The sequence below is a fragment of the Nocardioides hungaricus genome (genome assembly GCF_054782915.1).
This window is the reverse complement of record NZ_BAAGRO010000059.1, coordinates 1-51,962: the sequence shown is the minus strand read 5'-3', so window position 1 is coordinate 51,962 and position 51,962 is coordinate 1. Positions and strand designations below refer to the sequence as shown.

The 51,962-nt window shown below is 72.1% G+C and carries 47 protein-coding genes, 1 pseudogene and 1 CRISPR repeat array; of the genes and pseudogenes, 22 read left to right on the top strand and 26 right to left on the bottom strand.

Going from position 1 to position 51,962, the window contains the following annotated elements; all coding sequences use genetic code 11:
* On the bottom strand, positions 1-473 hold a 473-nt coding region (locus ACYVKX_RS21020; RefSeq protein WP_460835642.1), incomplete at its 3' end, for a VOC family protein.
* A 187-nt stretch (positions 474-660) separates the two neighbouring features.
* Between ACYVKX_RS21020 and ACYVKX_RS21015 the strand changes: the two genes are divergently transcribed.
* Positions 661-1,587, top strand: coding sequence for an alpha/beta hydrolase (locus tag ACYVKX_RS21015; protein ID WP_460835641.1), 927 nt, complete (start codon positions 661-663; stop codon positions 1,585-1,587).
* Positions 1,588-1,620: 33 nt separating this feature from the next.
* Positions 1,621-1,746 carry a GNAT family N-acetyltransferase gene (locus ACYVKX_RS21010; RefSeq protein WP_460835640.1) on the top strand — a complete coding sequence of 42 codons (126 nt, stop codon included), beginning with the start codon at positions 1,621-1,623 and terminating at the stop codon, positions 1,744-1,746.
* Here the strand turns inward: ACYVKX_RS21010 and ACYVKX_RS21005 are convergent.
* From ACYVKX_RS21005 to ACYVKX_RS20975, 7 genes are read right to left on the bottom strand one after another with little or no spacing between them, the layout of a single operon-like run.
* On the bottom strand, positions 1,727-2,788 hold the full coding sequence (locus ACYVKX_RS21005) for an MBL fold metallo-hydrolase (RefSeq protein WP_460835639.1): 1,062 nt from the start codon (positions 2,786-2,788) through the stop codon (positions 1,727-1,729). The two genes, ACYVKX_RS21010 and ACYVKX_RS21005, sit on opposite strands and share 20 nt — an antisense overlap.
* Before the next feature lie 9 nt (positions 2,789-2,797).
* Positions 2,798-3,619 carry an SDR family oxidoreductase gene (locus ACYVKX_RS21000; RefSeq protein ID WP_460835638.1) on the bottom strand — a complete coding sequence of 274 codons (822 nt, stop codon included), beginning with the start codon at positions 3,617-3,619 and terminating at the stop codon, positions 2,798-2,800.
* Entirely contained in the window at positions 3,616-3,810 is a 195-nt protein-coding gene (locus tag ACYVKX_RS20995; RefSeq protein ID WP_460835637.1) for a hypothetical protein, read from the bottom strand. The genes ACYVKX_RS21000 and ACYVKX_RS20995 overlap by 4 nt, the downstream gene beginning before the upstream one ends.
* Complete coding sequence (locus ACYVKX_RS20990) at positions 3,807-4,661, bottom strand: NAD(P)H-dependent amine dehydrogenase family protein (RefSeq protein WP_460835636.1); 855 nt, start codon at positions 4,659-4,661, stop codon at positions 3,807-3,809. Before ACYVKX_RS20990 ends, ACYVKX_RS20995 begins: the two co-directional genes overlap by 4 nt.
* A gap of 21 nt (positions 4,662-4,682) precedes the next feature.
* Complete coding sequence (locus tag ACYVKX_RS20985; RefSeq protein ID WP_460835635.1) at positions 4,683-5,873, bottom strand: oxidoreductase; 1,191 nt, start codon at positions 5,871-5,873, stop codon at positions 4,683-4,685.
* Between the two features lie 7 nt (positions 5,874-5,880).
* A complete protein-coding gene (locus ACYVKX_RS20980) occupies positions 5,881-6,267 on the bottom strand; it encodes a hypothetical protein (RefSeq protein WP_460835634.1) in 387 nt (128 codons plus the stop codon).
* Complete coding sequence (locus ACYVKX_RS20975; RefSeq protein ID WP_460835633.1) at positions 6,264-6,620, bottom strand: hypothetical protein; 357 nt, start codon at positions 6,618-6,620, stop codon at positions 6,264-6,266. The genes ACYVKX_RS20980 and ACYVKX_RS20975 overlap by 4 nt, the downstream gene beginning before the upstream one ends.
* Positions 6,621-6,636: 16 nt before the next feature.
* On the opposite strand from ACYVKX_RS20975, the gene ACYVKX_RS20970 reads away from it, so the two are divergent.
* On the top strand, positions 6,637-7,398 hold the full coding sequence (locus tag ACYVKX_RS20970; RefSeq protein ID WP_460835632.1) for a putative protein N(5)-glutamine methyltransferase: 762 nt from the start codon (positions 6,637-6,639) through the stop codon (positions 7,396-7,398).
* 79 nt (positions 7,399-7,477) lie between these two features.
* Here the strand turns inward: ACYVKX_RS20970 and ACYVKX_RS20965 are convergent, their stop codons facing one another.
* A complete protein-coding gene (locus tag ACYVKX_RS20965) occupies positions 7,478-8,473 on the bottom strand; it encodes a stage II sporulation protein M (RefSeq protein WP_460835631.1) in 996 nt (331 codons plus the stop codon).
* Between the two features lie 25 nt (positions 8,474-8,498).
* Between ACYVKX_RS20965 and ACYVKX_RS20960 the strand changes: the two genes are divergently transcribed.
* The 4 genes from ACYVKX_RS20960 to ACYVKX_RS20945 all read left to right on the top strand — a co-directional run bounded on the left by ACYVKX_RS20960 (position 8,499) and on the right by ACYVKX_RS20945 (position 12,983).
* Positions 8,499-9,308, top strand: coding sequence for an RDD family protein (locus ACYVKX_RS20960; protein ID WP_460835630.1), 810 nt, complete (start codon positions 8,499-8,501; stop codon positions 9,306-9,308).
* A 305-nt stretch (positions 9,309-9,613) separates the two neighbouring features.
* Positions 9,614-10,957: an ABC transporter substrate-binding protein gene (locus ACYVKX_RS20955; RefSeq protein WP_460835629.1), complete on the top strand. Its 1,344-nt coding sequence runs from the start codon at positions 9,614-9,616 to the stop codon at positions 10,955-10,957.
* Positions 10,958-11,067: 110 nt separating this feature from the next.
* Positions 11,068-12,036 (top strand): carbohydrate ABC transporter permease, encoded by a 969-nt coding sequence (locus ACYVKX_RS20950; RefSeq protein WP_460835628.1) that lies wholly within the window; start codon positions 11,068-11,070, stop codon positions 12,034-12,036.
* The gene (locus ACYVKX_RS20945) at positions 12,033-12,983 is read left to right on the top strand and encodes a carbohydrate ABC transporter permease (protein ID WP_460835627.1); all 951 of its coding nucleotides are present in this window, start codon (positions 12,033-12,035) and stop codon (positions 12,981-12,983) included. The genes ACYVKX_RS20950 and ACYVKX_RS20945 overlap by 4 nt, the downstream gene beginning before the upstream one ends.
* On the opposite strand, the gene ACYVKX_RS20940 is transcribed toward ACYVKX_RS20945, so the two are convergent.
* From ACYVKX_RS20940 to ACYVKX_RS20900, 9 genes are all read right to left on the bottom strand, one after another.
* Positions 12,941-14,344: a GH1 family beta-glucosidase gene (locus ACYVKX_RS20940; RefSeq protein ID WP_460835626.1), complete on the bottom strand. Its 1,404-nt coding sequence runs from the start codon at positions 14,342-14,344 to the stop codon at positions 12,941-12,943. The genes ACYVKX_RS20945 and ACYVKX_RS20940 overlap by 43 nt on opposite strands.
* Positions 14,345-14,428: 84 nt before the next feature.
* The gene (gene trmB / locus ACYVKX_RS20935; RefSeq protein ID WP_460835625.1) at positions 14,429-15,154 is read right to left on the bottom strand and encodes a tRNA (guanosine(46)-N7)-methyltransferase TrmB; all 726 of its coding nucleotides are present in this window, start codon (positions 15,152-15,154) and stop codon (positions 14,429-14,431) included.
* 294 nt (positions 15,155-15,448) lie between these two features.
* Positions 15,449-16,642 (bottom strand): elongation factor Tu, encoded by a 1,194-nt coding sequence (tuf, locus tag ACYVKX_RS20930; protein WP_460835624.1) that lies wholly within the window; start codon positions 16,640-16,642, stop codon positions 15,449-15,451.
* A 71-nt stretch (positions 16,643-16,713) separates the two neighbouring features.
* Positions 16,714-18,774 (bottom strand): elongation factor G, encoded by a 2,061-nt coding sequence (fusA, locus tag ACYVKX_RS20925; RefSeq protein ID WP_460835644.1) that lies wholly within the window; start codon positions 18,772-18,774, stop codon positions 16,714-16,716.
* 122 nt (positions 18,775-18,896) lie between these two features.
* The gene (rpsG, locus tag ACYVKX_RS20920; RefSeq protein ID WP_028636427.1) at positions 18,897-19,367 is read right to left on the bottom strand and encodes a 30S ribosomal protein S7; all 471 of its coding nucleotides are present in this window, start codon (positions 19,365-19,367) and stop codon (positions 18,897-18,899) included.
* Between the two features lies 1 nt (position 19,368).
* Positions 19,369-19,743 (bottom strand): 30S ribosomal protein S12, encoded by a 375-nt coding sequence (gene rpsL, locus ACYVKX_RS20915; protein ID WP_028636428.1) that lies wholly within the window; start codon positions 19,741-19,743, stop codon positions 19,369-19,371.
* 135 nt (positions 19,744-19,878) lie between these two features.
* On the bottom strand, positions 19,879-21,255 hold the full coding sequence (locus ACYVKX_RS20910; protein ID WP_460835643.1) for an MFS transporter: 1,377 nt from the start codon (positions 21,253-21,255) through the stop codon (positions 19,879-19,881).
* Between the two features lie 41 nt (positions 21,256-21,296).
* Positions 21,297-21,749, bottom strand: coding sequence for a MarR family transcriptional regulator (locus tag ACYVKX_RS20905; RefSeq protein WP_460835623.1), 453 nt, complete (start codon positions 21,747-21,749; stop codon positions 21,297-21,299).
* A 104-nt stretch (positions 21,750-21,853) separates the two neighbouring features.
* A complete protein-coding gene (locus ACYVKX_RS20900) occupies positions 21,854-23,305 on the bottom strand; it encodes an NCS2 family permease (RefSeq protein WP_460835622.1) in 1,452 nt (483 codons plus the stop codon).
* Positions 23,306-23,340: 35 nt separating this feature from the next.
* Between ACYVKX_RS20900 and ACYVKX_RS20895 the strand changes: the two genes are divergently transcribed.
* On the top strand, positions 23,341-23,634 hold the full coding sequence (locus ACYVKX_RS20895; RefSeq protein WP_460835621.1) for a DUF2530 domain-containing protein: 294 nt from the start codon (positions 23,341-23,343) through the stop codon (positions 23,632-23,634).
* Here the strand turns inward: ACYVKX_RS20895 and ACYVKX_RS20890 are convergent.
* The gene (locus tag ACYVKX_RS20890; protein WP_460835620.1) at positions 23,631-24,407 is read right to left on the bottom strand and encodes a DUF3027 domain-containing protein; all 777 of its coding nucleotides are present in this window, start codon (positions 24,405-24,407) and stop codon (positions 23,631-23,633) included. The two genes, ACYVKX_RS20895 and ACYVKX_RS20890, sit on opposite strands and share 4 nt — an antisense overlap.
* Positions 24,408-24,476: 69 nt before the next feature.
* On the opposite strand from ACYVKX_RS20890, the gene ACYVKX_RS20885 reads away from it, so the two are divergent.
* Positions 24,477-25,832, top strand: coding sequence for an MFS transporter (locus ACYVKX_RS20885; RefSeq protein ID WP_460835619.1), 1,356 nt, complete (start codon positions 24,477-24,479; stop codon positions 25,830-25,832).
* 1 nt (position 25,833) lies between these two features.
* Here the strand turns inward: ACYVKX_RS20885 and ACYVKX_RS20880 are convergent, their stop codons facing one another.
* Positions 25,834-26,229 (bottom strand): cold-shock protein, encoded by a 396-nt coding sequence (locus tag ACYVKX_RS20880; protein ID WP_460835618.1) that lies wholly within the window; start codon positions 26,227-26,229, stop codon positions 25,834-25,836.
* A gap of 58 nt (positions 26,230-26,287) precedes the next feature.
* On the bottom strand, positions 26,288-27,706 hold the full coding sequence (gene larE, locus ACYVKX_RS20875; RefSeq protein ID WP_460835617.1) for an ATP-dependent sacrificial sulfur transferase LarE: 1,419 nt from the start codon (positions 27,704-27,706) through the stop codon (positions 26,288-26,290).
* Positions 27,707-27,794: 88 nt separating this feature from the next.
* Between larE and ACYVKX_RS20870 the strand changes: the two genes are divergently transcribed.
* Positions 27,795-29,870: a S8 family serine peptidase gene (locus ACYVKX_RS20870; protein WP_460835616.1), complete on the top strand. Its 2,076-nt coding sequence runs from the start codon at positions 27,795-27,797 to the stop codon at positions 29,868-29,870.
* Positions 29,871-29,894: 24 nt separating this feature from the next.
* Here the strand turns inward: ACYVKX_RS20870 and ACYVKX_RS20865 are convergent, their stop codons facing one another.
* The 5 genes from ACYVKX_RS20865 to ACYVKX_RS20845 form a co-directional block, all read right to left on the bottom strand.
* Positions 29,895-30,308 (bottom strand): SRPBCC family protein, encoded by a 414-nt coding sequence (locus ACYVKX_RS20865; RefSeq protein ID WP_460835615.1) that lies wholly within the window; start codon positions 30,306-30,308, stop codon positions 29,895-29,897.
* 85 nt (positions 30,309-30,393) lie between these two features.
* Positions 30,394-32,796: an immune inhibitor A domain-containing protein gene (locus tag ACYVKX_RS20860; protein ID WP_460835614.1), complete on the bottom strand. Its 2,403-nt coding sequence runs from the start codon at positions 32,794-32,796 to the stop codon at positions 30,394-30,396.
* A gap of 150 nt (positions 32,797-32,946) precedes the next feature.
* A complete protein-coding gene (locus ACYVKX_RS20855) occupies positions 32,947-34,014 on the bottom strand; it encodes an RDD family protein (RefSeq protein WP_460835613.1) in 1,068 nt (355 codons plus the stop codon).
* Entirely contained in the window at positions 34,011-34,928 is a 918-nt protein-coding gene (locus ACYVKX_RS20850) for an FHA domain-containing protein (RefSeq protein ID WP_460835612.1), read from the bottom strand. Before ACYVKX_RS20850 ends, ACYVKX_RS20855 begins: the two co-directional genes overlap by 4 nt.
* A complete protein-coding gene (locus tag ACYVKX_RS20845; protein WP_460835611.1) occupies positions 34,925-35,749 on the bottom strand; it encodes a PP2C family protein-serine/threonine phosphatase in 825 nt (274 codons plus the stop codon). The genes ACYVKX_RS20850 and ACYVKX_RS20845 overlap by 4 nt, the downstream gene beginning before the upstream one ends.
* A 30-nt stretch (positions 35,750-35,779) precedes the next feature.
* Here ACYVKX_RS20845 and ACYVKX_RS20840 point away from each other — a divergent pair, with 30 nt between their 5' ends.
* The 12 genes and pseudogenes from ACYVKX_RS20840 to cas2e all read left to right on the top strand — a co-directional run bounded on the left by ACYVKX_RS20840 (position 35,780) and on the right by cas2e (position 49,987).
* Positions 35,780-38,026 (top strand): helicase-associated domain-containing protein, encoded by a 2,247-nt coding sequence (locus ACYVKX_RS20840; RefSeq protein WP_460835610.1) that lies wholly within the window; start codon positions 35,780-35,782, stop codon positions 38,024-38,026.
* A 16-nt stretch (positions 38,027-38,042) separates the two neighbouring features.
* A complete protein-coding gene (locus ACYVKX_RS20835; RefSeq protein ID WP_460835609.1) occupies positions 38,043-38,570 on the top strand; it encodes a CGNR zinc finger domain-containing protein in 528 nt (175 codons plus the stop codon).
* Between the two features lie 85 nt (positions 38,571-38,655).
* Positions 38,656-40,296 carry a DNA repair helicase XPB gene (locus tag ACYVKX_RS20830; RefSeq protein WP_460835608.1) on the top strand — a complete coding sequence of 547 codons (1,641 nt, stop codon included), beginning with the start codon at positions 38,656-38,658 and terminating at the stop codon, positions 40,294-40,296.
* 124 nt (positions 40,297-40,420) lie between these two features.
* Positions 40,421-40,960, top strand: a complete 540-nt coding sequence (locus ACYVKX_RS20825) for a hypothetical protein (RefSeq protein WP_460835607.1) — start codon at positions 40,421-40,423, stop codon at positions 40,958-40,960.
* 167 nt (positions 40,961-41,127) lie between these two features.
* Complete coding sequence (gene cas3 / locus ACYVKX_RS20820; RefSeq protein WP_460835606.1) at positions 41,128-43,926, top strand: CRISPR-associated helicase Cas3'; 2,799 nt, start codon at positions 41,128-41,130, stop codon at positions 43,924-43,926.
* Positions 43,927-43,960: 34 nt separating this feature from the next.
* Positions 43,961-45,577 carry a type I-E CRISPR-associated protein Cse1/CasA gene (gene casA / locus ACYVKX_RS20815; RefSeq protein ID WP_460835605.1) on the top strand — a complete coding sequence of 539 codons (1,617 nt, stop codon included), beginning with the start codon at positions 43,961-43,963 and terminating at the stop codon, positions 45,575-45,577.
* Positions 45,574-46,212, top strand: coding sequence for a type I-E CRISPR-associated protein Cse2/CasB (gene casB, locus ACYVKX_RS20810; RefSeq protein WP_460835604.1), 639 nt, complete (start codon positions 45,574-45,576; stop codon positions 46,210-46,212). Before casA ends, casB begins: the two co-directional genes overlap by 4 nt.
* Positions 46,209-47,225: pseudogene (cas7e, locus tag ACYVKX_RS20805) on the top strand (type I-E CRISPR-associated protein Cas7/Cse4/CasC); the annotation flags it as partial. The gene casB and the pseudogene cas7e, both read left to right, overlap by 4 nt.
* A 104-nt stretch (positions 47,226-47,329) precedes the next feature.
* A complete protein-coding gene (gene cas5e, locus ACYVKX_RS20800; protein ID WP_460835603.1) occupies positions 47,330-48,034 on the top strand; it encodes a type I-E CRISPR-associated protein Cas5/CasD in 705 nt (234 codons plus the stop codon).
* On the top strand, positions 48,034-48,705 hold the full coding sequence (cas6e, locus tag ACYVKX_RS20795) for a type I-E CRISPR-associated protein Cas6/Cse3/CasE (protein WP_460835602.1): 672 nt from the start codon (positions 48,034-48,036) through the stop codon (positions 48,703-48,705). Before cas5e ends, cas6e begins: the two co-directional genes overlap by 1 nt.
* Positions 48,702-49,646 (top strand): type I-E CRISPR-associated endonuclease Cas1e, encoded by a 945-nt coding sequence (gene cas1e / locus ACYVKX_RS20790; RefSeq protein ID WP_460835601.1) that lies wholly within the window; start codon positions 48,702-48,704, stop codon positions 49,644-49,646. The genes cas6e and cas1e overlap by 4 nt, the downstream gene beginning before the upstream one ends.
* On the top strand, positions 49,640-49,987 hold the full coding sequence (gene cas2e, locus ACYVKX_RS20785) for a type I-E CRISPR-associated endoribonuclease Cas2e (protein WP_460835600.1): 348 nt from the start codon (positions 49,640-49,642) through the stop codon (positions 49,985-49,987). Before cas1e ends, cas2e begins: the two co-directional genes overlap by 7 nt.
* Before the next feature lie 44 nt (positions 49,988-50,031).
* Positions 50,032-51,890: a CRISPR direct-repeat array (repeat unit 29 nt; unit sequence GTGCTCCCCGCGTAGGCGGGGATGAGCCC).
* Positions 51,891-51,962: the final 72 nt, after the last annotated feature.

Below are 51,962 nucleotides of genomic sequence, written 5' to 3'. Positions count from 1 at the left end.
TCGGGCGACTGGATGGCGGTCTCCTCGCCCTCGTCCCACACCAGCGGCCAGTCCAGCGCCCGGCTCCAGAAGACCCCCAGGGCGTGGGTTCCGTCGCAGTTGACCGCCCCGATGCGGCCGGTGTCGGCGAGGAACCGACTTCCGGCCGGGATCACGCACAGTTCGTTGCCCTCCGGATCTGCGAGCACGACGTGGCCGTCGGAGGGATCCTGGCCGATGTCGACGTGCCGGCCACCGAGCCGAAGGACGGTCGCGACGTGGGCACGCTGATCGTCCGGCGAGCTGCTGGTGAGGTCGAGATGGATCCGCGCCTGCACCGTCTTGGGCCGGTCGGTGGCCACGAACCGAAGGGAGAATCCGGGTACGACGACCGTCTCTCCCTCTGCCGGAACGTCGAGCAACCCCGCCCAGAACCGAGCTTGCGCTCTGGGATCGAGGGCGAGGCAGCGGAGCGCGATGAGAGTGATCGCCATCCGGTCAGCCAACGTCATCGCCGGGGCCGAAGCAACCGAGCCGTCACGCGCCGAGTTCGCCGCACGGATCCGACGCGATCCGTGCGGCCGAGATTGACCACCCTGCCGACCCCGGCCACTGCGGGCGCCGCTGACGACGTTCACGTCGGCGCCCGTACCGGTTCTGTGACATGACTACCGTGTCCACATGCCCCACGGAGGACCGAGTCGCCGCCATCAGCTCCTCGCGTGGGCCGTCCCCCGCCTGCGGAGGAGCCGCGAGCTCGACAGCGTCGAGGCCGAGCGCGAGCGGATCGTCCGGTGGCACGCGCGGCTCGAGCCCGGCCTGCCGACCCGGCTGGTGCCGCGGTTCGACCGGCGCCTCTCGGTCGTCACCGAGGTCGTGACCGGGCCGGCCGGGGAGTTCCCGTCGTACGTCCTCACCCCGCGCCACACCGAGCCGCACCGTACGCTCCTCTACCTCCACGGCGGCGGGTACGTCGCCGGGATCGACCCGTTCCACGTCCGGTTCCTCGCGTGGCTGGCGTCGGCGCTCGGCGTCCGGGTGGTGCTGCCCGACTACCCGCTCGCGCCCGAGCACACCTGGCGCGACTCGCACGAGGCGCTGGCCGGCCTCGCGGCGCGCTGGGCCGAGGACTCCGGGGAACTGCTGCTCGCCGGCGACTCCGCGGGCGGCGGCTACGCGCTCGCACTGACGCTGACCCTGCGCGACCGCGGGGGCCCGCGGCCCGGCCGGATGGCGCTGCTCTCCCCCTGGGTCGACCTGACCGCGAGCGCGCCCGAGACCGAGGAGTTCTCCGCGCGCGACCCGTGGCTGCACCTCGGCAAGCTGCGGGCGTACGCCGAGTGGTGGGCCGGCACTCCCGGCGACCTCGGCCGCCCCGAGGTCTCGCCCGCGCTCGCCGACCTGGCCGGGCTGCCCCCGGCGCTGATGCTCTGCGGCACCCGCGACACCCTCGCCCCCGGCTGCCGCCTGCTCGCCCGCCGCGCGGGCGAGGCGCGCTGGGACCTCCGCTACGTCGAGGCGCCCGGCCTGATCCACGTCTACCCGCTGCTGCCGCTCGTCCCCGAGGCACACGAGGCGCGCGCCGCGATCAAGGAGTTCCTCCGGTGATCACGGTCGCCGCCGTGCCGTTGACGCGACGTGGTGCTGGAGGCTCGGTCCCCGCTGGCGTCCTGGTACGCGACGTTCGGATTCGAGGTCGCCGGCGCGGAGTTCCTCGAGGACGGGATCGCGCACCTGCCGATGCGGCTCAGCCGGCCGCGTAGCTGACGCCGTCCGCGCTGTCGGTCGCGGTCGCCCGGCCCTGCGCGACCAGCAGGTCGAGGTGCGCCTTGGTCTCCATCGACGCCATGCCCTGCGCGAACTCGTCGAGGTCCCCGTAGGCGTGGTCGTGGCGGGTCCAGGGCAGCTCGTGGGCGACCTGGTGGGCGGTGCGCGGGCCGCTCGTCAGCGCGGCCAGGCTGAGGTCGAGCCGATGCTCGTGGTGGACGAGCAGCTCGTCGACACGGGCGTGCGAGGACGGCGCGACCGGGCCGTGCGCGGGCAGGACGGTCAGGTCCGGGAGCGAGCGGACCTTGGTCAGGGAGGCCATGAAGTCGCCGAGCGGGTCGGCCACCGACGGCACGGTAAAGCCGATCGACGGGGTGATCGTCGGCAGCACGTGGTCGCCGGCGAACAGCAGTCCGGCGTCTCGCTCGGCGAAGACGAAGTGGCCCGGCGTGTGGCCCGGGGTGTGCACCGCGTCGAGGGTCCGCGCGCCGACGGCGACCTGCTGGTCGCCGGACAGCCAGGTGTCGGGGTACTGCCACCACGTCGGGTCCGGCAGCTCGCGGTCGTCGCCCACGGCCCAGATGTCGGCGATCTCGTGCGCCCCGGCGGTGCGCAGGACGTCGAGGAACGGGTTGCCGTCCAGGTCGAACCTGCCGTTGAGCAGGTCGAGGCCGGGCTTCTCGCCGAGGCCGAGCGACACGTCCGCGCCGTGCTCGTGCCCGAGGACGGTCGCGAGCGTGTAGTGGTCGCGGTGGATGTGCGTGACGAGGAACCGCCGGATGTCGCCGAAGCCGTAGCCGACCTCGCGCAGGCAGCGCTCCAGCAGGTCGCGGGCGACCTGGATCGACCAGCCGCCGTCGATCAGTACGAGGCCGTCGCCGGCCTCGATCGCGTAGACGTTGACGGCCTTGAGGCCGTCCATCGGCAGCGGCAGCGGGATCCGGTGGATCCCCTCGGCCACCCGCCAGGCGCCCTCCTTGCTCCAGTGCTCTCCGGAGTCGGGCGAGACGGCGTACGCCGTGGGGGTGGTTGACGAGGTCACCTAGTCAGCCTAGATGGCCACGTCGGGGAACCCGAGGTCGAGGGTGGGCTGCTGGATGCCGCCGTCGATCTCGAGCAGCTTGCCGGTGACGTACTGACCGGCCCGCGAGGACAGGTAGACGACCCCGGCCGCGATGTCCTCGGGCTCGCCGACCCGCCGCAGCGGGGTCTTCGACTCGAGCTGGCCCATCAGCTCGGGCTGCCCGGCGACGTACTCCAGCGCGCTGGTCATGATCGAGCCGACGTAGATGCCGTTGACTCGGATCCGCGGCGCGAGGTCCTGCGCGGCCATCCTCGTCCAGTGCGCGAGCGCGGCCTTGGCGGTGCCGTAGGCGATGAAGCCGCGGTCCGCCGTACGCCCCATCATCGAGCTGATCGTGACGACGCTCTTCTGCGGCCGGTCCCGGTGGTCGAGCTCGTCGAGACCCGCCAGCAGCAGCGGCACGGCCGCGCGGGTGAGCGCGTGGGCGGTGGTCACGTTGAAGCTGAACGCCTCGTTGAGGAACTCGTTGCTGGTGTCGAGGAAGGCGTTGGGGAACGTGCCGCCGACGTTGTTCACGACCGTGTCGAGGCGGCCGAACTCGTCGTACGCCGCCTGCGCGAGCCCGGCGACCGCGTCGAGGTCGCTGAGGTCAGCCGGTACGACGACGCAGCGGCGCCCCGTCGCGCGGACCTGCTCGGCGACCCGGTCGAGCTGCCGCTCGGTGCGCGCCGAGATCAGCACGTCGGCGCCGGCCTCGGCCAGCGCGACGGCGGTGGCGGCACCGAGACCGCGGCCGGCGCCGGTGACGATCGCGACCTGGCCGGCGACGGAGAACCGCTCGAGGATCATGCGGACACCAGGCCCCTGCCGGTGACCAGCGGCAGGTCGAGCGCGGTGACCAGCCCGCCCTCCGCGTCGACGACCGCCGGGACGGCGTTCACGAGGCGCTGGGCGGTGACGATCATCCCGGAGACGTTGTGGTCGCCGTGCTCGCCGTGGTGCACGAGGTCGCACTGCAGGCTCGGCTCGCCCGTGATCACGACGCGGTAGCAGCCGTCGCCCTCGTGCGGGTGACGTGCTCCAGCACCACGCGGGGTACGCCGCCGACCTTGCCGATCAGCTGGAACCGCACCGCGCCCATGGTCCCGGCCTTGACGTCGCCGGACACGCTCGCGGTGTCGCGCTCGGCCGGCCGCCGGTCGACCTCCTCGGTGAGCGGCTCGTCGAGGACGACGCCGAGCCCGGCCGCGATCTGCCGGACCACGCTGCCCCACGCCATGCTCAAGATGCCGGGCGCGAACAGGAAGCCCGGCTCGTCCATCGGCCTGCCGAAGCCGAACAGGTCGTTCATCACGACCGGCTGGTAGTAGGTGGAGTAGTCGCAGATCTCCATCACCCGCACCTCGTCGATGCGCTGGGAGAGGCTGGTCAGCACCAGCGGCAGGACGTCGTTCGCGAAGCCCGGGTCGATGCCGTTGACGTGCAGGCTCGCGCCCGTCCGCTCGCCGGCCCTCGCGATCCGCTCCATCAGCTCCGGCGGCAGGACCCGCTCCGGCCACTGCAGCAGCACCGGCCCGCTGGAGACGACGTTCACGCCGGCCTCGAGGAACTCGATCAGGTCCTGGACCGACTCGAACACCCGGTCGTCGGTCATCGCGGCGTGCACGATGCAGTCCGGCTGCAGGTCCAGCAGCGCCTGCCTGTCCGTGGTCGCGAGGACCCCGAGCTCGCGACCCAGCCCGGCCAGCTCGCCGGCATCCCTGCCGTCCTTCGCGGGGTTGGACACCCACACCCCGACCAGCTCCAGCGCGGGGTGGGCGTCGATGCCCTTGATCGCGTGCCGGCCGACCGTCCCGGTCGACCACACGACGACCCGCAGTGACTCGCTCATGTCGGCAATCTAGAACATGTTCTAGCGAAGTGGGAAGTGCGGGGACCCCGGCGCGATGACCGGGCACCGCGTGCCGGAGTAGATGGTCGGCATGCAGCGGTTGCAGTGGATGCAGACGCCAGAGTCGGCCGCGCCGGACGACAGCCGAGCAACCAGGTCGGGCTCGCGCAGCAGCGCCCGGCCCATCGCGACGAAGTCGAACCCGTCGGCCATCGCCTGCTCCATGGTCGCGCGGGTGTTGATGCCGCCCAGCAGCATCAGCGTCATCGACACCGCCGACCGGAAGCGCAGGGCCTTCGCGCGGAAGTACGCCTCCTCGAACGGGTAGGACTTGAGGAAGCGGCGGCCCATCGGCGTCCTCATGCCCAGGCGGACGGCGAGCGGCATGGTCGCCGCGAACTCCGCGACCGGCGCCTCGCCCCGGAAGAGGTACATCGGGTTCATCAGCGACGAGCCGCCGCTGAGCTGCAGCGCGTCCAGGCACCCGTCGGCATCGAGCAGGGCGGCGTACTCCACGCCCTCGTCGGTCCTCACGCCGCCCTTGAAGCCGTCGGAGACCGAGATCTTCGCGGTGACCGCGACCTCGGAGCCGACCTCGTCGCGTACGGCGCGCGCCACCTGCCGTCCGAGACGGGCCCGGCGCTCCAGCGAGCCGCCCCAGCCGTCGCGCCGGCGGTTCAGCCCGGGCGCCAGGAAGGAGGAGATCAGGTAGCTGTGCGCCATGTGCAGCTCGAGGACGTCGAAGCCGGCCCGCACCAGCAGCCGCGCGGCCGACACGTAGGCGCGCGTGACCCGGGTCAGGTCCGCCTCGGACGCCGACCGGACCATCTGCATCGACAGCGGCGACGGCATCCGCGAGGCGCTGATCGCCCTGACCCCGTTGGAGCGGCCGTTCGCGACCGGGCCGGCGTGCCCGACCTGGCCGGCGATTGCGGCGCCGGTCTCGTGGATCGCGTCGGTGAGCCGCCGCAGCCCCGCCAGCGAGTGCTCCCCGACCACGATCTGCTCGCGGTGGGTGCGACCCTCCGGGGCGATCGAGAGGTAGGCGACCGTGGTCAGCCCGACGCCGCCGCGGCCGACCACCGCGTGGTACTCGATCAGCTCGTCGGTGACCTGCCCGTCGGGCGTCCGGCCCTCGAAGGTGGCGGCCTTGACGGTGCGGTTGCGCAGCCGGACCGGGCCGAGCTGAGCCGGGGCGAAGACGTCGGGCACGCCGAAATTAGAACACGTTCTTCTGGCGCCGCAGCCACAGCAGCCCGGCGACCGGCAGCGCCAGCGGCACGAATCCGTAGCCGATGCCGTAGCGCGACCACACCGACGCGTCCGGGAACCAGCCCGCCTCCACCAGCGAGAGCGTCCCGACGGTCAGCACGCCGGCGAGCTCGACCCACAGCAGCACGCCCGCGAGCCCGGTGCGCCCGGCCGACGCCTGCCGGATCGCCCACCACCCGAGCGCGTACGTGAGCGCGGCCCCGAACGAGAGCCAGTAGGCCAGCGGCGCCTCGTCGTACCGCGTGATCAGCTGCACCAGCGAGCGCGCGCCCGCCGCGAGCGCGAAGAGCGCGTAGACCGCGAGCAGCACCTGGTGCGGTCCGGAGCGGCTCACCCCGTCATCTCCAGGCGGACGACGATGACGCCGACCGCGACGGCGGCGACCGCCACGACGCCCGACGACCAGGCCGCGCGGTCGTCCGCGACCGACCTCATCGCGATCGGCAGCACGCACACCGAGGCGATCAGGTAGCCGACGTAGGTCGACGTCGAGTCCGGCCCGTCGCCGGAGAACGCCGACAGCCCGGCAAGCGCGCGGACGACGAGCAGCACCTCGAGCATCCATGCCATCTGGTCGAGCCAGCCCGCCCGCTCGCGCCCGCGGAGCGCGGTCATGAGCGCGAGGACGACGACGAGGACGGCGTACCCGACCACGATCCAGGTGATCTGGGTGGCGACGCTCGGCATGGGAGCATCATCGGCCATGGACGCACCGCCCTCGGCAGCAGCCCTCGCGGCCACCCTCCGCGCGGCGGGGTGCGTGTTCGCCGAGGAGGAGGCCGCGCTGCTGCTCGCCGAGGCGCCGGACGGGCCCGCGCTCGCCGCGATGGTCGCGCGCCGGGTGGCCGGCGAGCCGCTGGAGCAGGTCGTGGGCTTCGCGGAGTTCTGCGGGCTCCGGATCGTCGTCGCGCCCGGGGTGTTCGTGCCGCGGCAGCGCTCGACGGCATTGGTACGGCGGGCAGCGGCCGGGCTGCGACGCGGCGACGTCGTGGTCGACCTGTGCTGCGGCAGCGGCGCGATCGGGGCGGCCCTGCTGGCCGCCGTCCCCGGCCTCGAGGTGCACGCCGCCGACGTCGACCCGGCGGCGGTCGCGTGCGCCCGGCGCAACCTGCCGCCCGACCGGGTGTACGAGGGCGACCTCTACACCGCCCTCCCCCGCGACCTCCGTGGCCGGGTCGCGGTGGTGGTCGCGAACGCGCCGTACGTCCCCAACGGCGCAATTGCGACGATGCCGCCCGAGGCCCGCGACCACGAGCACCGCGTCGCGCTCGACGGGGGACCCGATGGGCTCGACGTCCAGCGCCGGGTGATCGCCGGGGCACCGGACTGGCTGGCCCCGGGCGGTCGCGTGCTCGTCGAGTCGAGCGAGCGCCAGGCCGCGGCGAGCGCGGCGCTGATGGAGGCCGCCGGACTGACCGCCGAGGTCGACGGCCAGGTCGTCGTCGGAACCACAGTCCGGCGGTGAGCAGCGTCCGGTCCGCCGGCGCCGGGACGTCATACGGACGGAGCAACCGCTTGCACCATCCGTATGACGTCCTGCCGCATCACGCCTGCGTCGCGACCCGGTCCTCCAGCAGCGCGGCGTCGACGTCGCCGGTCTGGCCCCGGTGGAACGCCTGCCGGCCGAGCACGAAGACGTAGGCGAGGAAGACGGCCTCGGCCAGGAGCCCGATGCCGACGCGCGCCCAGGTCGGCAGCGGCGAGGGTGTCACGAACGCCTCGATCAGGCCGGTCACGAGCAGCACCGCGACCAGGCCGAGCGCGACCGTGCCGACGGTGCGGCCCTCCCGGGCGAGCGACTGCGCGCGGGTCAGCCCGCCGGGCTCGACCCACGACCAGAACAGCCGCAGGCCGACACCGCCCGCGATGAACACCGCCGTCAGCTCCAGCGTGCCGTGCGGGAGGATCAGCCCCCAGAACTCCGCGCCGTGGCCGTTGCGCGTCATGATCGAGCCCAGGATCGCGATGTTCGCGAGGTTCGAGAACAGCAGGTAGATGACCGGCAGCCCGAGGATCCCCAGCGCCAGGCAGAGCGCGGTCACCCAGGCGTTGTTGACCCAGACCTGCGCGGCGAACTCGCCGGCGGCGTACTCGCTGTAGTAGTCCGCGAAGTCGTGCTCGACGAGCTGGTCGACCTCCTCCGGAGACAGCAGGCTCTGCTCGACGAGCGGGTTCTGCAGCAGCCAGATCATCATCACCGCGGTGACGACGACGCAGGCCAGCATGGTGGCCAGCCACCAGTACCGGAGCCGGTAGAGCGCCGCCGGGAACCGCTCGGCGAAGAACCGCGCCACCCCGTGCCAGGTGCCGGTGCGCGTGCCGGCCGCCTTGGTGCGGGCCCGGGAGAGCAGCGAGGAGAGGTGCGCGACCAGCGACGGGTCCGGCGCCGAGGTGCGTACGACGGACAGGTGGGTCGCCACCCGCTGGTACCGCTCGACGAGCTCGTCGGCCTCCGCGCCGCTCAGCCGCCGGGTCCTCGTCAGGGCCTCGAGGCGCTGCCACTCGGCAGCGTGCGCCGCGACGTACGCGTCCAGGTCCATGGGTCGACCCTAGACTGACCGCACCATGGCGGCCCCCGAGTTCGCGACGCTCACCACCGACGACCTCGTCACCGGCGAGGCGGTCGCGCTCGACCTGCCGCCGGCCGGCCTCGGGTCGCGGATCGCGTCCGGGCTGCTCGACCTCGTCATCACCTTCGCGCTCTGGATCGCGCTGGTGATGGGGCTGGTGATCGCCGCACTACGGACCAGCGAGGCGCTGATCGAGGTCGCGATGCTGGGGTCGATCATCGTGTCCTTCCTGGTGTTCCCGACCGCGCTGGAGACGCTGACCCGCGGCCGCACGATCGGCAAGCTCGCCTTCGGCCTGCGCACGGTCCGCGACGACGCCGGCCCGATCTCCTTCCAGCACGCGTTCGTGCGCGCGCTCATCGGCGTCGTCGAGGTCTACGTGTTCTTCGGCGGCCCGGCGTTCTTCTCGGCGCTGCTGAGCTCGCGCGGCAAGCGGCTCGGCGACTACGCCGCCGGCACCTACGTCGTCCGCGAGCGGGTCAAGCTCCAGCTCGCCCCGCCGGCCGCGATGCCACCGCACCTGGCCGCCTGGGCGCACTCCGCCGACCTCGCCTCGCTGCCGACCGGGCTCGCGCTCGCCGTCCGCCAGTTCCTCGGCCGGCTGCCCACGATCGACCCGGCCTCCCGCGCCACGATCGGCACGCGGCTCGCCACCGCCGTCAGCGAGTACGTCGCCCCGCCGCCTCCCCCGGGCACCCCACCGGAGGCGTTCCTCGCCGCCGTGGTCGCCGCTCGGCGCGAGCGGGACGCCGCCCGGCTCGCCCGCGAGGCCGAGCTCCGCAGCCGGCTCACCGCCCGGCGCTGACGAGCCAGGAGCGCACGCCCTCCGGCGATCCGGTCGGGCTGGTCGGTCCAGACCGATGGCCGATTTCGTCGGATGAGCGAACCGGGGTGGACACGCCCGCGCCACTGTGGGAGCGTTCCCATAATCATGTGACGTGCGTTGCGGAAACGTTACGGCCCCGTATTGACGGGCTCTCGACGTCACCGTTTGCATCGTCTGGACGGAGAGCGGGCTCCGGGGACGCGGGACCTGCTGACAAGGCAGAAGGGAATGCACGAATGCGATCACGGAACACCCGGCGAGGGACGGCGGTCGCTGCCGCTCTCGTGAGCACGGGGCTCGTCCTCGCCGGCTGCGGCGGTGACGACGGCGGCGGCGGCGGCAGCAGCGGAGCCAGTGGCACCTGGCCGGGCGAGGGCAAGGCCGAGTGCGCGGGGCTCGAGCAGCTCGCGGACTTCGGCAACCTCACCGGCAAGTCCGTCTCCATCTACACCTCGATCCTGCCCCCCGAGCAGCAGGCCCAGGAGGACTCCTACAAGCTCTTCACCACCTGCACGGGCGCCAAGCCCACCTACGAGGGCTCCGACCAGTTCGAGACCCAGCTCGTCGTCCGGGTGAAGGCGGGCAACGCCCCCGACATCGCCTACATCCCCCAGCCCGGTCTCCTGAAGACGGTGGTCTCCTCGGGCGCGGTCGTCGAGGCACCGCAGCAGGTCTCCGACAACGCCGACAAGTTCTTCGGCGAGGACTGGAAGTCCTACGGCACCGTCGACGGCACGTTCTACGCGGCGCCGCTCGGCGCGAGCGTGAAGTCCTTCGTGTGGTACTCCCCGCAGATGTTCAAGGAGAACGGCTGGGAGATCCCGCAGACCTGGGACGACATGCTGGCACTCAGCGACCAGATCGCCGCCACCGGCATCAAGCCCTGGTGCGCGGGCATCGAGTCCGGCGAGGCCACCGGCTGGCCGGCCACCGACTGGCTCGAGGACGCCGTCCTGCGCGACGCGGGCCCCGACGTCTACGACCAGTGGGTCGCCAACGAGGTCCCGTTCAACGACCCGGCCATCGTCGCGTCCCTGGACCGGGTCGGCGGCATCCTCAAGAACGACAAGTACGTCAACGGCGGCTTCGGCGACGTGAACTCGATCGCGACCACCGCGTTCCAGGAGGCGGGCCTGCCGATCCTGCAGGGCAAGTGCGGCCTCCACCGGATGGCCTCCTTCTACGCCGCCCAGTGGCCCGAGGGCACCAAGGTCACCGAGGACGGCGACGTCTTCGCCTTCTACCTGCCCACCACCAACGAGGACAACGGCAAGCCCGTCCTGGGCGGCGGCGAGTTCGTGACCGCCTTCGACGACCGCCCCGAGGTCCAGGCGTTCCAGACGTACCTGTCCACCGACGTCTGGGCGAACGAGAAGGCCAAGGCCACGCCCGGCGGCGGCTGGGTCAGCGCCAACACCGGGCTCGACCCGGCCAACCTGGCGAGCCCGATCGACAAGCTGTCCGCGGAGACCCTCCAGGATCCGGAGGCGGTCTTCCGCTTCGACGGCTCGGACCAGATGCCCAGCGCCGTCGGCGCCGGCACCTTCTGGAAGGAGATGGTCGCCTGGATCACCGGGCAGAGCACCGAGGACTCGCTCACCAACGTCGAGAACTCGTGGCCCAGCTGACCAGCCGGACCAAGGTGGGGCGGGGCCGTCGTCGGCCCCGCCCCGCCGCCGCGGCCGGGCGGGCGTCGGGGCCCGCCCGCTCCCACTGACCCCTCGAGACGGGTAGGTCGATGAGCACCTCCGAGAAGTTCGTCCAGATGGTCATCGCGATCGCGCTCTTCTACGCCGTGATGGCCCTCATCCTGCTGCTGACCCAGCGGCTCCGGTCCCGAGCCGGCGAGCGCGTCCAGGCGGCGGCCTTCCTCGGACCGTCGCTCCTGCTGATCGGCGTCGGTCTGCTCTATCCGGCCGGCATGACGATCTGGCAGTCGCTGTACGGCGCCGCGATCTTCAACCCGCCGTTCGTCGGGCTCGACAACTACCGGGAGCTGTTCACGAACAGGCAGCTCCTGGTCGTGGTCCGCAACACGCTGCTGTGGGTGATCCTCACCCCGATCGTGTCCACCGCGATCGGGCTCGCGTACGCCGTGCTCATCGACCGCTCCCGATTCGAGAAGCTCGGCAAGGCACTGCTCTTCATGCCGATGGCGATTTCGATGGTCGGCGCCTCGATCATCTGGAAGTTCGTCTACGCCTACAAGTCCGGCGAGGAGGAGCAGATCGGTCTCCTCAACCAGGTCCTCCTGTGGCTCCGCCTCGACACGATCAACTTCCTGCTCGAGGACCCGTGGAACACGCTCTTCCTCATCGTGATCCTGATCTGGATCCAGGCCGGCTTCGCGATGACGATCCTCTCCGCGTCCATCAAGGCGATCCCCGACGACATCGTCGAGGCCGCCCGCCTCGACGGGGTCGGCGGCTGGCGGCTCTTCCGCTACATCACCGTGCCGAGCATCCGGCCCTCGCTGATCGTCGTGCTGACCACGATCACGATCGCGACGCTCAAGGTGTTCGACATCGTCCAGGCGAGCACTGGAGGCAACTTCAACACCAGCGTGCTGGCCTACGAGTTCTACCGGCAGAACTTCGTCTCCGGCAACCAGGGCCTGGCCACCGCGATCGCCGTGGTCATCTTCGTCCTGATCCTCCCGATCGTGATCTACAACGTCCGTCAGATGCGCAGGCTGGAGGCACGATGACCGAGACCCGGACCGACGCCCGCGCGGCCGCACGGCCGGAGGCGGCGCCGTCTCGGACCGCGGCGAGCGCCGCCCGGGACGGCCTCACGGGCCGCGTCGCCTCGGCGGTCGCGCTCCTGATCGCGGTGCTGTGGACCGCGCCGACCTTCGGCCTGCTGGTCTCGTCGTTCCGCCCGGAGGACGACGTGAAGTCGAACGGCTGGTGGAACGTCTTCACCGACCCGTCGTTCACCCTCGACAACTACCGCGCCGTGCTCAGCGGCGGCTCGAGCACCGAGAGCCTGACCGCCAACGTGGTGAACTCCATCGTCATCACGATCCCGGCCGTGCTCATCCCGATCAGCCTCGCGACGCTGGCGGCCTACGCCTTCGCCTGGATGCGGTTCAAGGGCCGCGACCTCCTGTTCGTCGCGGTCTTCGCGCTCCAGATCGTGCCGATCCAGGTGACGCTGGTCCCGCTGCTCCAGCTCTACGTCGACCCGCCCTTCAACCTGACCCCCCTGGCCGGGCGGGACGCACCCGCAGGCGGCCTGTACGAGCTCTGGCTCTCGCACACGATCTTCGCCCTGCCCCTGGCGATCTACCTCCTGCACAACTTCATGCGGGAGGTCCCCGGTGAGCTGATCGAGTCCGCGCGCGTGGACGGCGCCGGGCACGTGCAGATCTTCACCCGGATCATGCTGCCGCTGATGATGCCGGCGATCGCCGCGTTCGGCATCTTCCAGTTCCTCTGGGTCTGGAACGACCTGCTCGTCGCCCTGGTCTTCAGCTCGCCGGAGGTCTCGCCGCTGACGGTCAAGCTGGTCAGCCTGGTCGGCGAGCGCGGCCAGGACTGGCAGCTGCTCGCCTCGGGCGCGTTCGTGTCGCTGGCGATCCCGCTCGTGGTCTTCCTGGCCCTCCAGCGCTACTTCGTGCGCGGGCTGCTCGCCGGCAGCGTGAAGGGCTGACCGCCTCGATCCGTGGGACCGGACCCGGACGCGATGTGCTCCGCCAGCCAGCGGTAGGACGCCTTGGGCGTCCGGGTCTGGTCCTGCGGGTCGACGTGCACGATGCCGAAGGTCTTCGTGTAGCCCTCGGCCCACTCGAAGTTGTCGAGGAGCGTCCAGACGATGTACGCCCGGACGTCCGCGCCGGCGGCGCGCGCCCGCTCGGTGGCGGCGATGTGGTCGCGGAGGTAGCCGATCCGGCCCGGATCCTCGAGCGAGGCGTCAGGATAGGCGGCGCCGTTCTCGGTGACCATGACCGGAAGGCCGGTGCGCTTGTGGGTGTCGACGAGCAGCTCCTCGAGCCCGGTCGCATCGACCTCCCAGCCGATGTCGGTGCGCGGCTCGCGGACCACGAAGGAGACCGGCGTGACGCCCGGGTAAGCCCCCGCCTCGGGGTGCCGCTCCAGCGTCGGGTCGGCGAGGGTCGGCCGGAACGGCGTGTAGTAGTTGACCCCGATCCAGTCGGCGGAGCCGCGGACCAGCGCCAGGTCGCCGTCGCGCACCAGGCCCTCGTCGGCGAGCTCCGGAGCGACGCGGAGCAGCCCCTCGTCGTACGCCCCGTCGACGAGCGGTCCGAGCCAGACCCGGTTGCGGACGGCGTCGAGCTCGTCGGCGGCCCGGGCCGCCTCGGGGCTCTCGGGCCAGTACGGCGCGAGGTTGTGCACGATGCCGAGGTCGGTCACGCCGGCCTCGTGGAGGCGGGCCGCGGCCAGGCCGTGGCCGAGGTTGAGATGGTGGGCGGCCCGGTGGCCCGCGCCGCCCTCCCGGCGGCCGGGGGCGTGCACGCCGGCGGAGTAGCCGAGGTAGGCCGCGCACCACGGCTCGTTGTGGGTCGCCCAGACCTGCACCCGGTCGCCGAGGCGGTCGTGGACGACCATCGCGTAGTCGGCGAAGGCCTGCGCGGTGTCGCGGTTCAGCCAGCCGTCGCGGTCCTCGAGCGCCTGCGGGAGGTCCCAGTGGTAGAGCGTCGCGGTCGGCCGCACGCCGCGGACGAGAGCCGCGTCCACGAGCCGGTCGTAGTAGTCCAGGCCGCGGGTCTCGACCGCGCCGGTGCCCGCGGGGACGATCCGCGGCCAGGCCACCGAGAAGCGGTACCAGCCGGCGCCGACCCCCGCGACCAGGTCGAGGTCCTCGGCGTACCGGTGGTAGGAGTCGCAGGCGACCGAGCCGTCCGAGCCGTCGCGCGTGGCGCCCGGGGTGGTCGCGAAGGTGTCCCAGATGGAGACGCCGCGGCCGTCCTCCGAGGTCGCCCCCTCGATCTGGTACGCCGCCGTCGCGACGCCGTAGGAGAGCGTGGAGCCGTCCGGCAGGTGCTGGGCCATGCGCGCCACCCTAGTGCGTTTCGCGCCGAATTGGGAGCGCTCCCAGATTGGCGCGGCCCGCGCCGCGACTCGTGGTCCGGCGTCCTACCGCCGCACGTAGGCGAGGTCGGCGATCTCCCGGCCGGCGGCCAGGCCCTTGCGCTCGAACCTGGTCACCGGGCGCTCGGCCCAGCGCCCGGTGACGCCGCCCGCGAGCAGCGGCTCGGCGCCGAGGACCTCGACCATCTGCTCGGCGTAGTCGGCCCAGTCGGTCGCCAGCCGCCACTCGGCGCCGGGCGCGAGCCGGGTCGCGGCGAGGTGGGCGAAGTCAGGGCTCACGAGCCGGCGCTTGTGGTGCCTCTTCTTGTGCCACGGGTCGGGGAAGAACGTCCACAGCCCGGCCAGGCTGCCCGGCTCCACGAGGTGCTCCATCGACCAGACCGCGTCGACGCTGAGCAGCCGCACGTTGGTCAGCCCCGCCTCCCCGATCCGGCCGAGGGTGTCGGCGACACCGGGCCGCCACACCTCGAACGCGACCACGTCGTGGTCGGGCCGCGCGGCCGCGAGTGCGACCGTCGACTCGCCGACTCCCGAGCCGATCTCGACGATCAGCGGCGCCGTACGCCCGAACATGCCGGCCAGCGCGAAGCCGGGCTCGTCGACCGCCTCGTCGGGCAGCCACCACTGTTCGGCGTACGCCTCCCACGCCGCGGCCTGCCGCGGCGTGAATCGGCTGCCGCGCCGGGAGTAGGTCAGCACCTCCCGCATCCGCCGGCCGTCCTCGGTCAGCCTGTGGTGCGGTCGTGCCGCTCGCACCCGATCCTCGGCCATGTGCCCCATCCTCACAGCCACATCCTCACAGCCACATCCTCACCCCGGCGCTGGTCGGACGCCGACTCGGCGCAACTTGCCCGCGTAGAAGGCGCGAGTCGGCGCAACTTGCCCGCCTTCTCCCCAGGATGCGGGCAAGACGCGCCGACTCGACGCCGCCGTCTCGCTTCGCTCGCCGGCTCGCGCGTCAGGTCGCCGACTCGGCTCGCAAGCACGCAGGATGCCTGATCCACGGCGGAGGGCCTCGCCAGCCGCTTGCGCGGCCGACGAGGCCCTCCACTGTGGATCAGGCGATCACTTCGTGATCTTGGTGACCCGGCCGGCGCCGACGGTGCGGCCGCCCTCGCGGATCGCGAAGCGCAGGCCCTCGTCCATGGCGATCGGCTGGATGAGCTCGACCGACATCTCGGTGTTGTCGCCCGGCATGACCATCTCGGTGCCCTCGGGCAGGGTCACGACGCCGGTCACGTCCGTGGTCCGGAAGTAGAACTGCGGACGGTAGTTGTTGAAGAACGGCGTGTGCCGGCCGCCCTCCTCCTTCGAGAGGATGTAGACCGAGGCCTCGAAGTTGGTGTGCGGGGTCGTGGTGCCCGGCTTGATGACGACCATGCCGCGCTCGACGTCCTCGCGCTTGGTGCCGCGGAGCAGCAGACCGACGTTCTCACCGGCCTGGCCCTCGTCGAGGAGCTTGCGGAACATCTCGACACCGGTGACGGTGGACTTCTGCGAGCCCTCGCGGATGCCGACGATCTCGACGTCCTCGCCGACCTTGACGATGCCGCGCTCGATGCGACCGGTGATCACGGTGCCACGACCGGTGATCGTGAAGACGTCCTCGACCGGCATGAGGAACGGCTTGTCAGTCTCGCGCTCGGGGGTCGGGATGGCCTCGTCGACCGCGTTCATCAGCTCGAGGATCGACTCGCCCCACTTGGCGTCGCCCTGCAGCGCCGGGAAGGCGGCCACGCGGACGACGGGGATGTCGTCGCCCGGGAACTCGTACTCGGAGAGGAGCTCGCGCACCTCCATCTCGACGAGCTCGATGAGCTCCTCGTCGTCGACCATGTCGCACTTGTTGAGCGCCACGACCAGGGCCGGCACGCCGACCTGGCGGGCGAGCAGCACGTGCTCGCGGGTCTGCGGCATCGGGCCGTCGGTGGCGGCGACCACGAGGATCGCGCCGTCCATCTGCGCCGCGCCGGTGATCATGTTCTTGATGTAGTCGGCGTGACCCGGGCAGTCGACGTGCGCGTAGTGGCGCGACTCGGTCTGGTACTCGACGTGCGCGATCGAGATCGTGATGCCGCGCTGGCGCTCCTCGGGAGCCTTGTCGATCTGGTCGAACGCCGAAGCCTCGTTGAGGTCCGGGTGCTTGTCGTGCAGGACCTTGGTGATCGCGGCAGTCAGGGTCGTCTTGCCGTGGTCGATGTGACCGATCGTGCCGATGTTGACGTGCGGCTTGGTCCGCTCGAACTTCGCCTTAGCCACGGTGGGCTCCTCCTGGTTGATGTGTTACTTGACTCGTACTTGCTGGTGGTACTGCCGAGGGTCCGGGCGGATTACTCGCCGCGCACCTTCTTGATGATCTCGTCGGCGATGTTCGTGGGAACCTCGGCGTACGAGTCGAACTCCATCGAGTACGAAGCCTGGCCCGAGGTCTTGGACCTCAGGTCGCCAACGTACCCGAACATCTCGGACAGCGGCACGAGGGCGTTGATGACCATGTCACCGTGCCGCTCCTCCTGTGCCTGGATCTGGCCGCGCCGGCTGTTGATGTCGCCGATGACCGTCCCGAGGAAGCTCTCGGGGGTGGTCACCTCGACGGCGAACATCGGCTCCAGCAGCACCGGCTTGGCCTGGCGGGCGGCCTCCTTGAATGCCTGGTTGCCGGCGATCTTGAACGCGAGCTCGGAGGAGTCGACGTCGTGGTAGGCGCCGTCCTCGAGGGTGAACTTCACGTCCACCATCGGGTAGCCGGCGAGGACGCCGAACTCCATGGCCTCCTGGCCGCCCTGGTCGACCGACGGGATGTACTCGCGCGGCACACGGCCGCCGGTCACGTTGTTCACGAACTCATAGCCCGCACCGGTGCCCGTCTCGGGGTCGACGTTGGGGCCGAGCGTGACGACGACCTTCGCGAACTGACCCGAGCCACCGGTCTGCTTCTTGTGCGTGTAGCTGTGGTTCGCGACCTCCTTGCGGAGGGTCTCGCGGTAGGCGACCTGCGGCTTGCCGACGGTGGCCTCGACGCGGAACTCCCGCTTCATCCGGTCGACGAGGATCTCCAGGTGGAGCTCGCCCATGCCGGCGATGATCGTCTGGCCGGTCTCCTCGTCGGACTTGACCGTGAAGGTCGGGTCCTCGTCGGAGAGACGCTGGATCGCCGTGCCGAGCTTCTCCTGGTCGCCCTTGGTCTTGGGCTCGATCGCGACCTCGATCACCGGGGCCGGGAACGTCATCGACTCGAGGACGACCTGGTTGTTCGGGTCGCACAGGGTGTGCCCGGTCTTGGTGTCCTTCAGGCCCATCACGGCGACGATCTGGCCGGCGCCGACCGACGCGATCTCCTCACGCTTGTTCGCGTGCATCTGGTAGACCTTGCCGATCCGCTCCTTCCTGCCGTTGACCGAGTTGACCACGGTCGAGCCGGCCTCCAGCTTGCCGGAGTAGACGCGGACGTAGATCAGCTTGCCGAGGTGCGGGTCCGAGGCGATCTTGTAAGCCAGGCCCGAGAAGGGCTCGCTGTCCGACGGCTTGCGGGAGATCGTGGTCTCCTCGTCGTTCGGCTTGTGGCCGATGATCGCGTCGATGTCGAGCGGCGACGGCAGGAACTTCACGACCGCGTCGAGCAGGGGCTGCACGCCCTTGTTCTTGAACGCGGTGCCGCACAGGACCGGGTTGAGCTTGTCGGCCAGGGTCGCGCGACGGATCGCGGCCTCGAGCTCCTCGACGGTGAACTCCTCGCCCTCGAGGTACTTCTCCATGACGTCGTCGTCGGCCTCGGAGAGGGTCTCGAGCAGCTTCTCGCGGTACTCGGCGGCCTGCTCGGCCAGCTCCGCGGGGATCTCCTCGACCTCGTAGTCCTCGCCCATCTTGGTCTCGCCGCGCCAGGTGAGCGCGCGCATGCCGACCAGGTCGACGACGCCGAGGAAGTCGGACTCGGCGCCGATCGGGAGCTGGAGGACCAGCGGGGTGGAGTTGAGGCGCTCGACCATCATGTCGACGCAGCGGAAGAAGTCCGCGCCGGTGCGGTCGAGCTTGTTGACGAAGCACATGCGGGGTACGGCGTACTTGTTGGCCTGGCGCCAGACCGTCATCGTCTGCGGCTCCACGCCGGCCACGCCGTCGAAGACGGCGACGGCGCCGTCGAGGACGCGCAGCGAGCGCTCGACCTCGGCGGTGAAGTCGACGTGACCGGGGGTGTCGATGATGTTGATCTGGTGGTCCTTCCACCAGCAGGTCGTCGCGGCGGACGTGATCGTGATGCCGCGCTCCTGCTCCTGCTCCATCCAGTCCATCGTGGCCGCGCCCTCGTGGACCTCACCGATCTTGTAGGTGATGCCGGTGTAGAACAGGATGCGCTCGGTGGTGGTGGTCTTGCCGGCGTCGATGTGCGCCATGATGCCGATGTTGCGGACCTTGTTGAGGTCCGTGGTGATGTCGACAGCCACTGTCTGTGCGTTCCTTAGAAAGTAGGAAGGGTGCCGGTGGGCGGGAGCGACGTACGCCGCTCCCGCGCGGATCACCAGCGGTAGTGCGCGAATGCCTTGTTGGACTCGGCCATCTTGTGGGTGTCCTCGCGCTTCTTCACCGCGGCGCCGAGGCCGTTGGAGGCGTCGAGGATCTCGTTCATCAGGCGCTCGTGCATGGTCTTCTCGCGGCGGTCGGCGGCGTACCCGACGAGCCAGCGCAGCGCGAGCGTGGTGCCGCGCGTGCCCTTGACCTCGATCGGCACCTGGTAGGTCGCGCCGCCGACGCGGCGGGACTTGACCTCGATGGCCGGCTTGACGTTGTCGAGCGCGCGCTTGAGCGTCACGACCGGGTCGGTGCCGGTCTTCTCGCGGCAGCCCTCGAGGGCGGTGTAGACGATGCGCTGCGCGACCTGCTTCTTGCCGTCCTGCAGCACCTTGGAGACGAGCTGGGTGACCAACTGCGACCCGTAGACCGGGTCGACGTCGATCGGCCGCTTGGGAGCGGGGCCCTTGCGCGGCATGTCAGCTCTTCTCCTTCTTGGCGCCGTAGCGGCTGCGCGCCTGCTTGCGGTTCTTCACGCCCTGGGTGTCGAGCGTGCCGCGGATGATCTTGTAGCGGACGCCGGGGAGGTCCTTCACCCGGCCGCCGCGGACGAGCACGATCGAGTGCTCCTGGAGGTTGTGACCGACACCCGGGATGTAGGCGGTGACCTCGACGCCGCTGGACAGGCGCACGCGGGCGACCTTGCGCAGGGCGGAGTTCGGCTTCTTCGGGGTGGTCGTGTAGACGCGGGTGCAGACGCCTCGGCGCTGCGGCGACCCCTTCAGGGCAGGCGTCTTGTTCTTCGACACCTTGTCCTGGCGGCCCTTGCGGACCAGCTGGTTGATGGTGGGCACCGGGTGGTTCCCCTTCTTCTCCACTCTCAGTCCGGGCACTCTGCCCGCACGGTGTTGTGCTCTGTGTCCGGGTGGTGCGATCCCAACCCGTGCTGCCCAACCCCCGAGGTCGGGCGTGTCGCCCGGCCCCTACGATCAGCGGGAACTCGCGGTCTCGCCTGTGGGGGTCTGCGAGCCGGAGCCGGGAGCCTCTGCCTCCGACTGGTTCCGGGCACGCGCAACGGTCCGGTTGTCCCGGACACGAGGGAAGAGACTACCCGCGGGCTCAACCTCGTGCAAAACGCTGCGGGCACCCCCGCGGAGGCGTGCGTAGACGGCGAGGGCCAGGAGTACGCCGCCGATGGTCAGCACGCCGCCGATGACCAGGCTCCAGCGGGCGCCGAGGTGGGTGCCGATCCAGCCGATGATCGGCGAGCCGAGCGGCGTACCGCCCATCACGATGGTCATGTAGAGGGCCATCACCCGGCCCCGGAGCAGGGGGTCGGACTCCAGCTGCAGGGTCGCGTTGGCGGAGTTGAGCAGGGTCAGCGTGCAGAAGCCGATCACCGGCGCGAACAGCGCGAAGGCGACGTACGTCGGCAGGAACCCGGCCACGATCTCGGCCACGCCGAAGCCCAGCGCGGCGCCGACCAGCAGGCGCATCCGGATGCGGATCCGGCGCGCCGCCATCAGAGCGCCGGCGAGCGAGCCGACCGCCATCGCCGAGCCGAGGATGCCGAACTCGCCGGCGCCCTTGCCGAAGACCTCGGTGGCCATCAGCGCGGAGGTGATCTGGAAGTTCATCCCGAAGGTGCCCGCGAAGAACACCATGATCAGGATCATCACCATCTTCGGCTGGCTGCGGACGTAGCGGACGCCCTCGGCGAGCATGCCGGGCGTGCGCGGGCGGGCGTCCGGGGTGTTGAGGAGGGCGGTGTCCATCCGCTCGAGCTGGGCGATCACCGCCGCGTAGGAGACGGCGTTGATCAGGATCACCCAGCCGGTCGCCTCCGCACCTCCGCCGAGCGCGCCGATCATCAGGCCGGCGAGCGCCGGGCCGAGGATGCGCGCGGCGTTGAAACTGGCGGAGTTGAGGCCGACCGCGTTGGTCAGGTCGTCCTGGCCGACCATCTCGGAGACGAACGACTGGCGGGCGGGGGCGTCGAAGGCCGAGCCGATGCCGAAGAGGAACGCGATCAGGTAGACCTGCCAGGTCTGCGCCACCCCGAGGACCGCGATCAGGCCGAGCGCCAGGCTGGCGACCGCCATCGTCGCCTGCGTGACCTGGAGGAGGCGGCGCTTCGGGAACCGGTCGGCGATCACGCCGGCGTACGGGCTGAGCAGGAGGACCGGGAGGAACTGGAGCCCGGTGGTGATGCCGAGCTCGGTGCCGGAGTTGCCGGGAAGCTGGAGGACGAGCCAGTCCTGGGCCACGCGCTGCATCCAGGTGCCGGTGTTCGACACGGCACTGCCGGCCAGGTACAGCCGGTAGTTGGGATTGCGGAGGGCGCGGAACGTGGGGCTCGTGGTGATCAGTCCTTCTGGGCCGGTCTCGTCGGGTCAGTCTCGTTGGGTCAGTCTCGTTGGGCGAGGTCGTCGAGGATGGGGGCGGCCTTGCGGAGGATCGCGCGCTGCTCGGGCGTCAGCTCCCTCAGACGCTGGTGGAGCCAGGCGTCGCGGCGGTCGCGGTCGGCCAGCACGCGGGCGCGGCCCTGGTCGGAGAGCTCGACGACGACCTGGCGCCCGTCGGTCTCGTGCGGGCGGCGTACGACGTCGCCGCTCTGCTCGAGGCAGTTGACGGCCCGCGTCATCGACGGCGGCTGCACCCGCTCGGCGGCGGCGAGGTCGCCGACGGTCAGCGCGCCGCCGTGGCGGTAGAGGCAGCCGAGCACCGCCATCTGGTTGAGGCTCAGCTCGTTGTCGGGGTGGCCCTCGTTGGCCAGCCGCCGGCGCAGGCGCATGACGCTCAGCCGGAGCTCGGCCGCGAGCCCGGCGTCCGTCCTGACGACCCTCTGCATGGTGGGCATATCGTTAGCATAACTCATTAGCCATGCTAACTATTCCAGCCGCCGAAAATGCCGAGTCGGCGCAGTCTCAGCTGAGACCGCGCCGACTCGGCATCGAGGTGGGCTCAGGTGAGCCGGCTGGTGATCGGGTCGATGAAGAAGTAGACGACGAAGAGCGCGGCGACGACCCACATCAGCGGGTGGATGGCGGCGAGCTTGCCCCGGACCAGCTTGAGGAACACGTAGGCGAGGAAGCCGGCGCCGATGCCGACGGTGATCGAGTAGGTGAACGGCATCAGCACGATCGTGAGGAACGCCGGGATGGCGATCTCCAGGTCGTCCCAGTCGATGCCCTTGACCTGCTGCATCATCAGGAAGCCGACGAGGACCAGCGCCGGGACCGCGGCCTCGGAGGGGATGACCGCGACCAGCGGCGCGAGGAAGATCGACAGCAGGAACAGCACGCCGGTGACGACCGAGGCGAGGCCGGTGCGGGCGCCCTCGCCGACGCCGGAGGCGGACTCGATGTAGGAGGTGTTCGAGGAGACGCCGGCGGCGCCGCCGGCCGCGGCGGCGATCGAGTCCACGACCAGGATCCGCTGGGTGTTCGGCGGGGTGCCGTCCTCCCGGAGCAGGCCAGCCTCCGCGCCGATCGCGGTCATCGTGCCCATGGTGTCGAAGAAGTCGGCCAGCAGCAGCGTGAACACGAACAGCAGCGCGGTGACGACGCCGGCGTTCTCGAAGGAGCCGAGCAGGCTGAACTCGCCGAGGGTGCCGAAGTCGGGCGTGTCGAAGACCTGGTCCGGCCACCGCGGGGTGCCGACGCTCCAGGCCTGGTCGCTGACCGCCTCGACGATGATCGCGAGGACCGTGGTCGCGACGATCGAGATCAGGATCGCGCCCCGCACCCGGCGTACCCACAGGGCGATGACGAGCAGCAGGCCGACCGCGAAGACCAGCACCGGCCACCCGGAGAGCTGCCCGGCGGCGCCGAGCTGGACCGGGACGGTCGTGTTGGCGGCGTCCGGGATGCGGGTCACGAAGCCGGCGTCGACGAAGCCGATCAGCGCGATGAACAGGCCGATGCCGACCGAGATCGCGACCTTGAGCTGCGCCGGTACGGCGTGGAAGACCGCCTCGCGGAACCCGGTCAGCACGAGGACCAGGATGACCAGGCCCTCGATGACGACCAGGCCCATCGCGTCGGCCCAGGTCATCTGGCTGGCGATCGAGAACGCGACGAACGCGTTGAGGCCCAGGCCGGTCGCGAGCGCGAGCGGGTAGTTGGCCACGACGCCCATGAGGATCGTCATGACGCCGGCGACGAGCGACGTGCCGGCGGCGATGATCGCCAGGTTGGAGCCGTCGCCGGTGCCGCCGCCGAGGAAGTTGCCGTCGACGTCGGCGGCGTAGCCGAGGATGAGCGGGTTCAGCACGATGATGTAGGCCATCGTGAAGAAGGTGACGAGCCCGCCGCGGACCTCACGGCCGACGGTGGAGCCCCGCTGGGTGATCTTGAAGAACCGGTCGAGGACGCCGTTCGCGCCGGAGATCTGAGTGCTCACGGGGTGCAGCATCCCAGACCCGCGGACCTGTCGACTAGCGTGTCTGCGTGGAGTTCGACGAGGACCAGCCGCTCACGCACGAGATCGGCAAGCGGACGTTCTTCGTCGCGGACGTCGAGCCACTCGACGTGGACGGCGTGCGCAGCGTCGAGGTCGGTACGGCGGTCTGGCTGGTCGGCTTCGTCGCCCTGCTGCCGTTCTACGGACGGCTCCAGGACTCCGGCAACGAATGGTGGCTCTGGACCTGCCTGGCCGGGTTCGGGCTGGGGCTCTTCGGGCTGGAGCACTGCCGGCGGCGGCGCAAGGCGCGCGCCGAGGGACGCGCGGTCCCGGAGCTCTAGAAGAGCTCGATCTCGTCCGGCGTGACGGTGTCGATCACGGGCAGCGGGAGGGGCTGCGGCTCGTGCCTCTTGGCGAGCCGGACCTCCGAGTGCGCGCCGCAGCCGTGGTCGAGGGAGACCACGCGGCCGTCGTCGTTGGCGTCGCCGTTGGCGCAGACGCCGAACAGCTCCGAGAGCGGCCCGTTGACGCGGAGCAGGAAGCCGCAGGTGGTGCAGGCGTCCGGGGCGGAGCGCGCCAGCGGCGAGTCCGGGCCGGCGTCGCCGTCGTACCACCGCTGCGCGGCCAGCTCGCGGCCCTCCGGCGAGAGCGTGCGGACCCGGCCGAGGCCGAGGTCCTTGGAGACGGCGCGGATCTGCGCCTTGGCGTCGGCGTCGAGCGGGTCGTCGCCGAAGGAGTACGTCGGGACCAGCCGCGGGTCGTCGTCGGACACCGGGAGCAGGTCGCCCGGGGACAGGTCGCCCGGCTTGATCCGCTCGCGGTAGGGCACCCAGGCGGGGGCGACGATCGCCTCGTCGCCCGGGATCAGCACGATCTCGTCGACGGAGACGACCTTCTGGCGGGGCGCGCGGGCGACCGTGACCGACCAGCGCCAGCCGACGTACCCGGCGCGCGTGCACGCGAACAGGTGGGTGACGACGCGCTCCCCCTCGACCACGTGGCCGAGGCGCTCGCCGACGTCCGCGGCGGCGACGTCCTCGAGCAGCGCGGCGCGCGCGACGTCGGCCGCCGCCACGCAGGCAGGGTCGGTCTTCGGGCGAGCGGTCGTGATCACCACCGAATCATGGCCCACCGCGACCCCCGGTGTCAGGTCGGGTGGGGGCCGACCGGGCAGGATGGGGCCATGTCCGACCCCACCGACCCCGCGACCGCGCCCAGCGGCTCCAGGGTCGCGAAGGGGTTCGGCGCCACCGCGCGGGCGACCCGGCGGGCCGGCAGCTTCACCGTGCGGACCGCGAAGCGGGCGGCCGAGGCGCAGGGTGCCGGCGAGTCCGGCCTGTCCCGGCTGATCCACATGCACTTCTTCAACACCGCCGGCGACGCGGCGGTCGCGATCTCGCTCGCCGGCACGCTGTTCTTCACGGTGCCCTCGGGCGAGGCGCGCGGGCAGGTGGCGCTGTTCCTCGCGCTCACCATGCTGCCGTTCGCGATCGTGGCGCCGCTGATCGGGCCGTTCCTGGACCGGTTCGCACACGGCCGCCGCTGGGCGATCGGCGCGACCATGGCGATCCGGGCGTTCCTCTGCTGGGTGCTCGCGGGGGCCGTGGTCACCGAGTCGGTGTGGCTGTTCCCGGCCGCGCTCGGCGTCCTCGTCGCGTCCAAGGCGTACGGCGTGACGCGCGCCGCCGCCGTACCCCGGCTGCTGCCGCAGGACTTCACGCTGGTGAAGGCCAACGGCCGGGTGTCGATGTCGGGCATCGTCGGCGTCGCGGTCTCGGCGCCGATCGCGGGTCTGGCCTCGCTCGCCGGCCCCGAGTGGGTGCTGCGCTACGCGTTCCTGCTCTTCGTCGCGGCCACGATCGCCGCGATCCGGCTGCCCAAGCGGGTCGACTCCAGCGAGGGCGAGGGCGACCTGCTGCTGCGCGGCGACGCCGCGAACGCCCGCTCCGGCAGCGTGCGGATCCCGCCGGCGGTGGCCTACGCGCTGCGCGCCAACTGCGCCCCGCGCTGGCTGTCGGGCTTCCTCATCATGTTCATGGCCTTCCAGCTCCGGGAGAACCCGCTCGACGGCTGGAGCACCCAGGTCCTGACCGCGCTCGTGGTCGGCGGCGCCGCGGCCGGCAACTTCCTCGGGGTCGTGGCCGCCTCGGTGCTCAAGCGGATCAGCCCGGCCGTCACCGTCTCGGCGGTGCTCGTCGTCGACGTCGCGGTCGTCGTCTTCGGGTTCCTGCTCTACGGCGTGGTCGCGCTCGCGCTGCTCGGCCTCGTCGCCGGCCTCGGGCAGGCGCTGGCGAAGTTCTCGCTCGACGCGACCATCCAGCGCGACGTACCCCACCGCGTGCAGGCGAGCGCGTTCGCGCGCAGCGACACCACCCTCCAGCTGGCGTGGGTGATCGGCGGCTTCGTCGGCATCGCGATGCCGATCGACCCGCCCCGGCTCGGCCTCGGCGTCGCGCTCGCGGTGCTCGCGGCGTGGGGCGTCTTCGTCCTGACCCGGCGACCGCGCCGGATGAAGCGCCAGGTGCCCACGGGGAACTGAGTCAGAGCTCCAGCTCGTCGGCGAGCGCGCGGAGCAGCTTGGCCGTCGGCCGCGCGGTCTTCGGGTCGGGGTGCCGGCCGTGGCGGTACGCCTCGCCGACGCCGTCGAGCAGGCGGATCAGGTCCTCGACGATCGTGGCCATCTCGTCCGGCTTCTTGCGGCGCTGGTCGCGCTGGCCGCGCGAGACCGACGCCGGCCGGTCGAGGATCCGCACCTGGAGCGCCTGGTCGCCGCGGCGGCCCTGGGCGATGCCGAACTCGACCCGGGTGCCCGGCTTGAGCGACGTCGTCCCGTCCGGGAGCGCGTCGGCGTGCACGTAGACGTCGGGCCCGTCCTCCTGGGAGAGGAAGCCGAAACCCTTGTCGGCGTCGAACCACTTCACCTTGCCAGTGGGCACGGTCTGTCCTCTTCCTGCGCTCTGCCGTCGAAACGGGGGGTTGCTGCAAGCGATGAGTCTAGAGCGCCTCGTTCATCGAGCCCGAACGGAATCCGCGGGGATCGACCGCGGCCGCCTCGAAGCCCGCGTCGCGTACGCCGGCCAGCAGCATCGCCTCCACCTCCGGGTCGAGCGGCAGCAACCCGCCGTCCATCTCGACCGAGGCCCGGTCGCCGAGGTCGCGGACCCGGAGGTTCACCAGGCCGGCGCCGGCCAGGGACGCCCGCACCGCGGCCTCCGCCCGCTCGACCCGGCCCAGCCGGAAAGGGGTCACCTCGACGCCGTACGCGACCCGGGAGGACAGGCAGGCGGCGGCCGGCTTGTCCCAGGTGGGCAGGCCCCAGCGCCGGGAGGCCGCCCTGATCTGGGCCTTGGTGAGGCCGGCGTCGCGCAGGGGCGCGATCGCGCCGCGCTCGTCCGCGGCGCGGATGCCGGGCCGGAAGCCGGCGACCGCGTCGTCGGCGTTGGTGCCGGTCGCGACGTGCGCGAGGCCACGCTCGGCGGCCAGCGGCGCGAGCACCTCGATCAGCTCGGCCTTGCAGAAGTAGCAGCGGTCGGCGCCGTTGGCGCGGTAGCCCTCGCGGTCCATCTCGCGGGTCTCCGGCGTCAGCACCGGGACGCCGAGCGACGCCGCGAAGTCGCGGGCCGGGTCGCGCTCGGCCTGCGGCAGCGAGTGGGAGTAGCCGGTCGCGGCGGCCACCCGCTCCGGCCCGAGCGCGCGGACCGCCGCCGCCAGCAGGAAGGCGCTGTCGGCTCCCCCGCTGTAGGCGACCAGCACCGACCCGCGATCGCGCAGGTCGGCGGCGAGCGCGTCGAGCCGGAGGTCGAGCAGGTGCTCGTCGAGCCAGGCCGGGAACTCCTCGAGGCCGTCGAGGACCACGTGGGTGCCCGCCGCGAGCAGCTCCTCACGGGTGCAGCCGCCGGTCAGCACCGAGACGCTCAGCGCCCCGGCGGCGAGCGCGCCCTCGACGTCGTGGACGTGGTCGCCGACGTAGACGGCGGCGCCCTCGCGCCGCAGCACGTCGGCCTTGCCGACGCCCCACACCCAGCCCTCGAGGTGGTCGACGTCGAAGGCGAGGTGGTCGAGGTGGAGCCGCGCGTTCGCGGGGTACTTGCCGGTGACGACCACGACGCGGCCCGCGTGGCGGCGTACGGCGGCGATCGCCTCGTGCGCGCCGGCCAGCGCGGGCGTCCCGATGACGGCATGGTCGGGGTAGAGCGCGCGGAACCGGTCGCCCGCGGGCCCGATCGCGTCGGGCTCCAGGTAGGGCTCGAGGAGGAGGTCGAGCGGCGGCCCGAGCCGCGCCGTCAGCTCCTCGACCGGGAGCTCCACGCCGAGCTCGGCGCCCAGCACGCGCAGCACGTCGGCGAAGCCGGGCGCGGTGTCGATCAGCGTCATGTCGAGGTCGAAGCCGACGACGAGCGGGGCGGACGGCATGTGCTCAGCGTAGGGATCCGGGTGAAGGATCCCGAAACGCCTGTCACACTGGGTGGCTGACGTGACGGCAGTGTCCAAGGGGGAAAGCATGCGGGCGAGGATCGTGGCAGGTGCTGCGGCCCTGGCCGCTGCCCTCGGCACGTTCCTCCCCGTGCCCACCGCGGCGGCCGCCGGGCCCGACGACCTCTACCTGGTGACCCTCGAGGGGCCGGCCGCGACCGGGCCCCTCGGCCGGGTCGCGGCACGTGCCGAGCAGGACGCCGTGCTCGCCACCGTCGGCAGCCCCGCCCCGGTCTACCGCTGGACCACGGCCCTCAACGGCGTCGCCGTCCGGCTCGACCCGGCCGACGCCGCGGCGCTCGCCCGCAACGAGGCCGTCGCCCTGGTCGAGAGGGACACCGTGCGCCCGCTGGCCGGGCTCGCGCGGCCGGCCACCGGCGTACCGGGCCTGCCGCGGCGCACCGCCGGCGGCGCGGGCACCGTGATCGGCGTCGTCGACACCGGGATCGCGCCCGAGTCCGCGGTGTTCTCCGGCGTCGGCGACCTCGGCCGCGAGCCCGCGGACTTCGCCGGCGAGTGCGTGGCCGGCGAGGCCTGGTCGGCCGAGGACTGCTCGGAGAAGGTCGTCGGCGCGCGCTGGTTCGTCGACGGCTTCGGCGCCGACCGGATCCGCTCGGAGGAGTCGCTGTCGGCCCGCGACCGCGCCGGCCACGGCAGCCAGGTCGCCTCGATCGCCGCCGGCAACGCCGGCATCGCGGCGCGCGTCGGCGGCCGGCGGCTCGGGACCTACGCCGGGGTGGCGCCGCAGGCCCGGCTCGCGGTCTACAAGGCCTGCTGGACCGCCCCCGACCCGGCCGACGACGGCTGCTCGACCGCCGACCTCGTGAGCGCGATCGACAGCGCGACCGCCGACCGCGTGGACGTGCTCAACCTCGCCGTCGGCGGGCCGGCCGAGTTCGACACCGTCGAGCGCGCGCTGCTCGGCGCGGCCGAGAGCGGCGTCGCGGTGGTCGCCGCCGCCGGCAACGCGGCCGGGCGCACCGCCGGGCACCCGTCGCCGTGGGTCACCACGGTCGGAGCGTCCGCCGGACCGGTCCGCCGGGGCGAGGTCCGGCTGCCCGGTGGGCGGACCTTCGCCGGCGCCATGGCCGCCGCCCGTGGCGTCGAGTCCGCACGGCTGGTCCTCGCCGCCGACGTACCCGCCGCCGACGCGACCCGGCGCCGGGCCCGGGTCTGCACGCCCGGCAGCCTCGACGCCGCCCGGGTCGCCGGCCGGATCGTGCTCTGCGAGCGCGGCGCCATCGCGCGCGTCGACAAGTCCGCGGCGGTCGCCCGCGCCGACGGCGTCGGCATGGTGCTCGCGAACACCGGTCGCGGCTCGGTCGCGGCCGACTTCCACAGCGTGCCGACCGTCCACCTCGCCGTCGGCCCCGCCCGGGAGGTACGCCGGTGGGCGGCCGCGCACCCGCGGGGCCGGATCGCCCTCGTGCCCCTGGGCGCCGACCGCGCGGCGCCGAAGGTCGCCCGCTGGTCGCGTCGCGGCGACCCGGAGGGCCCGGTCGTCAAGCCCGACCTGGTCGCGACCGGCAGCGGCGTCGTGGGCGCGGTGCCCGGCGGCTGGGACCTCGCCTCCGGCACCTCGGTGGCTGCCGCGATCACCAGCGGCGCCGCCGCGCTCCTCGTCTCCCGCCACCCCGACTGGACCGAGGCAGCGGTCCGCTCGGCGCTGGCCACCACCGCCCGCCGGCTCCCCGGCGCGGCCGTGCTCGCGGCCGGCGCCGGTCGCGTCGTACCCGACCCGTCCGCCCGCGTCGGCCTCGTCTACGACGTCGCGCCCGGCGACTACCGCGCCTGGCTGTCGGCCGCGCTGCCCGGCGACCTGAACACACCCTCGGTGCTGCTCGGCGGCACCGCCGAGGTCGCCCAGCGGACGGTCACCAACGTCACCGGCCGGACGGCCACCTTCCTGCCGCGGACGACCGGCTTCGAGCGCCACGACGTCGAGGTCTCGCCGGCGTCCCTGCGGCTCGGGCCGGGCGAGAGCGGGAGGTTCACGATCACCGTCGGGCGGACGTCGGTGCCGCAGCCCGACGACGACGGGTGGGTCACCTGGCGCGGGTCGGGCGGCACGGTCACCCGGATCCCGGTGCTCATCACGCGCTGACGCGTCAGAGCTGCCGAATCGACGTCAGCGGGAGGCCTTCTCGGCCAGCTCGACCAGGGCGGCGAGGGCCTTGGGGGTGTCGGCGACGACCATCGGGCCGACGTCCTCGGCGCCGGGGCCGGTGACGAAGGTGCGGACGGTGATCTCCGAGCCGTCCGCGGTCGCCTTGACCTCGTGGTCGACGTGGATGATCAGGTCGCCCATGGTGATCTTGTCGAGGAAGCGCGAGCCGGGCTCGACGATCTCCAGGACGAACGGCGCCTCGACGTCGCCCTCCAGGCAGAGCGTGCCGGCGGCCCCCTCCGCGAAGTGGCCCTCGAGGGCCACGCGCTGCACCGCCGGGTCCCAGCAGTGCCAGCTGCCGACGTCGGCCCAGAGGTGCCAGACGTCGGCAGGGGAGGCACTGGTGGACGCGGTGTCTTCGTACTCGAAGCTCATCCCAGCAACCTACGCACCGATCCCGGCCACGGGAAGGCCCCGCCGCCCGGAGGCGACGGGGCCCTTCCGCTGCGAGCACTGGGGCTCAGCTGCGGGTGACCTTGACGGTCATCACGCCCGACCTGTCGACCTTCACCACCCGGATGGTGGTGCCGGTCTTCGGGACGTCCACGCCGTACCAGCCCGGCTGGTAGCGGCCGGTGTGCTCGCCGCTGCCGTGCTCGTCACCGGGGTACCACCAGTCCAGCGTGTCGTCGAAGACCGGCTGGGCGGCCTGGCCGCGCAGCACGATCCTCTCGCTGTTGAGGTGGGTCGCCTGCGTGGAGGAGCGCGAGGTGGAGAACGCCGCGTCGTAGGCCATCGTCCGCGGGCGCAGGAGCGACCCGTCGGGCGCGTGCCGGAGCACGGAGTTCGCGTCGACGGGAAGGATCTCCCCCGAGCCGGGGTGGTCGCCGACGTTGTTGTCGGTCTGCGAGGTGTCCCAGTAGCTGATCAGCGCGCCCGGGTCGTACTTGAAGAACTCGACCCAGTTCGGCCGCTTGTCCAAGAAGCCGAAGTTGTAGACGTTCGCGAGCAGCCTGTCACGGCCGACGTACTGGCGGTTGTCCACGAAGTAGGCGTTGAGGAACTGCTGCATCTCGCTGCCCGTCGTGGTGCGGAAGCCGTCGAGCTCCCAGCCGGTCTCGCCCTCCTCGGCGGTGCCGATCGTGGTGCCGCCGAGGGTGACGTTGTCGACCTGGAAGCCGGACAGCGCGAGCGCGCCGTCCGTGCGGTAGCGCCAGCGGATCGCGGTGGTGCCGGCGGGCACCGTCGCGGTCAGGTCGACCCACGCGCCGTCCGTGGTCCCCGAGATCCCCGCTCCGGAGTCGTTGAGGCCGCTCTGGTCCTCCTCCTGGTAGCTCTCGCTGGTCCCGACCGGCGTCCAGGTCTCGCCGTCGCTGGTCGCCTCGAGGAACGCGTAGTCCCAGCCGTCCTCGATCTCGTAGCGGACCTTCGCGGTCAGCGCCCCGCCGCCGTCGACCGCACGGGTCGCGGTGTTGTCGAGGTCGTTGCCCGAGTCGCTGTAGAAGTACCGCTCGCCGCAGTCCGCACACGCCGCGCCCAGCTCGAGCGGGACCTCCTTGTCGGGCAGCTGCACCACCAGGCCGTTGGCCTGGCTGCCGCTGGTCGACTGGCCCGGTCGCAGCTTGAACGTGCCGACACGGCCCGGCCGGACCGTGTCGTAGTCGAGCCAGCCGAGCTGGAACTTGTCCCAGGCGCTCATCGGCATCGGCCGGTCGCCGATGCCGGGGTCGCCGGGCGCGGTGCCGCGGGACTGGCTCATCAGCGTCCAGAAGCCGGTGCTGTTCTCGGCGCCGCCGGAGTTGCCGGACGTGTCGTACTCGTCCGGCAGGTCGAGGTCGTGGGCGTACTCGTGCGCGAACGTGCTCAGACCGCCGTTCTCGGACTGGATCGTGTAGTCGTTGACCCAGACGCCGGTCGGGTTGTCCGGGATCTGGACGGCGCCGTTGTCGCTCGGACCGCCCTCGCCGATGTTCACGCCGCCGATCGGCGCACCGCCCTCGGGGCCGGTGCCGAACGGCTGGATCTGCGCGTTCCAGCGGTGGCTCCAGATGGCGTCCGTGCCGAGGGTCGGGTCGCCGTCGGCCTCGTCGCCGCCGGCGTGGACCGTCTGGAAGTGGTCGATGTAGCCGTCGGGCTCGTTGAGGTCGCCGTCCTCGTCGAAGTCGTAGCGGTCCTCCTGGTCGAACGTCTTCAGGTAGTCCTGGATGCGCTGCATCGTCCAGCCCGCGTCGAGCCGGCCCTGCGTCCAGATCGCCATGGCGTCGCGGATGAGGAACCAGGTGTTGTTGCAGACGTTGTCGCCGCAGGCGTTGCGGCCGTAGCGGGCCTCGTTGAACGGCACCTTCACCCAGGAGGTGACGTCGCCGTCGATGGAGTAGTTGTTGCCCGACTGCTGCTCGAAGAACTTCTTCATCCGCGAGAAGTACATGTTCTCGAAGTACGCGCGGCTGTAGTCCTTCTGCCAGTTCGTGGAGTTGTCCTTCTTCCGGTCGGGCTTCGGGATCTGGTTGTGGCGCGGGCCGTCGTAGGTCTGCGGCGTGCCGTCGGAGGGGTTGGCGCACGCGCCCTCCTCGGTGCTGTCGCAGTACGCCGAGTGGCGGGTGTTGCCGAACTCCGCGAGCACCACGAAGACGCGGTCGGTGCCGGTCTGGGCGACCCGGCCGTAGACGCCCTGGGAGAGGCGCTCGACGTCGCCCTTGCCCCCGGTGCGCAGCCGCTGCTGCACGGCGGCGTCGCGGACGGCGTCGTACTTGGCACGCCAGGGCATGGTGAGCGAGTCACCGGTGGAGGTGGGGGTCGCAGCCTGCCCGGCCGCGGTGTCGGGAGCCGAGGCGGCGCCCGCTTGGGGAGTGGTGAGCGACAGCGCCGTGGCTGCCGCAATGAGCGTTGCGGTCGCCGTCGCGACGACCCTGGTCCTGCGCAAGAGATGCCTCCTGAGGGTATTCGGGGCGTGGTACGCCCCGGGACTCCTGGCAAGAGGCTGCGGGCACCGGATCCCAGCGCCGAGTCACTGGTCAGGAGGGGAGCAGTTGACACGGCGCAGCGTCACTGACGGAAGAGGCGGGGCGGTTCGTTACCCATTCGTTACGGAGTCGGAGGAGTCGGCTCGGGCGACCGACATGATCCGGTCGCCGAACCGGACGTGGTCGCCGTCGAGCAGCGTGGTCGGCCGGCCCGCGGCGAGCTCGCGCGAGACCCCCTGACGCAGCAGCACGGAGCCGTTCGTGGAGCCGCGGTCCATGACGACCAGGACGCCGTCGGCGACCACCTGGACCTGGGCGTGGGTCTTGGACAGCGACATGTCGTCGGAGCGCAGCGCGAGGGCCTGGTGCACGTCCTCGCCCGAGCGCGGCTCGGGCCGGCGGCCGACCAGGGTCAGGCCCGCGACGACGAACGACTCACCCGAGTCGAAGCTGACCCGCCAGCGCGCCGGCGGCCCGGCGGGCTCGGCCACGAGGGGGTAGCCGAGCCGCTGCTTGGGCGGCGTGGGCTCGGGCGCCGGGTCGGGCGCCGGGTCGGGCGCCGGGTCGGGCGCCGGGTCGGGCGCACGGTGCTGGCGGGCCCGCCTCTCCGGAGCCGGTGGCGGGGGCGGTGGGGCCGTCGGGGGCGGCGGTGGCGGGGTGGAGGGCGCCGGGACGAGCCGCATCGCGGTCAGGTTCACGACGTGGCGCGGTCCGGCGTCGACCGCCACCGGCGCCTCGGGGACCGGGCGGACGTCGACCACCTCGGAGCGGGCGAGGTGGTCGTGCCAGCCGTGCCGGCGGCCGCTCGGGTCCACGGCCGCGGTCCACGCGAGGGTCGCGGCGCCGAGGCCGAAGGTCGGGAGCGTCGCGGCACCGAGCACGAGCTGGCGCAGCAGCGCCCTGCCGGGGCCGATCGGGTCGCCGGTGCCGGCCCGCACGACCCGCAGGCCGAGGAGGGCGTTGCCGGGCGAGGAGCCGGTCAGCCCCAGCACGACCGCGAAGGCGGCGTACCCGGCGAGGACGGCGCCGGCGATCACCACGACGCCCGCGACGACCCGGTCGCGATCGATGAGGAGGCGCCAGGCGAGGTACGCCGCGAGGCCGCCGATCGACCACATCACCAGGCGGTCCAGGGCGAACGCGTAGAACCGGCGGTCGAGCCCGGCGGCCGGGCTCACGGCGACACCACCCGGATGCGCACGCCGTCGCCGAGGTCGAGAACCGCGCCCGGGATCAGCTGGACGGGTACGCCGGCCCGGAGGTCCTCGGGCGGGAGGCCGGGCTGCACGAGGAGGGTGCCGTTGGTGGAGCCGAGGTCGGTGGCGACGGCCGAGCCGTGGTCGGCGCCGGCGCCGGGCCGCACCTCGAGGTGGGTCGAGGAGATCTCCTGCTGCGGGCTGGGGACGCGGACCAGGCGCGGCGGGGTGCCGTCGGCGTCGCGGCCCTCGGGCGCCCGGCCGATCACGACCACGCGGTCGACCTCGACCGTCTCGCCGGTCGGCAGCTCCAGCCGGGCGACCGGCCGGGTGACCGGCGGCGCCGGCGGCTGGCCGGGGATGCCGGGCAGCGGCCGCTCGGGGGTGGGGGCGCCGGCCCGGGTGTGGCCGTCGTGGTCGGCGTCCTCGGCCGTGCTCTCCCACTCGGCGGTGGCGACGCGGAGCAGCCCGCGCGCGACGACGAGGTCGCCCCCCGTCTCGCCCCCGGTCTCGCCCCCCGTCTGCTGGGTGTCGGGTGCGTCCGCGACCTCGAGCCGCGCCCGGGTGACGCCGTGGAGGGTGCGTTCCACCCAGGTCGTGGCGCGGTCGCCCTCGACATGGACGACCTCGTCGCCGATCGCGAAGTGCGCGCGGGCCGGGCCGCGCAGGACGATCCGGGTCTCGTCGCCGTCTCGGCTCACGAGCACGAAGCCGGGCAGGTCGCGCAGGCCCGAGGAGATCAGCGCGTCGAGGGCCTCGTCGAAGCCGGCACCGTCGTCGACGAGCTCCCAGACCGCGGCCACCCGGGCCTTCTCGGTCGGGGGGAGCAGCACGGCCGCGCCCGCGCCGAAGATGCCGAACCACTCGCCGCCGCGGCAGGACCAGGTCTCGCTCACGGACGGGGCCCCAGCTTCTCGTCCAGGCTGACGCGCTGGCGCTCGGCGTCGTAGTGGTCGTCGGCCACCAGGCCGACGACGTCGACGACGACCGCGGTCGCGTTGTCCTCGCCGCCGGCGGCGACGGCCGCGGCGACCAGCCGGTCGGCGGCATCGCGCGGGTCCGCGGCGTCGGCGAGGATCGAGGCGATGGCGGCGTCGTCGATCATCCCGCTGACGCCGTCGGTGCAGAGCAGCAGCCGCTCCGCGTCGGCGAGCCGGAGCGCGAAGTAGTCCGGCTCGACCTCGACCGCCTCTCCCAGCGCCCGGGTGATCACGTGGCGCTCGGGATGGGTGGCGACCTCCTCCGGCGTGATCCGGCCGGCGTCGAGGAGCTCCTGGACCAGGCTGTGGTCGGTGCTCACCTGGGCGAGGACGCCGTCGGCGACGCGGTAGGCCCGGGAGTCGCCCAGGTTCGCGACCAGCCAGGCCGGTCCCGCGTCGTCCTCGACGAGCAGCGCGGCGACCACCGTCGTGCCGGCCCGGCGGCGCCGGGCGACGCCCGCGGCGGCCTGCTGCTCGGCGTACTCCAGGATGCGGCGCTGCGCCTCGGCGAGAGCCGCGGCGACGGCCTCGGGCCCACGGCGCGGGTCGTAGCCGCGCTCGGCGAGGCGGCCGAGCGCCTCGACGGCGATCCGGCTCGCGACGTCGCCGCCCTCGTGGCCACCCATGCCGTCGGCGACCGCGAAGACCGGCGGGGCGGCCAGCCAGGCGTCCTCGTTGACCTCGCGGACCCGGCCGACGTCGGTCGCGGCGCCGTGGTGGACCTCGACCTGCCTCATCGCTGCGGCCCAGCCGGTAATTTGGGAGGGATGCCCACGGGATACCGCACGCTCGCCGACCAGCTGCGCGGCTGGCCGGACGACCGGCTGTCCCGCCTGCTCCTCGACCGCCCCGATCTCGCCACTCCGGCCCCTCATGACTCAGGCCAGCTGGCGTCGCGTGCCGCCACCCGGTCCTCGCTGCTCCGAGCGCTCGACCAGCTGACGCGGGCCGAGCTCAGTGTCCTAGATGCCCTCGTGGTCGTCGGCCAAACCACCGCTCCCGGGCTCGCCGCGGTCGTGAACGCGGCGCCGGAGTCCGTCACCGCCGCGCTCGACCGGCTGCTCGACCTCGCGCTGGCGTGGGAGTCGGCCCAGGGACTGCGCGCGCTGAGCGGCGTCGCGGAGGCGCTGACCGTGAGCGGGCTGCGGCCGGTGTCGGCGGAGCCGCCGTCCCCGGAGGAGGTACGCCGCCGGATCGACCAGCTCTCCCCGCAGGCGCGCGGGCTGTTGGACCACGTGCTGGAGGCGGGCGGCGAGGCGACGACCGGGACCTCGCGGCACACCGTGCTGCCCGAGGACGCCGAGACGCCCGCCGAGGAGCTGCTCGCGCGCCGGCTGCTGGTGCCGCGCGGGGGCGGCGTCGTGGTGGTTCCGGGCGAGGTGGGGCTGGCCCTGCGCGGCGGCCGGACGACGACCGAGCCGGTCGACGTGGTGCCCGCGCTGGCGACGACCGGGCGCGGCGAGTCGCTGGTCGACCGGACCGGCGCCGGCGCGGCGTTCGAGGCCGTGCGGCGGGTCGAGCTGCTGCTGGACCAGTGGGGCCGCACGCCCCCGTCGGCGCTGCGCAGCGGCGGGCTCGGCGTGCGCGACCTGCGGGCCGCGGCGGCCGAGCTGCACGTGGACGAGCCGACGGCGGCGCTCCTCGTCGAGACGGCGTACGCCGCCGGCCTGCTCGCCACGACCGCCGACCCGGACGGCGGCCCGTCGTGGGTGCCGACCGACCTGTTCGACCAGTGGGCCGCTCGTCCGGTGGCCGAACGCTGGGCGGCGCTGGGGCGGGCGTGGCTGGAGTCGCCGCGGCTGCCCGGCCTGGTGGGCGATCGCGACCCGGCGGGCAAGGTGTGGAACGCGCTCGCGCCGGAGCTCGCGGGGATGCACCAGGTCGAGAGCCGGCGGATGGCGCTGGACCAGCTCGCGGCCCTGCCGCCGGGCGAGGTGCTCGCCGCGGGGACCGGGGTGCCGGCGCTGGTGCGCCGGGTGGCCTGGCTGCGGCCGCGCCGGCCGCGCACGCGCGACGCGCAGGTCGGGTGGGCCGTCGACGAGGCCGCGACGCTGGGAGTGGTCGCGCTCGGCGGGCTGACGTCGTACGGCCGCGACCTCGTCGCCGGCGAGGGCAGCAACGCCGAGAAGAGGCTGGCCGCACTGCTGCCCGACCCGGTCGACCACGTGCTGCTCCAGGCCGACCTGACCGCCGTCGCGCCGGGGCCGCTGGAGTCGCAGCTCGCGCGGCGGCTGCAGGTGGTCGCCGACGTGGAGTCGCGCGGCGGCGCGACGGTCTACCGGTTCACGCCGGCCTCGGTCCGGCGCGCGCTGGACCTGGGCTGGTCGGCCGTGGAGCTGCACGACTTCGTCTCCTCCGTCTCGCGCACGCCGGTGCCGCAGCCGCTCACGTATCTCGTCGACGACACGGCGCGGACCTTCGGCACCGTGCGCGTCGGCCACGCCGAGGCGTTCCTGCGCTCGGACGACGAGGCCGCGCTGGCCGAGCTCCTCCACCACCCGCGCGCCGGCAGCCTGGGCCTGCGCCGGATCGCGCCGACCGTCCTGGTGAGCGCGACGCCGCTCGACGTACTCCTCCCGCGGCTGCGCGACCTCGGCGCCGCGCCCGTGGTCGAGGCCGCCGACGGCACGGTGCACGTCGCGCGGCCCGACCAGCTGCGCGCCCGCACGCCCCGGGAGCACCGGCGGCGCGCCGCCCGGGCCGCGCGCGCGAGCGCCCACGCCACACACGTCGTCACCGCGATCCGGGCCGGCGACCGGGCCGAGTCCTCGCGGCCGTCCGCCCCCGCGCAGGCGCTGTCGCCGAGCGGCTCGATGGCCGCGCTGCGCGAGGCGATCGAGGGGCGGGAGACCGTGCTCATCGGGTACGTCGACAACCAGGGCACCACCTCGGAGCGGCTGGTCGACCCGATCCGGGTCGAGGGCGGCTCGCTCACCGCGCACGACCACCGCAGCGACGACGTCCGGACCTTCGCCGTCCACCGCATCACGACGGTGCGTGCGGTGACCTCCTGATCCGTACGATCGAGGCGTGGATCTCCTCCGCTACGCCGAGGCCTCGGCCGCGCTGCTGAACGCCGACCTGTCCGATGTCGACGGGCTGGCGGCGTACCTCTCCGACCGCCCGCGGCTCCGCGACCGCGCCGCGGACCGCGACTGCATGCTGCTGCGGAGGTTCCAGCGCGAGCTGCGGCCGGTGTTCGAGGCGGGCGCGGCGGACCGGGTGAGCGAGGTGGTCGGCGGCCTCAACGAGCTGATGTCGCGGCACCCGATCACACCGCGGATCTCCGATCACGACGCCCACGACCTGCACCTGCACGTGACGTCCGACAACGCCAGCGTCGCCGAGCTGCTCGTCGGCGAGTCGCTGCTCGGCCTGGCCACGCTGGTCTGCGACCTCGGCCCGGACCGGCTCGGCGTCTGCGCGGCGCCCCCCTGCAGGAACGCCTTCGTGGACACCTCGCCCAACCGGTCGCGCCGCTACTGCTCCGACCGCTGCTCCTCGCGCGCCAACGTGGCCGCGTTCCGCGCGCGGCAGAGGGCGGGCTCCGTCTCCTAGCAGGCCCGGGTCGTCCGCCTCTCGCGGGTGAATACGCCGCCCTCAGGCGGACGACCCCGTCACCGGTGTCTCTAGGATCGACGGAGTGAACGACGGCCCGCTGATCGTCCAGTCGGACAAGTCCCTGCTCCTTGAGGTCGACCACGAGCGCGCCGGCGACTGCCGCAAGGCGATCGCGCCCTTCGCCGAGCTGGAGCGCTCGCCCGAGCACGTGCACACCTATCGGCTCACGCCGCTCGGCCTCTGGAACGCGCGCGCCGCCGGGCACGACGCCGAGCAGGTCGTCGACACGCTGCTGGAGTACAGCCGCTACGCCGTGCCGCACGCGCTGCTGGTCGACGTCGCCGAGACGATGGCGCGCTACGGCCGGCTGCGGCTGGAGAAGCACCCGACCCACGGCCTGGTGCTGGTCTCGACCGACCGGCCGGTGCTCGAGGAGGTGCTGCGTGCCAAGAGGGTCGCCGGGATGCTGGGCTCGCGCATCGACGACGACACCGTCGTCGTCCACGCCAGCGAGCGCGGCAACCTCAAGCAGGCGCTGCTCAAGCTCGGCTGGCCGGCCGAGGACTTCGCGGGGTACGTCGACGGCGAGGCGCACCCGATCGCGCTGTCCGAGGTCGACTGGCGCCTCCGGCCCTACCAGCGCGAGGCCGCGGAGTCCTTCTGGCACGGGGGATCCGGCGTCGTCGTGCTCCCCTGCGGTGCCGGCAAGACCCTAGTCGGCGCGGCCGCGATGGCGTCGGCCCAGGCGACGACGCTGATCCTGGTCACCAACACGGTCTCGGCCCGGCAGTGGAAGGACGAGCTCGTGCGGCGTACCTCTCTCACGGCGGACGAGATCGGCGAGTACTCCGGTGCGGTCAAGGAGATCCGGCCGGTCACCATCGCGACGTACCAGGTGCTGACGACCAGGCGCCGCGGGGTGTACCCCCACCTGGAGCTGCTGGACGCGCGGGACTGGGGCCTGATCGTGTACGACGAGGTGCACCTGCTCCCCGCGCCGATCTTCCGGATGACCGCCGACCTCCAGGCCCGCCGCCGGCTCGGCCTGACCGCGACACTGGTGCGCGAGGACGGCCGCGAGGGCGACGTGTTCTCGCTGATCGGCCCGAAGCGCTACGACGCGCCGTGGCGGGACATCGAGGCGCAGGGCTGGATCGCGCCGGCCGACTGTGTCGAGGTGCGGGTGACGCTGCCGTCCGCCGAACGGCTCGCCTACGCGACCGCCGAGCCCGAGGAGCGCTACCGGCTGGCGTCGTGCACGCACCACAAGATCTCGGTGGTGCAGTCGCTGGTCGCCTCGCACTCCGGCCAGCCGACGCTGGTGATCGGGCAGTACCTCGACCAGCTCGACGAGCTCGCCGCCGTACTCGACGCGCCGGTGATCAAGGGCGAGACGCCGGTCCGTGAGCGGCAACGGCTGTTCGACGCGTTCCGCGCCGGCTCGCTGGACCTGCTCGTCGTCTCGAAGGTCGCGAACTTCTCCATCGACCTGCCCTCGGCCGAGGTCGCCATCCAGGTGTCGGGGTCGTTCGGCTCCCGCCAGGAGGAGGCCCAGCGCCTCGGCCGGCTGCTGCGCCCCAAGACCGAGGGCCGCACCGCGCACTTCTACACCATCGTCTCCCGCGACACCCTCGACGCCGACTTCGCCCAGAACCGGCAGCGGTTCCTCGCCGAGCAGGGGTACGCCTACCGGATCGTGGATGCGGAGGATGTAGGCGCCTGAATCCCCGCTGGTGCAGGGAGCATTCTCGTCCACCGGTACGCTGCGCCATCGGATACCGGCTCATCCCCATCGGGGATTAGATAAACGTATCAGATGGGGCACGACCATGCTACTCTCTCAAACTATGACGATCCTCGTCGCTGTCGATGAGAGCAAGGCACGCAACTACCTGCTCTGCGCGACCACTCTCCCCGCGCGTCACGGAAGTGCCGTCCGCCGCACCCTGAAGGAGCTCTTGCAGCCCGGGCAGCGTGCGCTCCACTTCAAGGATGAGCGCGACGACCTCCGCCACGAAGTCCTCTTGGCCCTGCGGGAGGTCAGTGCGTTCGGCATCGAGACGACGATCATCGACGCCGGACGACAAGACACTGAGTTGGTACGGCGACAGCTCGCTCTCGAGATGCTCGTTGGCGAACTCGCTGGCGGTGGCCCGATCGAACTCGTCATCGATCGCGACCCGACGATCGTGAACCGGGATCGACAACAACTCATCGAGCTGACCCGCGAGCACGGCCTTCGAGAGCAACTCAACTACCGACATGCGAGCCGTTACGAGGAGCCCGCGCTATGGATCCCAGACGCGCTTGCGTGGTGCTTCGCCCGTGGCGGGGAGTGGCGCCGACGTGCGCGGCCCCTCATCACACGGATCATCCGGCTCGAGTAGAAGCGCGAAGCCCGAGCGCCACAGCCGTCCGGCTGGGTCTCGGGCTCACTTCCTCCAACTCAACGATGGAGGCAAGGCCATCCTAGAGCCTTCCGAAGCCAGCTTCAATCGGCCGCCGTCTAGACCGCATCGGGTCGGACGTCGGCGCCATCTCCTAGCGTCCAACCATGACAGGGAGGGACGATCCGATGCAGTCGCTGTCGAGTGCCGCATGGTCGGTCTGGGGCAAGTCCTCGGACTACGAGGGCAACAGCTCCATGCCATTGGTCCAGCACCTGCTCGACTCGGCCGAGGTGGCCTCCCTGGTCTGGGAGTGGCTGCCCCAGCACACCCGCGAGGTCATCGAGGCTCCGCTGCCCGACGGTGCACGGGACGGGCGCCGTCTCGTCCAGTGGCTGGCCGGCGCCCACGACATCGGGAAGTGTTCTCCACCGTTTGCCGCCAAGGTCCCCAGCCTGGCCGGACGGATGAGGGACGAGGGCCTCGAGCCACCCCGCGTCAGCTCCGACTTCTCTCGCGCGCTGCACGGGATCGTCGGGCAGGCGGTGCTCACCGACTGGCTCTGCGAGCATCGCGGCTTCGACAGGCGAGCAGCGACGTCTGCCGCCGTGGTGGTCGGCGGCCATCACGGGACGCCGCCCTCGGCGGTCAACTTGGACTGGCTGGAAGACCGACCCGAGCTGGTCGGCACCGGCCGGTGGCGCGAGGTGCAGCACGAGATCCTCCAGGCGATCAGCGAGCACCTCGGGGTCGACGAACTCCTCGCCGACTGGCGCGAGGTCGTCCTGCCCCCGACGGTGCAGGCTCTTCTCACCGGCGCGGTGATCGTCTCCGACTGGCTCGCGTCCAACGCCGAGCTGTTCCCCGTCGCCGAACCCGATGCGCGGCATCGCGCCGCCCGGGCCTGGCGGACTCTCGGCCTTCCGCCACCCTGGTCGCCGACACCCCCGACCCTTCGGCCCGACGCGCATCTGTCCGCCCGGTTCCCCACCCTGGCCGGGCTCTCCCCGCGGCCGGTCCAGGAGATGGCCGTCGAGGCCGCGCAGATGACCGAGACCCCCTCCCTCCTGATCGTGGAGGCGGCCATGGGGAGCGGCAAGACCGAGGCCGCGCTCCTGGCCGCCGAGATCCTGGCCGCGAGGTTCGGCTGTGGCGGCGTCTACGTCGCGCTGCCGACGATGGCCACCTCTGATGCGATGTTCGGGCGTGTGCTGTCGTGGATCGAGAACCTCGACGGACACGACCCGACGAGCACCTATCTGGCCCATGGCAAGCACGGCCTCAACGAGCAGTACCAGGGGCTCGTGAAGCAGCCGCGGGTCACGCCCGTGTACGACGAGGGCAGTCCGTCGTCCCAGGTCGAGGCGCGCGTGCTCTCCTGGCTCACCGGGCGCAAGAAGGGTGTGCTGGCCAACATGGTGGTCGGCACGATCGACCAACTGCTGTTCGCGGCCCTCCAGGCCAAGCACCTCGCGCTGCGCCACCTCTCCCTCGCCGGGAAGGTCGTGGTGGTCGATGAGGCGCACGCCGCGGACGACTACATGCGGGCGTACCTCGCTCGTGCACTCGAGTGGCTCGCCGCGTACGGCGTACCCGTGGTCCTGATGTCGGCGACCCTCCCCCGAGCCCAGCGACAGGAGCTCGCCGACGCCTATCGCCGGGGCCTCGGCGCCACCCCTGACGAGTTGCCCGAGACGGCGCCGTACCCCGCCCTGACGGTGGTCTCGACTGAGGCTCCGCGCGTTCTCAAGGCTCGCCGGGACACAGACGAGACGCACCACGAGATCGCGGTCCGGTGCCTCGACGACGCCCCGGACGTCCTCGCGGCGGAGCTCGAGCGCCTGCTCGCCGACGGAGGCTGCGCCGCGGTGATCCGCAACACCGTCGGTCGCGCCCAGCAGATCGCAGAGTTCCTGCGCTCCCAGCTCGACGGCACCGAGGTCGTCCTGGCCCATTCACGCTTCATCGCCACCCAGCGCGCGCAACTGGAGGCCGACCTGCGGGCCCGGCTCGGCCGGTCCAGTGGGAACCGGCCGGCCCGGTTGGTGGTGGTCGGCACCCAGGTTCTGGAGCAGTCGCTCGATGTCGACTTCGACCTGATGGCCACCGACCTGGCTCCGGTCGACCTCGTGCTGCAACGGGCCGGCAGACTGCACCGTCACGTCCGCACCGGACGTCCGCACCTGCTCGACTCGCCGCAGCTGCTGGTCACCGGCGTCGCGGAATGGCGCGACGGCCTGCCCCAGTTCGTCGCCGGGAGCCGCGCGGTCTACGACCTCAGCCTGCTCCTGCGCAGCGCGGCGGTGCTGGGATTGTCCGCGGACGGGCTCGCGACCCTGCGGCTGCCCGAGGACATCCGGCCCTTGGTCGAGACTGCGTACGCTGAGGACATCCCGGATGCGCCCTGGAGGCAGGAGATGGCCGACGCCGACCAGCGGCGCACGCGTCGGATCGCCGACCAGCGGGCGCGAGCCGATGCCTACCGGATCCGTCCCGTCGACGAGATCGACGACCTCGTCGGGTGGCTGGAGTACGGCGGAGGCACCGAGGCGGACGACCAGCGCTCTGCCGGCGCGAGCAGGGTCCGAGACAGCGAGGACGGCATCGAGGTGATCGTGGTCCAACGCCGCAGCGACGGCGAGGTGGTGTTCCTGGACGACGGCAGCCCTCACGCCGGCCGGCCGGTGGCGCCGTACCAGGGCCCACCCAAGGACGACCTCGCCAGAGCGCTGGCGGCGACCACTGTGCGGCTGCCGCCCCAGCTCACCAACGAGAGGGTCGTGGACCTGGTGCTCGACGCTCTCGAACACGACGCCCACGCCGGGTGGCAGCAGTCGCACTGGCTCGCGGGCCAGCTCGCGCTGCACCTCGACGAGGAGATGCGCGCCGAGCTCGCCGGCTGGGAGCTCAGCTACGACGGATTTCTCGGGCTTCTGGCCAAACCGCTCACCCAGGCGCCGTTATGAGAGCACACTGTGGCGCGCGCCATGAGGAGGTGGGATGAACGACATCCCCAGCTTCGACCTGACCACAGAGCCGTGGATCCGAGTGCGCCGGCACGACGGCACGGTCGGCGAGGTGTCGCTGCTCGACGCGCTCGTCCAGGCCGAGGAGTACGCCGGGCTCGCCGGCGAGGTCGCCACGCAGGATGTCGCCGCGCTGCGGCTGCTGCTCGCCGTCGTACGACGCTGCCTGCCGGACGCGCGGACGCCGGGCGACTGGGAGGGCCTCTGGAACCGGCGCCGATTCGCCGACGGCGCGGTCCGCAGCTACCTGGACCGGCACCGGGACCGCTTCGACCTGCTCCACCCCGAGACGCCGTTCTACCAGGTGGCCGGGTTGCACACCGCGAAGGGCGAGATGACCGAGCTGGCGCGGCTGATCGTCGACGTACCAGCGGGGCACAAGTTCTTCACCACCCGCACGGGCGCCGGCCTGCGCTCGATGAGCCTCGCCGAGGCCGCGCGGTGGCTGCTCCACACGCAGGCCTGGGACAGCTCGGGCATCCGGTCCGGTGTCGTGGGCGACGACCGCGCCAAGGGCGGGAAGAGCTACCCGATCGGGGTCGCGTGGTGCGGGTGGCTGGGCGTCGTGCTCGTCGAGGGCGGAAACCTGTTCGAGACCCTGCTGCTCAACCTGTCGCTCGGCAGGTCGATCCCCGCAGCCAACACCGACCTGCCGGTGTGGGAGCGGCCGGCACAGGGACCCGGGGTCGAGATCCGCGACGGCGCGCCGACCGGCCCAGTCGACCTCCTCACCTGGCAGAGCCGCCGGGTGCTGATCGGCCACGACGGGGCCCGCGCCGTGAGCGTGCTGATCTCGAACGGAGACCCACTGCACCCTCGCGACCGGTTCCGGGAGGAGTACATGTGCGGCTGGCGGCGGAGCGAGGCCCAGGAGAAGGCGCTCAAGCGGGCCGACCCGGTCTTCATGCCGCGGACCCACCCACCTGAGCGTGCGGTCTGGCGGGGACTGGGAGCACTGCTCACGCCCACCGACAGCAGCGACCGGACCCGGGGCGGTCGGTGGATGGAGTGGCTCACGGAGCTCCGGCAGGCGCGCACTCTACCCCGCGACTTCCCACTCCGGCTGCGGACGATCGGCATCGAATACGGGACCAACAGCTCTGTGGTCGACGACCTCCAGGACGACCGACTGCTCCTGCCGATCGAGGTGCTTGCGAACCCGCTCCTGAAGGCCACCGCCATCGGTGCCGTCGAGGACGTCGACGCCGCGGTCCGCGTGCTCGGCCAGCTCGCGCACGACCTTGCGCGTGCCTCGGGGGCCGACCTCGATCTCTGCCGAGCACATCGGACCGAGGCCCGTGAGCTGGGCTACGCCGATCTGGACCATCCGTACCGGCAGTGGCTGGCGCGCCTCGAGCCCGCTGTCGACCGCGATCTCGTGCGTGCGGACTGGCAGGCCGTCGTACGCGCCACCGCCCTCCGCCTCGGGCGCCGTCTGCTCGACGACGTCAGCGACGTCGCGTGGGCCGGACTGCCGGGCGGCCCGGACGGCAAGCCCGTGAACGCCGCCACGGCGGCCAACTGGTTCCACCTCGGCCTCGCCAAGGCCCTTCCCGAGAACAAGACCGAGACCGACGGGATGAACCCATGACCCAGTCATCCGTCGAGCAGCCGCCGGCGTCACGTGGCGAGCTGATCGAGGGCTTCGTCGATCGGCAGGCGGTCCGCCTCGCCGGCGGCTACCGCCGCGACGACGCCGGCGCGGTCGCCGAGCTCGCCCGGTTGCGCCGGGCGCTTCCCCGCAATCGCACGATGCCGCCAGAGGCATGGCAGATCTTCGCCGCCGGATTCCCGGAGCCGCTCCTCGGTCACACCGACGCACCGTCGCGAGCCGAGCTCGCGACCGCAGCGAGCATGGCGCTGTTCGCGCTGCACCAGCAGTCTCGGCGGGGAGCTCCCATGCACGTACGAGGCAAGAAGCACGGCGTCGGCGCTGCCGCGCGGACCCTCGCCTCCCGGATCGACTCGACCGGGGTCGAACGCCGGCTCATCGCCCTCACTCGCGCCGACGAACTCGACCCGGTCCTCGAGCACCTGCGCGGCCTGGTCAACCACCTGCGTGCCCACGAGATCCCTCTCGACTACGCACGACTCGCCCGCGACCTCGACGCCATCCAGCATCCCGAAGGACGCCGGGGCGTCCGGGTGCGCTGGAGCCGCGACTTCTTCCGTCCCATGAGTCCTCAGCCCGACGACACCGACCCGAACCCAGGAGCGCCCGCATGACCACCTTCGTCGATCTCCACATCCTCCAGACGGTTCCCTCCAGCAACCTCAACCGCGACGACACCGGTCGTCCCAAGACGGGCATCTTCGGCGGGATCACCCGGGCACGGGTCAGCTCTCAGGCGTGGAAGCGGGCGACCCGGCGCGACTTCGCGGCGTACCTCCCGCTGGAACTGCGCGGAGTCCGGACCCGGCGCATCATCGAGGACCTGGTCGGCCGGATCCGCGAGATCGACTCCTCCGTGGACCAGGACCGGGCGATCGAGCTGGCCAAGGGCGTGATGGGACTCGCGGGAATCAAGTTCAAGGCCGCGCGCGCCAAGAAGGACCAGGAGACGGCCGACCCGTTCGACCTGAGCGAGTATCTGATCTTCGTCAGCAACCAGCAGATCGACCGACTCGCCCGGCTGGCGCTGGACGGCAGCACGGACAAGGCCGCGGCGAAGGACGCGATCAAGCTGGACAACGGCATCGAGGTCGCGCTCTTCGGGAGGATGGTCGCCGACGACACCTCGATCAACGTCGACGCGTCGGTCCAGGTCGCGCACGCGATCAGCACCCACACCGTCGAGGCCGAGTACGACTACTACACCGCGGTCGATGACAAGAACGTCGACTCCGACGACGCGTCCGCCGGCATGATCGGCGTCATCGAGTTCAACTCCAGCACTCTCTACCGCTACGCGTCGATCAACGTCGATCAGCTCGCTGCCAACCTCGGCGACGAGGAGCTCGTCGCTCGCGCCGTCGAGGCGTTCGTGCGGTCGTTCGTCATCAGCATGCCGACCGGCAAGCAGAACGCCTTCGCGAACGTGACGTTGCCCGAGGTCGTGGCCGCGCAGATCCGCGACCGCCGGCCGGTGAACCTGGTCGGCGCGTTCGAGGAGCCGGTACGGCGTGACGGGAGCTCGGCGATCTCGACCCTGTCTGCCGCCAGGCTCACGCAGCGAGCGCGCGAGATCGACGCTGCATACAGCCTGGCGCCTCGGCTCAGTGTGGTGGTCGCGGCCAACGAGGCCGCCCGTGGAGCGGTCGCCGGGCTCGGCGAGCTCTGCGACCTCGACGAGCTGGTCGCGCAGGTCCGCGACCAGGCATCGGCGAACCTTCGGGAGAGCGAGTGAGCATCCTGCTGCTGCGGCTCGACGGCCCGCTCCAGGCCTGGGGAGACGCGAGCCGGTTCGTCCGGCGCCATACGCGTGCCGAGCCCACCAAGAGCGGGGTGCTCGGCCTGCTCGCGGCCGCACAGGGCCGGCGGCGTACCGACCCGGTCGAGGATCTCGCGTCGCTGCGGTTCGGCGTCCGCGTCGACCAGCGAGGGCGGCTGATCCGAGACTTCCAGACGGCGATCCGGCGTACCCGCGCGAGGAGCGAGGCGATGCCGCTGTCCTACCGCTACTACCTGGCAGACGCGGTGTTCGTCGCCGCGGTCGAGGGGGACGACGCCCTGATCGCCGGCCTCGACGAGGCGGTGCGCCAGCCGGCGTTCCCCCTCTATCTCGGGCGGCGCTCGTGCGTCCCGTCGGGAGAGGAGATCAGCCTCGGCACGAGGAGCGCGGGCCTCCTGGAGGCACTGCGGGCCGAGCCGTGGCTCGCGCGCCCGTGGTACCAGAAGCAGCAGGGGCGCACCGTCCACCTCGAGCTCGTCGTGGATGCGCTCCCGGGTAGCGCCTCCACCGAGACCGCTCGCGACGTGCCCGAGAGCTTCGACCCAACACGGCGGGACTACGGCTGGCGCTCGATCGAGCGACCTCTGCCGGAGGCGGTCGACAACCCTCTCGGCCGGGCAGAACCTGACTTCTTCGCCGCACTTGGGGGCGGTTGATGTACCTGACCCGGATGCATCTGAACCCGGCACGCCGGGGCACTCGGAGCCTGGTCGCGTCACCGCAACGACTGCACGCTGCGGTGCTGTCCGGCTTCGCGCCCGACGTACCGATCCAGTCCGAGCAGGGCCGTGTGCTCTGGCGGCTGGACGAGGGCGCGACCTCCCTCACGCTCTACATCGCCAGCCCGGCACGACCCGATCTGACCCACGTCGTCGAGCAAGCGGGGTGGCCGACCAGCCCGGACCCGTGGCAAACCCTCTCACTCGATCCGCTCCGCGATCGCCTGGCACCCGGCCAGCGATGGGCCTTCCGCCTGACCGCCAACCCAGTCCGCAGCGCTTCCCAGCCGGACGGCGACCGCGGGAAGCGGTATGGCCACGTCACCGTCGCCCAGCAGGTCGAGTGGCTGGCTTCCCGCTCCTCGTCATGGGGGTTCGACGTCGGCCAACCTGCTACTGGCGTCACCGCGGACGTCACGTCGCGCCGCCGACTCAACTTCGAGCGGCGTACCGACGGAGGCCAACGGACGGTCACGATCTCGACGGCGACGTACGACGGCCTCCTGACAGTCGTCGACCCGGCGTCGCTCCGGCAGGCGATGGGCCACGGACTCGGGCGAGCGAAAGGCTACGGCTGCGGCTTGCTCACGTTGGCGCCCGTGTCATGAAGGAGATCCCCGGACCTCCGCCGGTCGACATCTCCGAACTGGTGCGCGCCCAGGACAGGCTCAGCTTCGTCTATCTCGAACGGTGCATCGTCCACCGGGACGGCAACGCGATCACGGCCATGGATGAGCGCGGGACCGTCCACATCCCGGCCGCGACCCTCGGTGCCCTGCTTCTCGGCCCCGGCACGAACGTCAGCCACCAGGCCATGGTGCTGCTCGCCGAGAGCGGTTCGACGGCCGTCTGGATCGGTGAGCGCGGTGTGCGCTACTACGCGCACGGGCGCGGGCTGGCGCACTCGTCTCGCCTGCTGCAGGCCCAGGCGGCGGCGGTCAGCAACCAGTCGTCACGGTTGCGCGTCGCGCGTGCGATGTACGGCATGCGCTTTCCGGAGGAGGACGTCACCGGGGCCACGATGCAGCAGCTGCGCGGCCGCGAGGGCGCGCGCGTGCGTCGGCTCTATCGAGGGCACGCGGAGCGCACCGGAACCTCGTGGACGAAGCGGGACTACGACGTCCAGGACTTCGCCGGCGGGTCCGCGATCAATCAGGCGCTCTCGGCCGCGACCACCTGTCTCTACGGCATCACTCACGCGGTGATCGTCGCGCTCGGCTGCTCACCTGGTCTCGGTTTCGTCCACACCGGCCACGCGCGGTCGTTCGTCTTCGACATCGCCGATCTCTACAAGGCCGAGGTAGCGATCCCGGTCGCCTTCGACGTGGCATCGACGGATCCGGAGGACATCGCCGGAGAGACCAGAAGAGCCGTGCGCGACGCCGTACGTGACGGGCGGATCCTCGTACGGTGCAGCCGCGACATCCACCGACTTCTCGTCCCTGACGGGGAGGACGAGGGCCAGGACTGGAACGTCGTGAACCTCTGGGACGGCGGAGACCGTAGCGTCGCCGCCGGGACGTCGTACGAGGTCGAGGTCCCGTGGTAGTTCTCGTCCTGACGGCCTGTCCTGCCGGACTGCGCGGTCACCTGACGCGGTGGCTGCTGGAGATCAGCCCCGGCGTCTTCGTCGGTCAGATCTCGTCCCGCGTGCGGGAGTTGATGTGGCTGCGCGTGCTCGAACTGTGCAAGGACGGTCGCGCCATCATGGTCTTCAGCGCGGACAAGGAGCAAGGACTCGACTTCAGAGTGCATCGGCACGACTGGGAGGTCGTCGATGTCGACGGGCTCTCACTGATGCGTCGTCCATCCGAGAAGGGCGCCGTACCCGAACTCCGTCCTGGGTGGAGCAGCGTCGCACGAGCTCGGCGAGCGCGTCGACGAAAGTGAATGTGTTCCGATGGGTGGATCGATAAAGTCCCTGCTCAGCAAGTGTGCTCCCCGCGTAGGCGGGGATGAGCCCGTCTCCGCAATGGGCAGGAAATAGTTCAGCGCGTGCTCCCCGCGTAGGCGGGGATGAGCCCGGCGAGCGTCCGCCCTTCCCAGCGCGCTTGGAGTGCTCCCCGCGTAGGCGGGGATGAGCCCACACCGGCCGGCGTGCAGGGCTACCGCGGGGAGTGCTCCCCGCGTAGGCGGGGATGAGCCCTGACACAACATCGCCGTTCAGCGCGTCGTCCTGTGCTCCCCGCGTAGGCGGGGATGAGCCCCGCGACCAGCTCGGTGCTCGGCTCGACGTAGAGTGCTCCCCGCGTAGGCGGGGATGAGCCCCTGACAGTCGGCTGGCTTCCAAGATGCGAGTGGTGCTCCCCGCGTAGGCGGGGATGAGCCCTGCCGATCGCGCACCTCGAAACGGTGCAGCACGTGCTCCCCGCGTAGGCGGGGATGAGCCCGCCTGGCCATTGCACAGCAGGTACCCGAACGGGTGCTCCCCGCGTAGGCGGGGATGAGCCCCGCACCACCGCGCCGTACCGCCGCCCGCTGCTGTGCTCCCCGCGTAGGCGGGGATGAGCCCTGGCCAACAGCGGCCTGCTGCCGCGGGACTACGTGCTCCCCGCGTAGGCGGGGATGAGCCCTGCTTCGTCTGACCGCCTGCGACCCGCGTACGGTGCTCCCCGCGTAGGCGGGGATGAGCCCGCACCGGGCGGGTGGTGTCGCGGCCGTCCTTGGTGCTCCCCGCGTAGGCGGGGATGAGCCCGGCGCCGGCGGGACATCGGCATCCCCCAACGGGTGCTCCCCGCGTAGGCGGGGATGAGCCCCGCTCCGCGGCCGACATCGTGCTCGGGCAGGTGTGCTCCCCGCGTAGGCGGGGATGAGCCCAACCTCGGCCCGTGACGGCGACGCGGCCTCGAGTGCTCCCCGCGTAGGCGGGGATGAGCCCGGCCCCCCCGGACAGACGCGAGTCGACTGCGTGTGCTCCCCGCGTAGGCGGGGATGAGCCCTGCCGTTGGTAGTCAGCCAGCTTCTTCCGGGCGTGCTCCCCGCGTAGGCGGGGATGAGCCCTCGTCGGGGTGCCTCTGCGCGAGCGCGATGAGGTGCTCCCCGCGTAGGCGGGGATGAGCCCCCGGTGGCGCCGATCGTGAACTTCTCCCACGCGTGCTCCCCGCGTAGGCGGGGATGAGCCCTACTCCGTCAGGGCAAGCACCAGCCTGTCATCGTGCTCCCCGCGTAGGCGGGGATGAGCCCCCGTCCAGCATCGCCGCGGTGTTGGTGTTGCCGTGCTCCCCGCGTAGGCGGGGATGAGCCCCGGGCCCGGTTCACCGCGACGTACGAGATCCGGTGCTCCCCGCGTAGGCGGGGATGAGCCCTCGGCCCCATCTGGACCGACTTCTGCGAGCGCGTGCTCCCCGCGTAGGCGGGGATGAGCCCAGGCAGTCCTCGCTGACCCGGTACGACCCGGCGTGCTCCCCGCGTAGGCGGGGATGAGCCCGCTTTCCAGACGCTCTCGCCGGTCGAGGTGCTGTGCTCCCCGCGTAGGCGGGGATGAGCCCCTCGTCGTCGCATCGGTGACATCGAAGTGGGCGTGCTCCCCGCGTAGGCGGGGATGAGCCCTTCGCGCCCAGCCAGCCGGTCACGCCGGACTTGTGCTCCCCGCGTAGGCGGGGATGAGCCCATCGATATCATCAGCCCCCGCCTCGAGAACTCGTGCTCCCCGCGTAGGCGGGGATGAGCCCAACTCTGAAAAGTTCCGCCAGGCTCGCAGTCAGTGCTCCCCGCGTAGGCGGGGATGAGCCCACAAGCTTGGGGAGCCGTCGCAGGCACCACGGGTGCTCCCCGCGTAGGCGGGGATGAGCCCTTTTCGGGCTCTCCTGACTGATCCGTGGGTCATATCCGGCCGGGGAGGACAGGCTTGTGGCCGCCGAGGTTG

Coding starts and splice junctions, on each gene's coding strand:
- ACYVKX_RS21015 (WP_460835641.1), top strand. CDS start 661: ATGCCCCACGGAGGACCGAGTCGCCGCCATCAGCTCCTCGCGTGGGCC.
- ACYVKX_RS21000 (WP_460835638.1), bottom strand. CDS start 3,619: ATGATCCTCGAGCGGTTCTCCGTCGCCGGCCAGGTCGCGATCGTCACC.
- ACYVKX_RS20990 (WP_460835636.1), bottom strand. CDS start 4,661: ATGAGCGAGTCACTGCGGGTCGTCGTGTGGTCGACCGGGACGGTCGGC.
- ACYVKX_RS20975 (WP_460835633.1), bottom strand. CDS start 6,620: ATGCCGAGCGTCGCCACCCAGATCACCTGGATCGTGGTCGGGTACGCC.
- ACYVKX_RS20970 (WP_460835632.1), top strand. CDS start 6,637: ATGGACGCACCGCCCTCGGCAGCAGCCCTCGCGGCCACCCTCCGCGCG.
- ACYVKX_RS20965 (WP_460835631.1), bottom strand. CDS start 8,473: ATGGACCTGGACGCGTACGTCGCGGCGCACGCTGCCGAGTGGCAGCGC.
- ACYVKX_RS20960 (WP_460835630.1), top strand. CDS start 8,499: ATGGCGGCCCCCGAGTTCGCGACGCTCACCACCGACGACCTCGTCACC.
- ACYVKX_RS20950 (WP_460835628.1), top strand. CDS start 11,068: ATGAGCACCTCCGAGAAGTTCGTCCAGATGGTCATCGCGATCGCGCTC.
- ACYVKX_RS20945 (WP_460835627.1), top strand. CDS start 12,033: ATGACCGAGACCCGGACCGACGCCCGCGCGGCCGCACGGCCGGAGGCG.
- ACYVKX_RS20940 (WP_460835626.1), bottom strand. CDS start 14,344: ATGGCCCAGCACCTGCCGGACGGCTCCACGCTCTCCTACGGCGTCGCG.
- trmB (WP_460835625.1), bottom strand. CDS start 15,154: ATGGCCGAGGATCGGGTGCGAGCGGCACGACCGCACCACAGGCTGACC.
- fusA (WP_460835644.1), bottom strand. CDS start 18,774: ATGGCGCACATCGACGCCGGCAAGACCACCACCACCGAGCGCATCCTG.
- rpsG (WP_028636427.1), bottom strand. CDS start 19,367: ATGCCGCGCAAGGGCCCCGCTCCCAAGCGGCCGATCGACGTCGACCCG.
- ACYVKX_RS20905 (WP_460835623.1), bottom strand. CDS start 21,749: ATGCCCACCATGCAGAGGGTCGTCAGGACGGACGCCGGGCTCGCGGCC.
- ACYVKX_RS20900 (WP_460835622.1), bottom strand. CDS start 23,305: ATGCTGCACCCCGTGAGCACTCAGATCTCCGGCGCGAACGGCGTCCTC.
- ACYVKX_RS20885 (WP_460835619.1), top strand. CDS start 24,477: ATGTCCGACCCCACCGACCCCGCGACCGCGCCCAGCGGCTCCAGGGTC.
- larE (WP_460835617.1), bottom strand. CDS start 27,706: ATGCCGTCCGCCCCGCTCGTCGTCGGCTTCGACCTCGACATGACGCTG.
- ACYVKX_RS20870 (WP_460835616.1), top strand. CDS start 27,795: ATGCGGGCGAGGATCGTGGCAGGTGCTGCGGCCCTGGCCGCTGCCCTC.
- ACYVKX_RS20865 (WP_460835615.1), bottom strand. CDS start 30,308: ATGAGCTTCGAGTACGAAGACACCGCGTCCACCAGTGCCTCCCCTGCC.
- ACYVKX_RS20845 (WP_460835611.1), bottom strand. CDS start 35,749: ATGAGGCAGGTCGAGGTCCACCACGGCGCCGCGACCGACGTCGGCCGG.
- ACYVKX_RS20840 (WP_460835610.1), top strand. CDS start 35,780: ATGCCCACGGGATACCGCACGCTCGCCGACCAGCTGCGCGGCTGGCCG.
- ACYVKX_RS20825 (WP_460835607.1), top strand. CDS start 40,421: ATGACGATCCTCGTCGCTGTCGATGAGAGCAAGGCACGCAACTACCTG.
- cas3 (WP_460835606.1), top strand. CDS start 41,128: ATGACAGGGAGGGACGATCCGATGCAGTCGCTGTCGAGTGCCGCATGG.
- casA (WP_460835605.1), top strand. CDS start 43,961: ATGAACGACATCCCCAGCTTCGACCTGACCACAGAGCCGTGGATCCGA.
- casB (WP_460835604.1), top strand. CDS start 45,574: ATGACCCAGTCATCCGTCGAGCAGCCGCCGGCGTCACGTGGCGAGCTG.
- cas6e (WP_460835602.1), top strand. CDS start 48,034: ATGTACCTGACCCGGATGCATCTGAACCCGGCACGCCGGGGCACTCGG.
- cas1e (WP_460835601.1), top strand. CDS start 48,702: ATGAAGGAGATCCCCGGACCTCCGCCGGTCGACATCTCCGAACTGGTG.